The sequence below is a fragment of the Candidatus Glassbacteria bacterium genome, assembly GCA_019456185.1.
Taxonomy (GTDB): Bacteria; Gemmatimonadota; Glassbacteria; order GWA2-58-10; family GWA2-58-10; genus JAJRTS01.
In genome coordinates, this window is record VRUH01000035.1 from 1 (window position 1) to 42810 (window position 42810).

The 42810-nt window shown below is 55.1% G+C and carries 30 protein-coding genes; 3 read left to right on the plus strand and 27 right to left on the minus strand.

What is annotated here, in order from left to right; translation table 11 throughout:
• From FVQ81_12315 to FVQ81_12350, 8 genes are all read right to left on the minus strand, one after another.
• Positions 1 to 1863, minus strand: a 1863-nt coding sequence (locus FVQ81_12315) for a hypothetical protein (GenBank protein MBW7997329.1), incomplete at its 3' end; no start/stop codon positions are given.
• 59 nt (positions 1864 to 1922) lie between these two features.
• Complete coding sequence (locus FVQ81_12320) at positions 1923 to 4544, minus strand: AAA family ATPase (GenBank protein ID MBW7997330.1); 2622 nt, start codon at positions 4542 to 4544, stop codon at positions 1923 to 1925.
• 365 nt (positions 4545 to 4909) lie between these two features.
• Complete coding sequence (locus FVQ81_12325; protein MBW7997331.1) at positions 4910 to 5290, minus strand: endonuclease domain-containing protein; 381 nt, start codon at positions 5288 to 5290, stop codon at positions 4910 to 4912.
• A gap of 34 nt (positions 5291 to 5324) precedes the next feature.
• Entirely contained in the window at positions 5325 to 6584 is a 1260-nt protein-coding gene (gene thiC / locus FVQ81_12330; protein ID MBW7997332.1) for a phosphomethylpyrimidine synthase ThiC, read from the minus strand.
• Between the two features lie 75 nt (positions 6585 to 6659).
• Complete coding sequence (locus FVQ81_12335) at positions 6660 to 7466, minus strand: sugar phosphate isomerase/epimerase (protein MBW7997333.1); 807 nt, start codon at positions 7464 to 7466, stop codon at positions 6660 to 6662.
• Positions 7463 to 9097, minus strand: a complete 1635-nt coding sequence (locus FVQ81_12340; protein ID MBW7997334.1) for a DUF885 domain-containing protein — start codon at positions 9095 to 9097, stop codon at positions 7463 to 7465. Before FVQ81_12340 ends, FVQ81_12335 begins: the two co-directional genes overlap by 4 nt.
• Before the next feature lie 32 nt (positions 9098 to 9129).
• A complete protein-coding gene (locus FVQ81_12345) occupies positions 9130 to 10494 on the minus strand; it encodes a DUF4139 domain-containing protein (GenBank protein MBW7997335.1) in 1365 nt (454 codons plus the stop codon).
• Between the two features lie 195 nt (positions 10495 to 10689).
• On the minus strand, positions 10690 to 11958 hold the full coding sequence (locus FVQ81_12350) for an HD domain-containing protein (GenBank protein MBW7997336.1): 1269 nt from the start codon (positions 11956 to 11958) through the stop codon (positions 10690 to 10692).
• Between the two features lie 124 nt (positions 11959 to 12082).
• Here FVQ81_12350 and FVQ81_12355 point away from each other — a divergent pair, with 124 nt between their 5' ends.
• Entirely contained in the window at positions 12083 to 13651 is a 1569-nt protein-coding gene (locus FVQ81_12355) for a DASS family sodium-coupled anion symporter (GenBank protein ID MBW7997337.1), read from the plus strand.
• Positions 13652 to 13974: 323 nt separating this feature from the next.
• Here the strand turns inward: FVQ81_12355 and FVQ81_12360 are convergent, their stop codons facing one another.
• The 4 genes from FVQ81_12360 to FVQ81_12375 form a co-directional block, all read right to left on the minus strand.
• Positions 13975 to 15093, minus strand: coding sequence for a quinolinate synthase NadA (locus FVQ81_12360; GenBank protein MBW7997338.1), 1119 nt, complete (start codon positions 15091 to 15093; stop codon positions 13975 to 13977).
• Positions 15094 to 15172: 79 nt separating this feature from the next.
• On the minus strand, positions 15173 to 16414 hold the full coding sequence (locus FVQ81_12365) for a methyltransferase (GenBank protein MBW7997339.1): 1242 nt from the start codon (positions 16412 to 16414) through the stop codon (positions 15173 to 15175).
• Positions 16415 to 16539: 125 nt separating this feature from the next.
• A complete protein-coding gene (locus tag FVQ81_12370) occupies positions 16540 to 17571 on the minus strand; it encodes a hypothetical protein (GenBank protein MBW7997340.1) in 1032 nt (343 codons plus the stop codon).
• 138 nt (positions 17572 to 17709) lie between these two features.
• Positions 17710 to 19872 carry an alpha-galactosidase gene (locus FVQ81_12375; GenBank protein MBW7997341.1) on the minus strand — a complete coding sequence of 721 codons (2163 nt, stop codon included), beginning with the start codon at positions 19870 to 19872 and terminating at the stop codon, positions 17710 to 17712.
• Between the two features lie 450 nt (positions 19873 to 20322).
• On the opposite strand from FVQ81_12375, the gene FVQ81_12380 reads away from it, so the two are divergent.
• A complete protein-coding gene (locus tag FVQ81_12380; protein ID MBW7997342.1) occupies positions 20323 to 21744 on the plus strand; it encodes a sulfatase-like hydrolase/transferase in 1422 nt (473 codons plus the stop codon).
• Between the two features lie 3 nt (positions 21745 to 21747).
• Here FVQ81_12380 and FVQ81_12385 read toward each other — a convergent pair whose 3' ends face one another.
• The 15 genes from FVQ81_12385 to FVQ81_12455 form a co-directional block, all read right to left on the minus strand.
• Positions 21748 to 22929 carry a histidinol-phosphatase gene (locus tag FVQ81_12385; protein ID MBW7997343.1) on the minus strand — a complete coding sequence of 394 codons (1182 nt, stop codon included), beginning with the start codon at positions 22927 to 22929 and terminating at the stop codon, positions 21748 to 21750.
• 500 nt (positions 22930 to 23429) lie between these two features.
• A complete protein-coding gene (locus FVQ81_12390) occupies positions 23430 to 23861 on the minus strand; it encodes a cytochrome c (GenBank protein ID MBW7997344.1) in 432 nt (143 codons plus the stop codon).
• Between the two features lie 2 nt (positions 23862 to 23863).
• Complete coding sequence (locus FVQ81_12395) at positions 23864 to 26410, minus strand: c-type cytochrome (protein ID MBW7997345.1); 2547 nt, start codon at positions 26408 to 26410, stop codon at positions 23864 to 23866.
• An 89-nt stretch (positions 26411 to 26499) separates the two neighbouring features.
• Positions 26500 to 27384: a cytochrome C gene (locus FVQ81_12400; GenBank protein ID MBW7997346.1), complete on the minus strand. Its 885-nt coding sequence runs from the start codon at positions 27382 to 27384 to the stop codon at positions 26500 to 26502.
• A gap of 23 nt (positions 27385 to 27407) precedes the next feature.
• Positions 27408 to 28196 carry a DUF4405 domain-containing protein gene (locus tag FVQ81_12405; protein MBW7997347.1) on the minus strand — a complete coding sequence of 263 codons (789 nt, stop codon included), beginning with the start codon at positions 28194 to 28196 and terminating at the stop codon, positions 27408 to 27410.
• 34 nt (positions 28197 to 28230) lie between these two features.
• Positions 28231 to 28515 carry a 4Fe-4S dicluster domain-containing protein gene (locus FVQ81_12410; GenBank protein MBW7997348.1) on the minus strand — a complete coding sequence of 95 codons (285 nt, stop codon included), beginning with the start codon at positions 28513 to 28515 and terminating at the stop codon, positions 28231 to 28233.
• A gap of 33 nt (positions 28516 to 28548) precedes the next feature.
• Positions 28549 to 28995, minus strand: a complete 447-nt coding sequence (locus FVQ81_12415) for a Rieske (2Fe-2S) protein (protein ID MBW7997349.1) — start codon at positions 28993 to 28995, stop codon at positions 28549 to 28551.
• Positions 28996 to 29164: 169 nt separating this feature from the next.
• The gene (locus tag FVQ81_12420) at positions 29165 to 29749 is read right to left on the minus strand and encodes a hypothetical protein (protein ID MBW7997350.1); all 585 of its coding nucleotides are present in this window, start codon (positions 29747 to 29749) and stop codon (positions 29165 to 29167) included.
• Positions 29750 to 29770: 21 nt separating this feature from the next.
• Positions 29771 to 31135 carry a hypothetical protein gene (locus tag FVQ81_12425; protein ID MBW7997351.1) on the minus strand — a complete coding sequence of 455 codons (1365 nt, stop codon included), beginning with the start codon at positions 31133 to 31135 and terminating at the stop codon, positions 29771 to 29773.
• A 577-nt stretch (positions 31136 to 31712) separates the two neighbouring features.
• Complete coding sequence (locus FVQ81_12430) at positions 31713 to 32501, minus strand: hypothetical protein (GenBank protein MBW7997352.1); 789 nt, start codon at positions 32499 to 32501, stop codon at positions 31713 to 31715.
• Positions 32485 to 33732 carry a nitrate oxidoreductase subunit beta gene (locus FVQ81_12435; GenBank protein ID MBW7997353.1) on the minus strand — a complete coding sequence of 416 codons (1248 nt, stop codon included), beginning with the start codon at positions 33730 to 33732 and terminating at the stop codon, positions 32485 to 32487. Before FVQ81_12435 ends, FVQ81_12430 begins: the two co-directional genes overlap by 17 nt.
• A 25-nt stretch (positions 33733 to 33757) precedes the next feature.
• Complete coding sequence (locus FVQ81_12440) at positions 33758 to 34678, minus strand: hypothetical protein (GenBank protein ID MBW7997354.1); 921 nt, start codon at positions 34676 to 34678, stop codon at positions 33758 to 33760.
• Positions 34679 to 34680: 2 nt separating this feature from the next.
• Positions 34681 to 38130: a molybdopterin-dependent oxidoreductase gene (locus FVQ81_12445; protein MBW7997355.1), complete on the minus strand. Its 3450-nt coding sequence runs from the start codon at positions 38128 to 38130 to the stop codon at positions 34681 to 34683.
• A 41-nt stretch (positions 38131 to 38171) separates the two neighbouring features.
• A complete protein-coding gene (locus tag FVQ81_12450; GenBank protein ID MBW7997356.1) occupies positions 38172 to 39143 on the minus strand; it encodes a hypothetical protein in 972 nt (323 codons plus the stop codon).
• A 138-nt stretch (positions 39144 to 39281) separates the two neighbouring features.
• On the minus strand, positions 39282 to 39917 hold the full coding sequence (locus FVQ81_12455) for a hypothetical protein (GenBank protein ID MBW7997357.1): 636 nt from the start codon (positions 39915 to 39917) through the stop codon (positions 39282 to 39284).
• A 2004-nt stretch (positions 39918 to 41921) separates the two neighbouring features.
• Here FVQ81_12455 and FVQ81_12460 point away from each other — a divergent pair.
• Positions 41922 to 42810: hypothetical protein (locus FVQ81_12460; protein MBW7997358.1), on the plus strand; the 889-nt coding region annotated here is incomplete at its 3' end.

The window sequence follows — 42810 nt, forward strand, 5'->3', positions numbered from 1 at the left end:
GCACACCGGGTTGAGTCCGGGGTCGCGTGATCCGGTCAGCTTATCCAGTTTCTCGCGGATTTCGCCGCCCTCGGCAATCAGATCTTTCAGGCGGTAGAACCTTTCCTGGAGTGCCCGGATGAAGACCTCGCCCAATGCCGACAGTTCTCCCGGCCCCCACCCCTCAACCCGCACCTTGCCCAGCATATTCTCCAGATAGTCGGCGTACTGGGGGATAAAAACGTCCAGCGGGCTGATCACGTCGGCGAACGTGCCGGTGAAATCCGCCAGCACGATACTGGTCGGCACCCTCGGGTCACTGCCCTTGAACTGCAGCAACTCGTCACCATCGCCGAAAAACACGACCCCGGTGTCAGGCTCACAGCGCCCCACGAATATATTCAGCACCGCCTCGGTGCCCAGCAGCTCAGCCTGCGCGTTAACAAAACCCTCGTGGCGGTAATAGTCGTAAGACACTTTATCGGTAGCCAGGCCCTGGATGTATGGCCGGTTGAAATAGGTAACCGGTACGGTTCCGATACCCGTCAGGTTCTCATTACGGCTGAGATGCAACACCACCGGCGTATTCGCGCCCAGCAGGCTCAGGATCTCGCGGCGGTCGAACGTATACTCAAGGTAGCCCGCGGCCATGTTCTTGGCCTCTTCCAACTCGTAATCCCGGTTGAGGTAGTAGAGCACGTTGCGGTAGACTTTACGCAGGATTCTGATCTGCTCCTCCGTGCTGTCCTGCTGCTTCAGCACGGCGATAAACACCTCGCGATATGAGCCCGCTGCTCGCTTGGTGCTCTGGCTGCGCATCAGCCGTCCCAGGTTGATATACTCCAGTTTGCCGTAGCAGCGGATGAAGTCGTCAAGCAACTGGCTGGCTGAATCCTCGATATGCTCGTCCTCGACCATTTTCCCATCGACAATCCGGCAGCCGGACAGCCAGTGGATATTCATGTTGAACTCTTCGCTGATCCCCAGCATCGATTCCTCGGTGGGCGGGATCTCGCTGAGCTCCGCGTACATCTCGTTGCGCCAGGACGGGTTGTTGGGGTCGTCGTGATGCAGGGCCGAGGGGACTGCGGCGCGGAAATTTTCGAGAGCCTGGTCGAACAGACGGGCCGCGCCCTCCTGCTGCTGCGCTCCCCATCTGCGGCAGCGCTTGAGGTAGCCGCCAAGTTCCTCGAACAGCGAAAAATCGAACCGCTTCCCGTCTTTGGCGAAAAAATCGAGTTCACGCACGTAGTTGTTGCTGCGCCGCTGATAAAGGTCGACAATTTCCAGTACGCGTTCCCTGAATTCAGCCTGCTTGCCGATAACATCCCTGATCTCGGCGAATTTCTGTGGCGTAACCAGACGGCCGCCGCTCTCGATCTTGTAGTAGTAGCGGTTGGCCGTGCCCACGCTGACCATCGAAAGACGGATCTGGTCGATAATCTCCTCGACCGTGAAATAGCGCGGGGTCATTTTCCAGCTTTCACCCCGCAGCTTGAACGCCTCGCGGACCTTGGGGTCGCGGCGGCCGGTGAACCGGATCATCGCAGAGGGCACCACCTCGCGCAGCAATTCCCCGGCGCGGAAACAGCGGTCCATGTCGTCGGGGATCGAGCGCACCATCACATGCTCTCCGCGCGAGACCAGGGCCACGAGGTCGTCGAAAACTTCCTGCTGACTGTCCTCGTCCATCGCCCTGCCGGATTTACGCTGGTACTCCTCGATAAAATCCATCGCCAGGGTAACATGCAGATCCTGGCCGACGATCATGCTGTTCAACGAGGGGAACACGTCGCCCATGTGGTATTTAAGGTTACCGCAGCTGTCGCGTTCCAGCGGGTGGGGGCCGTAGAGGGTAAGCTTATCGTAGGATGTAACCTTCATTAATGCGCAGTTTTTCCGCTCCCGAGCGGCTCGGGAAAGCTGATTGAACAACTGTTGGCTCAGGCACGCTGAAAGATATAGTGACTGATATTCTGGCGCTGCTCGTCGGTGACAGCCCTGGCCAGCGCCTTCTTGAAATACTCCATCGCCTCCGCGTAGTCGCCGCCCTCCTCCATCACGATCCCGATATTGACCAGGTTGTCCGCCACCTGCTCGTCGAGGTTCAATTTCTCGGCCAGGTTGAGGCTTTTCTCGAAAAACTTCATCGCCTTTTCCCGGTTCTCCCTGATCCGCTCGATTTCACCCGCGCTGGTCAGGGCGTCGCACAGCATCTTGAAATCCCTGGCCTCGCCGGCGAGTTTGCTGCAGGTGCTGAAGTGGCTGAACGCCTCCTCGAGCATCCCGGCCAGGTATTCAACCTGGGCCAGCTTGTACACGTTGCGCAGACGGCAGTCTTTTTTCTCATCCTCGCCCATACCGGCGTTGTCCAGCATCCCGATCAGTTTGCCGTAAAGCTCCACGGCGGCTTTGCTGCTGAACTGGCGTGCGCACTGGTCGCCGGCGGACTCCAGGTAAAACACCGCCTTGTCGGCTTTATCACCCTTCTCGAAATGGAACGCCAGCCGGTAGTGCTCGTCCTTGGGTACTTCCTTATCGCCGTAAATATCCTCGATACATTCCCCCAGCAGTCCGTGGAGGATTGTCTTGTTGTAATTGAGCAGCGTGTTGTAGCACACTTCGCTGATCAGCACGTTGGCGAACACGTGGAACCCGCTGTCGCCGTCACCGCCGCGCGAGACGATCATTCGCGCCTGTACAAAATTATCCAGCAACTCATCCAGCTGATCCCGGTCCCCTCCGGCGCGGCCGTGGAGATCGCCCAGCAGCGCGGTGCTGAACTCCATGCCGGTAACGCTGGCCTCGAAGAGCAGCTTGCGCGCCTCCTCGTCGAGCTTGTCGATCCTGGTCTGCACCATCCCGTGGATCGAGTCCGGCAGCTCCACGTCCTCCTCCTTGGGATTGACCACCCAGACCGGGCTGCCCTCCTGGACCTCCTCCTGAATCAACACTTCCCTGTCGATCAGGGAAAACGTGATCTCCTCGATATAGAACGGGTTGCCGCCTGATTTCTCGAAGATCAGTTTCGCGAGCCGGTCGGTGAGGATCAGCCCTTTGAGCATGCCCTGCACCATGCCGGTAGTCTCTTCCCGAGAAAGCGGCAGGATCACGAGCTGGTAGAAATTGTCGCCTTCCCGCCATTTTTCCGACGGGACATAGTCGGGCCGGTACATGGTGACAAACAGGGTGGGACGGACCGGCTGGAGGTTGTCGAGCAGGAAATCGATCAGTTCGCGGCTTAGCTCGTCTAGCCAGTGGAGGTCGTCAAGCAGGAGGTACATCGCCTCGCCCTCGCCTTCGAGCGCTGATGAGGCTTCGAGGAAGATACGGAGCGAGGTGAAAATCAGTTCCTTGAGCTCGTCGGGCTTGATCCGCTTGATCGCTTCCGGATCGCGGGGCACGCCCAGCAGGTAGGCCAGATAGTCCTCGTGCTCGTCGAGACGGGCGCGGGTCTGCTCGCGCTCGCCCTCGTCCAGCAGCGCCAGGGTCTTGAGGCGCTCGCAGGTTTCCTCCCACTTCCGCCGGACTGTCTCGACCGGATCGCCTTCGCTGACTCCCATCAGGTTTTTGAACACGCTGACAAACACCCAGTAGGGAGCGTCGGCGTAAGAGATTGTCTTGCCCTTGAGCAGAAGCCCGCGGGGGCAGGGACCGCGGGTCAGGAACTCGTGGACCATCCGGCTCTTGCCCATCCCGCCGTCGGCGCTAAGGCCCGCCACCTTGATCCGCTCCGGTCTGCCGCCGGAGAAATAGTCCTCCATGAATTTGCCGAGCGCTGCCCATTCGCTTTCACGGCCCACATAGGCCTTGCTCTTGGCCAGCGTGTCGCGCTCCCAGCGCTCGACCCGCTCCTTCAGCACCCCGTGGACCCGGAACACCTGCAGGGGCTTGCTCTTGCCCTTGACCGAGATCGGCTCCAGTTCCTCGCAATCGAAAATATCGCCGGCCTGCTCGCGCGTATTTTCACTGACCATGATCGTGTTGACTTCGGCACTGGTCTCCAGGCGGCTGGCGGTATTGACCGTATCGCCCATCACCGTGAAATCCTTCTCGCCGCGGTCGCCGAGTTCACCGGCCACCACCAGCCCGGAGTTGATCCCGATCCTGCAGCCCAGGTTAATGCCCTTGGACTTCATGATCTTGTTGACGTGGTCCATCTTGCCCAGCATACCCAGCGCGGCGCGCACCGCACGCTCGGCGTCGTCCTCGCTGGCCTTCTTGGCGCCGAACAGGGCCATGATGCAATCGCCGATATACTTGTCCACCATCCCGCCGTAGCGCACTATCTCCGAGGAGAGCACCTTGAACACGTTGTCGATAATCTGGGTCACTTCCTCGGGGTCGAGCTTCTCGCTCATCGCCGTGAAGCCCTTGATATCAAGGAACAGCACGGTAACGTTCCGGCGCTCACCCTTCTTGAGCGTAATCTGCTCGCGGCGGTCCTGCTCGCGGTCGGTGAACAGCTTGTCCATGTCGGTTGTGAGCAGCTGCGACCAATCATCCTGTGACATGGGGGTCTCCTTGCGGGGAATGCGATGCCAACGGGTACGCGTGCTACTCATTATTCATTTAACAGAACCAACCGCATCATCCCATTCTTTATATTTATCGATAAGGCTTTTCAGATACGCCCGCACAACTTTGAATATCTTTTTCAAGAAACTCTGCTTTCGCCTCTACTAACCTTAAATCAAGCTCTATCCTCATGATTCGTTTCCATAAGACACAACCCCCTGTTTCCCCCTTTACTAAGGGGGACTAAAACCGCAAAAACTCGTACGCCATGCAAACAAAATACATACTTTGTAGCCAGCCATTTACCTTAGTCAACAAACTTAATAATTCCTAACACTTTACCGGTAAAACAAAGATCGAAAAATTCCCCCTTAGAAAAGGGGGTGCCCGCGTAGCGGGCGGGGGTTGTTTCTTAAATACCTAAATCTTTTTTCTTTTCCTCGAATGCGTCAATCACAAGTTCCAATTGGCTGACTACTCCCTGAATGTTGCTTTTTGCGTCCTTGTCGAGAAAACGAATGACTTTCATGCCTAAAGACTCCAGAAATCCCTGTCGTGCCTTGTCTTGCTCCAGCCGTTTATCGTGGCTGGAGCCATCAATTTCTATCACCAGATGAAGATCATGACAAAAGAAATCTACTATAAAATCACCGACAGGCTTCTGTCTGGCGAATTGATAACCGCGAAGTTTGCGTGCCTTTAACTGTTCCCAAAGTAGTACTTCCACCAGAGTACTATTTTTCCGGAGCTTACGTGAGAGGGTTTTGAGCTTGGAGTTGTAGTGAATTTTCAATTTGACCCTCTTAAAAAGCTAACAACACCCCTTCTCACTCCTTCAGCGCGCAGAGTTCCGAGCACATGGTGCACAGGTTCTCATCGGCCGGCCTGCTCATCGCCCGCATCGTGCGGGCCAGCTCGGGGTCGATCGCCAGCTCGTACATTTTCTCCCAGTCGAGCGCCTTGCGCGCGGTGCTCATCGCCCTGTCCCAGTCGGCCGCGCCGGGCAGGCCCTTGGCCAGATCGGCGGCGTGGGCGGCGATCCGGCAGCAGATCACCCCGGTGCGGACATCCTCCAGGGTTGGCAGGCGAAGGTGCTCGGCCGGAGTGACATAGCAGAGGAAGTCCGCCCCGGCGGCCCCGGCCACTGCTCCGCCGATAGCCGAAGTCAGATGGTCGTAACCGGGGGCAATATCGGTCACCAGCGGTCCGAGCACGTAGAACGGCGCGCCGTCGCAGAGCCTTTTCTCCAGTTCGATATTGAGCCGCACCTGGTCGAGCGGTACGTGGCCCGGCCCCTCGACCATCGACTGCACACCCGCCTCGCGGGCGCGCTGGACCAGCTCGCCCAGGACCATCAGTTCGGCAACCTGCCCGCGGTCGGTTGCGTCGGCGATCGAACCCGGCCGCAGCCCGTCCCCCAGGCTGAGCGTGACGTTATACTCCGCCGATATTTTCAGGATTTCATCGTAATAGGTGTAGAGCGGGTTTTCCAGGCCCGTAGCCCTCATCCAGCGGTAGAGGAACGACCCGCCGCGGCTGACTATCCCGGTCACCCTGCCCTGCATGTCTATTTGACGGACGCCCTCGCGGGTCAGGCCGCAGTGGACGGTGATGAAATCCGCGCCCAGACGGCAGTGTTCGCGCACAACCTCGATAAAGTCCTCTTCGCTCACGGCGTCGAAACTGCACCCGCGCTCGACAACTTCGACCGCTAATTTATAAATCGGCACGGTCCCCACCGGAACTTCACTCTTTTCCAGGGTCAGTTTCAGCATCCGCTCCAGGTCCGGACCGGTCGAGAGGTCCATCACAGCATCTGCGCCGGCCTCGATAGCCGCCCGCAGCTTGCACAGCTCCTCCTCCGGCGTACCGGCGTCGCGGCTGGTCCCGAAATTAGCGTTGACCTTCGTCCGGGTGTTCTCGCCCACGGCGGTCGGACGGACTATTCCGTCGCGAAGGCGATTGCCCAGCACCACGGTCCGTCCACGGGCCAGGGAATCGGCCAGCTGTTTTGCATCAAGCGGCTCGTTAACGGCCGCCTGCCGGATCATTTCCTCCGGCACGGAAAAATCCCATCGCTTTTCCATCTCCACGTCTCCACGTAAAAAGCCCACGCTCACGCCGCGGCGCAGGCCGATTAACTCCACCCTGAGGAAGACAACTTAAAGCAGCTCTATCTGGTACTGTCCCAGCCCCTTCTTACGCACGAGCTGCAGGGAATCGAACGCCTGTTCCGGCGCCATCTTGAATACGATATCGGGCACCAGGCTTTTTTTCATGCATGCCTGGTAGAAATCCTTCAGCGGGAAACTGCCGGCGCCCAGGGGCAGGCGCTCGCTGTCGCGTACCCGGGCATCGCTGAGATAAACCAGTTCCAGCCTTCCGCCGAGCAGGTTGACCCAGCTGGTGATTTTTTTCTTACTGAACGCATACGCCCCGGCAACGTCGAGGCAGACGCCGCAGAGTTCGGGCGGGAGACCATCGAGCAGACGGAGCTGGATTTCCGGCTCGTCCTCGAACATGTTGGCGAACAGCACGCGCACGTCCAGCCTGGCGGCGTAGTCGAGCACGCGCCGCCAGAGCGGCCGGCAGACCTCGAACCACTGGTCCAGCACCCGGGCGTGGAGCAGGGTGTTGTAACCGGTGAAAAAGGTGACGAACTCCGCCTCGAGGGCGGCGGCGATATCGAGCGTGCGGATGTAGAGCTTCTGGGTGTGCTCGCGGATATAGGGATCGAGACTGCCGGGCGCCAGGTCGTAGAACGGCCCCTGAACGAGACGGCCGATCCCTTGCTGGCGCAGGGTTCGTCCAAGCCGGGAAACAGCCGGCAACTCACAGACTTTCAGGATCCACTCCGGGTCGTTAAGCTCGAATTCCACTCCCATGCCTGCTTCGCCCAGCTGATCGATCAAGCCTGTTACCGCGGCGTAAGGCGCCGAAATAAAATAGTCGAGCTGGCTGGCGGTCATCCTTTCTCCCTCCCAAGGGCTGCACTCAGCTTTTTTTCAGCCGATTTCGGGGGCAGGCCGCTGGCGCGGATCAGTCTGTCGTGGAAATCCTTGAGAGAAAACTCTTTACCGAGCGCCTTGCGGAACTTGCCGCACCACTTTTCGATCATCAGCCTGCCGGCCAGCGCTCCTACCGATGAGGCCGGGGCAGCCGCCAGCGCGCTCACCACCTGCCAGGCCTGTTTCTCGCTTATCGCGGCGCGTCCGGCAAGTTCATTTACCGCCCGCTCCTCTTTCATCCCGCCGGTATGGATGTCCAGGTCTATCAGCACCCGCAGCGCGGCCAGCAGCCGTCCGTGGTGGTTGAGCAGGTTGAGCAGCTGCTCGTCGTCGAAAGCCCCGCTGCCGATAGTCGCACCCAGGATGTAGGATTCCCAGCCGGCCTCCAGTACGCTGCCGCGTGCCAGGTACGCCAGCCGCTCGCCGCAGTGACGGCGTCGCTGGACGAGGAACGTGTGCCTGCCGGGGTACACCTGACGGATAGCTGTCGCCAGGGCGTTGACCCGCGAATGGGCCGGCAGCAGGCGCTCACGGTCCTCATCAGCCGGCTGAGTTACGCAGAAACAAGCTATCGCCTCAGACTCGAAATGCGGAGGTTCGATATAACCCGCCACCGGCAGTATCGAGGTCTCGAACTCCGGTGTCTGCACAATTTCCAGTTTTCCCCCCGACGGCAGGGTCACCAATCCCGCGGAGCGGACCCGGCCGGCGACTTCATTGATTATGCCTCGCCAATGCTCAAGCAGGTTATCCGCCGCGGGCAGTTCGCTGTCCCGGGCCAGAGCGCTCCGCCAGTCTTTGGAGCCGCTGATTCCGGCGGCCGTTTCCTCAAGCCGGGCCAGTGCCCGATCGACCTCCTCCTCGGCCAGTTTGCGAAGGGAGCCGGTGTTTAAATCGAGCTGGTGCTCGTGTTTGAGCAGGAAATCGAAAATATCCTCGCCCGCGGCGCAGACCCCGTCGCTGCGGGGCTGAGCCTCCTCGATCAGGAACTCCACGAAATCCTCGAACGCTTTCAGGGCCTGGCTGCTGTACTTGCCGATCACGTTTTCCAGCTCCGGAACCTCGCGGGAGAGGATACCGGTAATCCGGGCCAGATAGTCCCTGCCGCGGGCGCTGATCTCGACCGCGCGGATCGTCAGGATGTGGGGCAGATTCCCCCCGTAGCTCAGGTTAAGCCGGCCCTCGGTCAACACGCGAGGAATCTCGCGGAGGCGGTCAATCGCCCTCAGGGCGCGGAAATGGTACGGAGCGTTGGAGCGGGCCACAAGCTGGTAAACACCGTAGAGCGCCAGGCGGGGGTAAGTGGTGGCGTCGCGGTCGAGACTGGAGAAATCCACCTCCATGTTGATTCCCACCCGCAGCGCGCATTTCAGGTGCTGCACTTCGGCGGCCAGTTTACCCCTGACTTTGAGAGATTCCAACTGCTCCAGGTACTCCCGCTTCTTTTCCAGTTTTTTGCGGCGGGACACCTGATCCAGTTTTTCCAGCATGTCGTCGTAGCGATGGATCCCGGCGATAGTAGCTTCAACTGGGTTTTCACGCCAGAGGAACTCGAGAATATCGTCAATAACCTGCCCGGCCTCAGTGGCCATTCAATCTCCTTAGGGTACCGGTAAACTTTGCTTCAAATAAATTCAATCGTGTAGCGGACATTAACTCTCGAACCGGCCTTGACCCGCGGCTCGAACCTGACCAGGTTCGATTCCAGCTTTTCCCAGTCGTGGGAACTGGCCGTAATCTTCCAGTCGCCCGGAATCGGTTCATCAATCTGCACGGTGACCGTGATATCCTTCGTGTTGATCAACTCGATCTCAAGCGTTACCCGCCGCAGCCGGTCGGTGGGCCGCTGGAAATCCAGCTGGCGACGCAGACCCTTGACGTCGAACGCCCTGCCCGCCGAGACAGTCACCTTTTCGCCCGCCGGAGTGTGCCCGATCCGGTCCTCGCCGGCAAACCACGTGGTTCCGCTGGCATCCTTATCGTACACCCGGACCAGTCCGGCGGGCAGGGGCAGGTCTTTATCGTCCGCTCCGCCGGAGTGCCACTCCAGGATAACATCGGCCGGTACCGGTTCCCGCTGGGGGCGCACGGGAGCATGGAAATAGCGCGACGAGCCGCTGAAGCGGTAAATCTTTTCGACTCTTATCTGCCGAGCGGCAAAGAGTTCGACCTGTTTCACCTGGTTGTGCAGCAGGTCCATGCGGTGAGGCAGGTCGTAGCGGTAGTACTCGAACTGTGCCTGCGGCGGCATGCCACCCATGTCTGCCTTGGCCGCCAGCGAAGCTCTCATCTCTATCATTTCCGGAGCGAAGGCGTACTGCTGGCGCGAGGCGCGGTTGATACTGCCGGCGATCAGATGGAGCCGCGCATTCCTGAAATCGGCTCCGCTGCGGTTGTGCAGGCTGACCCAGCCGCTCAGCACCGCCCGGCCCTCACCCGGCCCGAGAGTCAAGACATACTCGCTCTGCCAGGAGAGTCCGTTGGTCAGGTAACTCAGGCCGATATCCCTGGTTCCCGCGCTTCCGGATTCGAGCAGCCAGCTCAGGACCGGTTCGGCCACAAGACCTTCGGGGAGTTGGGGCAAAATCAGTTTCCCGCCGGGTTCGAGCAGCACCTCGCCGTCCACTTCCACCACCGGACCGCCGTCGTTTGTCAGCAGGACAGCCTCCCTGCGCTCAAGTTCGCCGGTACGCTCGTTTTCCCGCTCGATCAGCACCTTGCGCCCAATATATGCCTCGAGCAGGTTGCTGCGGTTGAGCGGGTTGTACAGGTAGCGCTGCTCGATCAGCTCGATACCCCCGCCCGGCTCGGCAATCACCGAGGAGGGCAGCAGCATCCGTCCGATACCGGCCAGGCGAAGGTCGAACTTTCCATCCGGCAGATTGACCCTGCGCGTTTCGCGAACCAGGGCCAGATTGTCGTTGTAAACAACCAGGCTGAGTTCTTTCCTGTCCGCAGCGCCGGAAACCACCGCTGGTTCCGCAGGCACGCCATCCGCAACTCCTACCACACTCAGCAACGCGGCAATCAAGATTCCTGTTGGCCTGAACACTGAATCTCCACGGCTGGAATCACTGGATCGCCCAGTGAGCGCGGGGGGCGATCAGTCAGCTTGAAACGGGGAAATCGCGACCACTTAAAGGTATTCAACTCCACCCCGTACTGTCAACTCATAAGCATCCCTCTAGCCCGGCATGCGGGGTATGAAAAGGTCCTTGAACACCTTGGTGAAATAGCGGTCAGTCATGGTCGCCAGGTAATCGCGCACCTTTACGGGAGCCCCGGTATCTGCCAGGTAGCTTGCCGAGCGGTTGTTCAAAAAGTGCCGGTAAATGATCGAGCCGGTGCGTTCTTTTTCGAGATCAGCGAGGAAGTGCTCGAACATCGCGCGGAATGCGTGCTCGATCCGCTGTTTCTCCTTGCGGATTTCCGGGTGGGAATAGATCCGCAGATAGTTGAACTCGCGAAGGCGGCTGAACGCGTCGAGCACCGGGGCGCTCAGCCGAACCGTGTCCTCTGCCAGACTGGCCTCCACCAAGTCGCTGACCAGGGAGTCGATAATCTCGCTGTTGCTGCTTCCCAGGGCGTCCGCCAGATCGGCCGGGATATCGCGGCTCTCGATAATTCCGATCCGGATTGCATCCTCGATATCCTGGCCCACGTAGGCCACTGTATCGCACATACGTACCACGCACCCCTCGAGGGTGGCCGGAATCATCTCCGGTTTTGAGCCAGTCGCGCAGCCGGCCACATAGGCCTCGATATCCGCCTCCGTGCGCTCCCGGTGTGGCGGCAGCGGCCCGAGATCCGCCTCGCCGTCGTGGAACAGGATCCCGTCGCGGACCTGGAAGGTTAGATTCATGCCGCGGTTGGTATTGGCGAGGCTGTCGACGTAGTAGAGGCTGTGGACATTGTGGTGGAAATGGCCGATCCCGAAGCTGTGGCAGAGCGAATCGAGAAACATCTCCCCATCGTGGCCGAACGGCGGGTGGCCGAGGTCGTGGCCCAGGGCCACCGCCTCGATCAGGTCCACGTTCAGCCGCAGCAGCCGGCCGATAGTACGGCCGATCTGGGAGACCTGCATGCTGTGGACAGCCCGGTTGGTGATATGCTCATCGAACTGGGACGCGAAATAGACCACCTGGGTTTTGCCCACATAGCGACGGAAACCGCCGCTGTAGAGAATCCTGTCCCGGTCGCGGGCGAACGGGCTGCGGAAATCCTCGTCCTCCAGCGGCCGGGTCCGTACCGCGGCGGCGTGGGGAGTTGCGAACGGGCTGAGCCGGCTGTCGCGGTCGATCAGGATCTGCCTGCTGAGTTCCATCAGTTTTTCGTGCGCCACGCCGCCTCCACGCGTCCCGGCATCCTGCCGGCACCAGCCAATCCCGACAGATAGAGAATGACAAGAAATATCGACCGAAACTTCTAAGATACTTCGTTTCGACCCCTCCATCAAGACGGACAGCCCGGTCTCCCCGAGCTTTTCCTTGACACGGCAGGCTTCCCCGGCCTATAGTCGGTGTCACACGCAAGGCACGGATAGTCCCTTTCCGCACACATCTCAACAACATCGGGCCATGAATCAACTCGATACCGACAGTTCATTGCGACCCACCGTCGGCCTGGTGCTGGGACCGCTGCTGTTTGTCCTGCTGCTCTGCCTGCCCACTCCGCAGGGACTGGAGCCCGAGGCGATGAGGATGGCCGCGGTGGCCGCCCTGATGGCGGTCTGGTGGATCACCGAGGCGATCCCGATTCCTGCAACCGCTTTGCTCCCCCTGCCCCTGTTCCCCCTGCTTGGCATCATGGCCGCCCGCGCAACCCCCTTGAGCTACGCCGACCGGATGATCTACCTGTTTTTCGGCGGGTTCACAATCGCGATCGCCATGCAGAAAGTGGGTCTTCACCGGCGGATGGCCCTGCACATCATCCGGGCGATCGGCTCCAGCCCCAGCCGTCTCCTGCTGGGCTTCATGGTCGCAAGTTCCTTTCTCTCGATGTGGATCTCCAACACGGCCACGGCAATGATGATGCTGCCGATCGGGATGGCGGTGGTGCTGCAGATGTCCGACACGGGCGACAGCGTAACCGACGAGCAGTTCCGCCGCAGTTTCGGGCTGGTGCTGATGCTGGGAATCGCCTACGCTGCCAGTATCGGCGGGATCGGCACGCTGGTGGGCACCCCGCCCAATATCGTGATGGCGGGATTCGTGAAGCAACTGTTCCCCGACGCGCCGGAGATTAATTTCCTGCAGTGGATGCTGCTCGGACTGCCGGTTGTGGTCACATTCGTACCGATCGTATGGCTTTACCTGGTCCGCAGGGGATGCGGAGTGCATTTGCGGGAACTGGGGGGGGCCGACAACCGGAGCGGGGCGGCCTACATTGCCGAACAGATCAGGAAACTGGGACGGATGCGCTGGGGAGAGAAAGCGGTGCTGACCGTGTTCGCTCTCACCGCCCTGGGCTGGATCTTCCGCAAGCCGATCAACCTGGGTTTCTACTCCATCTGGGGACTGACCGAGGCGTTTCCGCTGATCGACGACAGCACGGTGGCGATGACGATGGGGCTGTCACTGTTCCTGATCCCCACCGGGCGGGGCAGCGGCCAGCGGTTCCTGCTCGACTGGAAAACCGTGAACGAGGGAATGCCCTGGGGGCTGCTGATCCTTTACGGCGGCGGGTTCGCGCTGGCACGGGGAATGGAGGCCACGGGCCTGGCGCTGTGGCTGGGCGGGCAGCTCACCTGGCTGGGCAGCATGCCGGTGCCGGTGATGATCCTGGCGACCTGCCTGATGGTCACTTTCCTGACCGAGATCACTTCCAACACGGCCACGACCACGATGCTGATTCCCGTGCTGGCCACGGCCGCGGTGGCGATGGGTACCCACCCGTACCTGCTGATGATCCCGGCCACGATCTCGGCAAGCTGCGCGTTCATGCTGCCGGTGGCCACTCCGACCAACGCGGTCGTCTTCGGCAGCGGCTGGGTGCGGATCCCGGAGATGGCGCGGGCGGGCCTGTGGCTGAACTTTATCGGGGTGGCGCTGGTTACCGTGATAGTTTACACGGTGGGGCTGGCCGTGTTCGATATCAATCCGGGCGTGGTGCCTGAGTGGGCGAGCCATATGGCGGGCGGGCGTTAACCGTATCCGGCTCTCTCGAGATTGCACCAGCTCATTCGGCCCCGAAATAAAAAGGGCCGCGGTATGCCGCGGCCCTTCGTTTTGCTCATAAAGCATTTGAAGCTGTTTCATAACTGTAGTTTTACTTTGACTTTCGCCCATTGCCGGGTAATACCTGAAAACACAACCCCCTGTTTCCCCCTCTATTATACAATGGTGACTAAAACCGCATTACACCATCCTCTGTATCAAAAAACCTGGGACCGGACAATTCCCCCCCCCTTAGCAAAGGGGGTGCCTGCGAAGCAGGCGGGGGTTGTCCTGCCTTAAAGCTGCAAAACAGCCTAGCTGCTCAACTCCAGCATTTTCTCGATCGGACCGCGGGCTTTCTCGATTATCTCCGGCTCCAGATTTACCTCGTATTGAGCCAGGTCTCCACCGGTGTCGATCCGGTGCAGGATATCGAGGATACCCTCCAGGGTCATCTTGGCCATCCACTGGCAGCGCACCGAGCAGGCGGTGGCGAACTGCACGCCGGGGAACTCCTGAGAGAGATTGGAGGTCAGCTCGCACTCGCTGGCCACGAACGCCTGCTCCAGCGTGCCCGCTTTCACCCGTCCGCCGATATCCCCGCTGATCTGGCTCGTACTGCCGTAGAAGTCCGCCTCGCGGAGCACCTCGGGACGGCATTCCCAGTGCGCGTAGATCAGCCGGTGCGGGTGTCCCCGGGGGATATCGAAAGTTTTGCGTATGTTCAGCAGGTCGTCGATCGTGAACTTCTCGTGGACCTCGCAGACCGAGCCGCGGGTAGCGGAGTCCTTGCCGGGGAAGATGACTTTTTTCTCGCCAGCCAGGTCCTGCTCCAGGTTTTCGGCGAACAGGATATCCGGAACGAAAATTATTTCATCGCCCGGCATCGCCAGCGCGATCTCGACCGCGTTGGCCGAGGTGCAGGTGACATCGCAGCGCGCCTTGGCCTCGGCGTAGCTGTTGATGTAGATCATCACCGGGGCGCCGGGGTGCAGTTCCTTGAGACGGTCGATCTCCTCCGGGTCGAAATCGTCGGCCAGGGAGCAGCCAGCTTTCTTGTCGCTGATCAGCACGCGTTTTGCGGGGCTGAGCACCTTGGCGGTCTCGGCCATGAACAGCACGCCGTTGAAGATAATGTAATCGGCGTCGGTGGCCGCGGCAAAGCGGCTGAGACCCAGCGAGTCCCCCTGCTCCCGACGGGTAGACAGGTTGAACACCAGCGGTTCCATGTAGTTGTGGCCCAGGATCACCACGCCGAGTTTCTGCTTGAGTTCCAGTATTTCGTGCACCAGCGGAGCTTTCGCCTCGATATCCACGGGGGTCAGCGTGGGGTCTTTGCGCGCGTAGAGGTCTTCCTTGACCCGCTCCAGTGTCAATTCAGTCATCGTTACCACTCCTGACGTGTTTATCCATTGCCCCTTAGGGGCCTGCATTTATCTATCATTAATCTAACAGGTTAAGAGCTAAAACACAACGGGGAAAGGAGATCGGACCGAAGCAAAGCCAAAGTCATCATCCGTCGAAATCCCGCACCGCCTCGAACATCGCCGCCACGTTTTCGGCCGGCACGTCGGCCAGGATATTGTGCACCTGCTGGAACACGAACCCGCCGCCTGGGGAGAGTATTTCCAGCAGGGAGCGGACATGCTCCCGCACCTCGGAGGGACCGGCGGTGTTGAGCAGGCTGCGGGTGTCGCAGCCGCCGCCCCAGAGCGTGAGCCGGGAGCCGAAATCGCGTTTCAGCCCCGCCGGGTCCATGCCATCGCAGGAAATCTGCACGGGGTTGATCGCATCCAGTCCGGCCTCGATCAGGTCCTCGAGCAGCGGGCGCACGCCTCCGCAGCAATGGAGCATCACGCGGACCCCGGCCAGCTCTTTGGCCCGGCGCCACATCCGCTCGTGCCGCGGTTTAAAAAACTCGCGGTACATCTCCGGTGAAAACTGCGGACCCATCTGTGTGCCCATGTCGTCGCCGAAGGCGATAATGTCGATAGCATCGCCCACATCGGCCAGGTAGCGCTCCAGGTTGGCGAGATGGTGCTCAAGCGCCTCGTCCAGAAAGTCATGCGCCCGTTTCGGTTCGGCGGCGAGCATCATGAAAAAATTGTCGTGACGGAACAGGAACTGGCCCAGTTCCACCAGGTTGCCGCCGAACAGGCCGATAATCGCCCGGTCCGTGCTGTTGCGCAGTAGGCTGGCGCGCTCCCGCAGGAGCTTGCGGCCGGCGTCGCCGGAGGCCAGCGGACCGGGCGGCGAGCCGATTGCGGTCCAGAGGCACTCGGCCATTGCCTCGCCAAGTGTAAGTGTAACTTCATTGCCGCAATCTGCGAATGGGTAAAAAATCTGCTCGAAATAGAGCGCCCCCGGCGGCATCCGGCCGATAAGCCTGCCTGATTCGGAGCGGATCGCCCAGCCGCCGTCCTGTTCGCGCACCGGCGAGGCCCAGCGGGGCATCAGGCAGGGCGAGCCGTCGGGCAGCTCCCAGTCCACCCAGATGCCGGGGCAGTCGTCGTAGGCCCGGCCCAGCTCGACAGTGTCCACGCCGAACAGCTCCAGCACGTCGTCGTCCAGCACCGCAAGCTGCTGCACGGGATCGTAGACCCGCAGCGGACGCTCCGGCAGGCCCAGGTGAGCGCGCAGCCGCCGGTAGGCAATCGCGGCGATCCCGCTGGAGCGGTGGCCGGAGAGATCGACCGGCACGCGGTCCGGCTGCCTGTGGTCCAACGAGGCCAGGATACGCTCGCGGGAATTCATAGTACCTTCACCTCGAGTGAACAATTTGATTCCACGGTTTTTGTCGACAGTGAATAACTATGAGCACACATGAACAAGTCCTTTCTCAAGAGGGGCGACCTTGCCAGCACGGCAAGGCTCCTGAATCACGTGAGGAAAAGAGCCCACAGCGCGACAATCAAAAGCAGCATGTACACATCACTGAGAGACAGGGCCCTCAACTCGAAAGGATGAAAGTGTCGGCGTGAGAATGCAATAAGTACCAACGTGGCAATCATCGGGGGCACGAACAGAAGAACGAACCAGATGCCGTGAGGGGGGTCTTCAAGAATCTTCAGTTCCCATCCGGACAGTCTCATCTGGTCAATGAAGTTCCTTCCACCGCCCATGAGAAACGAGAGCGTATAGGACAGAGCCAGCAGCGCGAAGTAGACGATTGCTCCCCACCAGGCCCACATCCGACGGCTGAAAACGCCATACGTCAGGACAGCCAGCAAAAAGATGGCCAAGTCCGTCAGAAAGATGCCCTTCATTCCCGAAACGAAGCCACCGAAGACCGGAAACACGCCATTGAGGAAGAACAGCACGTGCAGCGCCAGGATGAAGAACACCATAAGTCCGCCCAGCACTAAAATGGGTTGGGGGGTTCGTTCGATCCAACCGCCCTCGCCCCCTGTCTGTTGAAACGCGGCTCGCGTCGTTGGACTCCGATATATGCGGATCATCAGAACGGGCAATACTGGGTACATGAGCAGACAGGCCCCTGCGATTACTGGATAGGTACCTTCGGGGGGTTCCTTTGAAAGCACGAATATTGTGAAAACCGTGAGCGCACACGGCAGCCCAAGCACCAGCCAGCCCCACAGCACAGTCAGGCTGAGCTTCCCAACCCAGGGGCGAAGCCGAAGGTGCCCATATCCAAGCGGGATAAGCACGGCCGCAACAAGATAGAAACCGATGATCTGAATGGCCAAGACCCCAAACCACAGTGAACCGAATCCGAAGCCCTCATAATGCCAGCGGCCGCCGGGTGAGTAGAAATAGAAAGTGACGAACTCAAGGGGCCCGAGGATGGCAGCATATAGGCCCAGTGCGAAAAAGACGGCTCCCAGCATCTGGAGGAGCCTCTTCCGCATGGAGTACGGTTGAACATCTCCATGGAGCGTGCTGGCACTCATTGTTCTCTCCATTCTGTTAATCGAAGCTAAACAGGCCGGTTTTCAGTAAAAATTTCCTTTCAAATGGAGTGCCCCCGGCAATCCGGGAGCGGAGTGTATCATTTATATTTCAAGCAACCAGATCAATTCGCCGCACAGTCACTCCACCTGCGTGACTTCCAACAGCAGGTTATCGCGGAAACCGCGGCGGATCACCGGGTTATCACCGGCAACCGTGCCGAGGTCTTCATCCTTCCCGTATTCATATACCCGGTAAGTCCGTCCCGGCTGGAGGCCGCGCAGTTCCAGCGGTCTGCCGGCGCTCCAGTGGGGATGGAAGAAACCGTAGTAGAGCTTGTCCCCGCTGCGCACCACATGGCCCTCGGGCTTGTCGAAAGCGAGGTCGTAGAGGTTGAGGTACTCGCTCCAGGCCAGGCCCTTGTCGCGGTAGATTCCAACCCAGCGTTTCCAGCTTTTTTCCTGCCCGGGAGTCAGGTCGGTGAAAAAAGTGGTCACCTGCGCGCCGGTGCCCACCGCGCTCTCGAACGATTCGGGGACAGAGAATCCCGTCCACTCGTCCATCGGCACCTGGTAACAGTCGCCGACAGCGAACGAGGTTCCGCGATAGGCTTTCTCCACCTTGATCCTGCGCCGGACCTGGAGGAGGTTGATCGGGTCGGACGAGTTGGCGACGTTGTAGTAGGGCATCTTGAACGGGTCGTGGGGCATGGCGCAGATACACATCTCCACCGGGGCCTCGGGCTTGGATTTCAACGCGGCCTCGTAAATAGCCTTGTAGAACTCCGGCTGTCCCCGGAAAGACTCCAGCGGAGAACCGTGCTCGTGGGCCGGGTTGAAACACGGGGGCGTGCCGCCCAGGTCGCGGGTATCCAGATAGAGGCCATCGTAGTCCCAATCCCCCATGATCCGCTCCACCTGGCCGACAATGAAATCGATGCAGGGGCGGTAAACCGGGCAAAGGTAGTAGAGTCCGCGGCCCGAGAGCGGACGGCGGCTGTTACGGTCGACCACCAGCCAGTCGGGATGTTCGCGGGTCAGGTCGCTTTCGGGACTCACGCCCTGGGGGTACCACCACAGGCTGGTCTTGAACCCCGCGCCGTGGACACTGTCGACAAACGCCCGCATGTCGTCCTCGCCGCCGGGAAACTTGCCGGGGGCGGGATTGACGTCCCAGTCGCCGTACCAGGTGAACCAGCCGTCGTCGAGGTTGGCCCAGCTAATCCCCACTCTGCGAAGGTCCTCGAGCGACTTGTAGATCTGCTCCAGGGTAAAATCGAACCGCAGACCCCAGCTCTTCCAGTACGGCTCGAAAGTGGGCGGCGGAGAGTCCATCGGTATTTCGACTCCCTGGGCGCGCAGAAGGTTGGCATAGGTCCGCAGGGGATCGAAAAAATCCAGCTTGTGGACTATCACCGCGCCGCGGATTGTCGAGACACTCTCGCCGGGTTCCAGGATATTGTCCTGGCCGAGTCCGGGTTCGGGTACCTGGGAGATCGAGATATCGACCAGGCCGTCTGCGGCCGTGCGCACCGGAAGGGAGATCCATTCCTGGGCCGTTTCGGCGCTGGCGATCGCCAGACCGGTCTCCGGCGCCCAGATATCGACCAGCGGAGTCCCGCCGCCGGAGAAAATCCGGTTCGAGATTTCGGTGAAGCCCATGAAATTGCGGCGCTCGTAGTCGGCTGTGAGCCGGATCAGCGAGTAGTCCGAACCCCAGCGGGTGGACGCCCCCTGGTAGCTGGCGAAATCCCAGGCCAGAGCGCCGGGCTCGAGTTTCCGGCGGTCGAGGCGGAAATGGTTGGAGACGATCTCGCTGATCTCCAGACGCTGCTCGCCGCGGTTGCGGAATACGGCGCGGGTGATCACTGTCTGAGGGAACTTTTCGTAGAACGTCAGGCTCACCTCCGCCTCTATCCGGACCGGACGGTAGAGCCGCCGGTCGGCGCTCTCAGCTGATGCGGTAAATATGCAGCGCGTGCCCGCTCCGAGGCCGCTATCGTTCACCGGAGTCCTGGCGAAGCTGCTCCAGTCCACCCGGAAATCGGAAACCACCAGCCCGCCGACACTGATGTAGAACGCGGGGTTTCCCGCCGGGCCGTCAACGGCAAGACTGACCACCGAGCCGTCATCAACCAGTCCCGGGACCATCTTCAGCCGGTCGGTGACCAGCAGTTGTACCGACCCGTGGCTGAACAGCATGCCGTCGCGGGTGCGGGACATTTCCACGGGCGCCGACTGACCGGCACTGAAAACCAACAACAGCACGGCAACAAGCTGAATTGGATTTTTGCGTACTGACATAGCCTTCTCCCGATATACTGTTTTCAAGAGGCTCGAAAATAGTTATCTGAGGATAGATTAACAGGCCCAGCCGGCGCAAGGATTTTATCGGCTCCGCATGACTCGAGCAGTCGCCTCGCTTTTATCCCTGCAAGCGCACCTCGCCGCGCGGCTGATAGAAGCTATTTCATAACCTTAAAACGTGACAACCCCCGCCTGCTTCACAGGCACCCCCTTTGGTAAGGGAATACACACCCCGCCTGCTTCGCAGGCACCCCTCTCAAGAGGGGAATCCTGTCCGGTCTCAGCCTTTTTAGCACGGTGGATGGGGTTATCCGCTTGAAGTCCCCCTTGGAAAAGGGAGAAACAGGGGGTTGTGTTTTTGGGATTACCCGCCAATGGGCGAAAGTTTGAAATAAAACTCTAGTGATGAAACAGGTTCTAATAATTAGATGGACATCTCATTGACAAATGCGCTATGATTATCAACGAAACCCTTTAGCCAATTACCGGTTTATTTCTTCAACGCCTAGCCGACAGGAACTTCCCCGGAGCTGTGCAATGGCAGATTCCCCAATCCCCAGGCGCGACTTTATCAAAGCCGGCGCCGCCACGGGACTGGCGGCCTTGCTGCCCGCCTGCCGCGAGACAACTGATAAACCAGCCGCACGGAAACCCAATGTCGTGCTGATCATGGCCGATGATTTAGGTTACGAGTGTATCGGGGCCAACGGCGGGACATCGTACAAAACGCCGGTTCTTGACCGGATGGCGGCTGACGGCGTACGTTTCGAGCACTGCTATGCGCAGCCTCTGTGCACGCCGACCCGTGTCAAACTGATGACCGGGATCAATAACGTGCGCAATTACGTTGAATTCGGCGTCCTGGACCAAAGCCAGACCACTTTCGGCCACCTGTTCAGGCAGGCGGGTTACGCCACCTGCGTGGTCGGCAAATGGCAATTGGAAGGGGGCCTTGATGGACCGGGTCATTTCGGCTTCGACGAGTACTGTCTGTGGCAGCTTAACCGTCGCCCGGGACGTTATCCCAATCCCGGACTTGAGATAAACGGCCGGCAGGTGGATTTCGGCAGCGGAGAATACGGTCCCGACCTGGTAAGCGACTACGCCTGCGAGTTCATGCAGCGCAACAAGGATAAGCCTTTTCTGCTCTATTACCCGATGATCCTGACCCATTGCCCGTTCGAGCCGACTCCGGATTCTCCTGACTGGGACCCCGCAAGCAAAGGCTCGCCCACCTACAAAGGCGACCCGAAGTATTTTGGCGACATGGTGAGCTACATGGACAAGCTGGTCGGAAAAATGAAAAACAAACTGGACGCACTCGGTTTGCGGGAGAATACCCTGATCGTTTTCGTGGGCGATAACGGCACTGATAAGCCGGTGGTATCGAGGATGGACGGGTATGAAGTGGCGGGCGCAAAGAACACTACGGCCGACGCCGGCACCCGCGTACCGCTGATAGCCGAGTGGCCGGGCACTGTCTCGCGGGGAACTGTCTGCCCCGACCTGGTGGATATGAGCGATTTCCTCCCCACCATCTGCGAAGCCGCCGGGATTTCCCTGCCGCAGGAACCTGTAATTGACGGCAGGAGTTTCATGCCGCAGCTGCGCGGCCAAACCGGGAATCCGCGAGATTGGATTTACTGCTGGTTCTCCCGTTCAGGCGAGCGGGACAAGGTCAGGGTGTTCGCCCGTAACCAACGCTACAAACTGTACGCTACCGGCGAATTTTACGATATCACGGCCGACAGGCTGGAGAATAATCCGCTCGATGTGGAAAAACTCGGTCAGGAAGCCCGGGAGGTCCGCGGGATGCTGCAAGGCGCGCTCGACTCCTATGCCGATTCCCGGCCGGATTACCTGAAATAAAGTCTACCTGTCCTTGCCGGCGGGTTTCGTGAACGTGACGGTCAGTTCCAGCTGCACGGGCTGGCTCTGGCCTGGCGCAGGCACCAGGTTGGTTGCGCGCCAGGGCAGGAGGACTTGCCTGGTTCCCTCGGTTTCCGCGCTCTTACCGCTGACATTGAACCTGACAGTCCCCCCCGGCACCAGCTCCAGCTCGTTTGGAAACTTCAGTTCCGCCAGCTCCCCATCGGCCACCAGCATGAACGGGATATCCGAGCGGTTGTGGACCTGGACCACGGCCAGTCCCTTGCCCGCGACAGTCACCTGGCGGGTTACCAGCTCCACCGCGGATTCGAATATCGGGCGGAGGTAAATGCTCTCTCCGTAGATCTTACCCTTGGCGAACACGGCGGTCCGTCTGGCGAACAGAGCCTGCTTGAGCGCTTCCTGCGTTTTTTCCTCGGCGAACACCAGGGTCATCGGGCGGAAGTCGCCGGGCAGGGCACGGGGATCGTAATCGAAATCGATCAGGGAGTGGACATCGGAAGTGCCCAGGAAAGTGAGGCCTTTTTCCAGACACCACTGCTGGGCCTTGGGGTAGTAATCCGAGCCGTTGACCACCTCGATTCCGTGCAGCCAGCCTTTTTCCAGCAGCTTTGTGTGCTCCGGGTGCCAGATCGACCGGTTGTCCTTCTGCTTGAACGGGGGATGGTTCCAGAACACGAAAGCGCCCTGGTCCACAGCCCGGCCGATACTTTCGAGGTAATCCTCGTGTTCGACCCTGGCCGCGTGGTCCAGGAACAGTGCATTGAAATGGCCCGGAGGCACCTGCTTGGTGATTTCCACCGCCTTGATCAGAATAATCCCCAACTGATCGGCCATCGGACTGGCCACCTCGAAACTGCGGTCGTGGTCGCGGCGGACATCTTCATCATGGGGCGTGTACTCGATATGGTCGCTGATCGCGATTGCATCCAGCCCGTCGCGCCAGGCCTCCTCGATCCGGATATCGGGCCACACCCGGCCGTCCGAGAACACAGTGTGGGTGTGAAGGTCGCATTTGAGTGTGACATATCCCGGGATATCCGGAATTCGCGGCTCGAACCGGGCATTGGTCCTGGCCCGGAGTTCCGGTGAAAGCACCAGTGCGGCGGCTATCAACGGGAGGGCGCAGGCAAAGCGCCAAAAGGAGTTTTTCGTTCCGGCCATTGTCGACTCCGGTTAACGTTGAGTAGGCTGGATGGTTTGCGCAGTGATACACTGCTGCGCGCAAAATTGTTTCAGGTGCAATCAGGTTGTGGCTGGAATACGGTTAGAAAATAGTGTGACAGCTCGGGATTTGAAACCTTTTTTTCCGGACCGGCAAGGGAAAGCAGCGGGATTTCACAGCTTGCAACTGCCGCGGCAAATGGCTTTGAGTTGAGCGGCAACTACAGGGTTCAGGGCATCTTGTTCCCGGTGGGCGCTATTCCTTGTCCTTCCAGATTCTGTCCAGAAACCTGTCGCTGAGACTATCAACATAATCTGGCAAATGATGGGTTCAATCACTCCTGCCGCATTTTTCAACCGTCGTTTACAGAAAATTATGTGCAGGATATATTTTATCAACTATGAGGAAACTTTAGCAGTTTGACTATTCCGGAATCAACTTAACTCGTTTTCGGGGGGCAGGACAGCCCTCCTGTTATTCATAAGAGAAGATAATTTAATCAGTTATGAAACCGAAGAGTGTCTTCTTTCTCGAATTTTATTTTTAAGATTGCTACTATGGAAAAGATTTCTTCGCCGTTCAAGGTTCCCTCCCAGGGGGGACAGAGGTTCGATTTTCCCAGGCTTTTCGAACCCTTGCTGACCACGGTTAGCAGGTCCGTCTCCGAGCGATTCTGAAAAAAATCCGGGGCGGTGAAATCTGCCGGGTTTGGATCGAGTCCAAAATAGATACCATCTCCCTCGCCTTGCTCCCCGTGGCATGGCGCGCAATAACGGGCGTAGAGCTTTTCCCCATTCCTGAAGACGAATCTTTTTGTTATATCGGTAACTTTGGAGTTGTTATCGTGTTTTGCGTTCGAGCAAACAGCGCAGATTCCACATATACTAATAACCAGGGCGATAGAAAAAATAATCTGAAAAGATTTATTCATTTTCAATTTTCTTTAAGAGTTGAAAGATATTGGGTCATTGCTATCAGATCAGCATCCGAGAGTCGATAGTTCGGTTCGACAGAGTTCTTGTCGAAGCGCTGTGGATTTTGCAAATGGGCAAAGATATAGCTTGGTTTAAGCCTGTTTCCGACGTTGGAAAGACTCGGCCCCAGAGCACCGCCATCGTAACCGATCTGGTGGCAGGATGTGCATCCCAACTCGTCATATATTTCCTTCCCATCATTAATCTGTGTTTCCAGGTCTCGGTGGTCCTCAAGGCTTTGCTCCGGGATATCGTCGGCAACGAGAACATTTTCGATATAGCGGACTATTATTTCTATTTCAGAATCTTCCAGGTTGCCTTTAATCATTCTGGGCTCCGGGTCCAGCTTGAATAATGGCATTTGCTTGAGCATTGGCCGAATAATGTCCGGGTTTTGGAGGAAGTTCCTGAGCCATTCTCTTTGAACTTTACTTCCCTCGACAGAAAGGTCCGGAGCAAAATCTTCTCCCTGGCCGTTAATTGTATGGCAGGTTAAGCATTTAAGGTCATTCAACAGCTTCCCGAATTCCCCCTCAGGCAAATAATAATCAGCCTGCTTCGGCAGCTTGAACCTGGCGGGAAAATCCCTGTCGGTGAATCCGAACAACAAAGTCGTCAAGGCCTCGATTTCTCCTTCATTAAAGCCGAATTCCGGCATCTTGAGATTTTCGCGAAAGCTTCGCGGACTGGCCAGCTTCCGCCTCAAGTAGGCTTCACGGGTGTGATCGAGATCCTTCACCATACCGTAATCAAACAATTCGATAGGTTTGCTCCCGATGCCGGTCAATTCCGCACCGACCATTTCATTAGTTTCCGCTTTACTTAAATAGCTTACTTCCGTTCCACGCAGGAAAGGGCCGATTTCTTTGAGAGCTTCCATTCCTTTGACATTGTGGCAGCCGAAACAACCGTATTTTCGGATCAGACTTTTACCTTCATTTATTGATTCGTTGGTGATTTTAACGGGTTCAGTGTATAGTGGCTCAAAATCCCAGTCCACAAACTCACCCACTACGTATTCAACCAGATCCCAAATCTCCTGGTCGGTGAACCTGAAACGGGGCATGTTCGTTTCCGGAAAATATTTTTTTGGATTTTTCAGCCAATTGAACAACCACTCTCGATTGACCTTACCGCCTATTTTTGACAGTTCCGGTGCATAGGCTCGCTTGTGCGACCCTCCCTGGTCGTTGGTAACATGGCAGATACTGCATCTGGATGTCCGCCATATTTCCTTCCCGCGATCGTAGCGATCCCAGTCATCCTCGACTTCCGGAGCGTCCTTCCGGGAGTCAAAAGTCATACTTACCAGATAATCCGCGATTTGTTCGGCTTCGCTCTTGGAAAAGAGAAACTTCGGCATCCTCGCTTCGGGCAAATAGTCTTTTGGTTGTTGGAGCCATTGAATTAACCAGGTGTAATTTGCTTTTTCCCCGACGTAAGTCAAATCCGGGCCGATTTTTCTCAACTGCTCAAAACCGACGATCTGATGACAGCCATAACAGCCATGCCGCTCAACCAATTCGACTCCCTGCTGAAGAATATCCGCACCCTCGAGCTGCTCGATATCCCCGTGGCAGTTCTGGCAGGTCGCTTGGGTCATCGAGCCGTGAAGCATCGGCTCGGTCCAGTGCTTATCTTCTCCGTGGGCTTTCCAGGCAGCGGAGGTCGCTCGTCCTTCCCCCTGATGACACGACGTGCAGCCAAACTCATCGATCGAGTGGTTGTCCAGGAAAATGTATTTCCCCGGGTGTTTTGAGAAAGGATGACGATTTGAGACTTCACTTTCTTTATCAATGCCGATATGGCAGGACATACACCTGTCCGCTTTGTTCTGGTCCTCGAAAAAAACCTGCTTAATTTCCACTTTTTGATTTTTAAATTTTTCAATTTCATTTTTCACCGCTTCCACATCAGAGTCCAGGGCTCTCATCGCTGATTCAGCCTTTTCAACCGGAGCTTCATACATCCCCAGCAGGCCGCCGAGCGAATCCACTTCTTCCTGAATAGCTTCATGCTGCTGTTGGAGTTTCATCGACCGGCTTTCCAAATCCAACAAACGCTGTTTGTCCTTGGGATCGAGATTTTTATAGTACAGATACTCCACTTCCAGATAGACTCCACGGGTATTTTGAAAATCCAAGAATACTTTTTTGAACTCACGGGTTTTGGCTGATCTTTCGGCTTGTAGCCGCCGGAATTCCGACTGAATCTCCGGACTCTCGAACTTTTTTTTCGCTGCTGCAAGCTTTTCGGCTGCCCGGTCATACTGCGCTTTATATTCCTCCTCTTCGGTTCGACCGATAAGTTCGTCCAATTCCGCCTGCAGGTTTTCAATTTTCAGGTTGAGATATTCTTGCTGGTAATTTTTCCAGGGACGAAGATCGATAAACTCCCATTTCAGCACCCAGAGTGAAAAGAGGACTAATAACAGAGATAACCCAAAAAACGGCAGGGCGTAGGATTTCTGTTCCACCTTCAGGGGTTTTTTATCTTGTACTTCCATTGTCGCCTTTCAAGAGACCTGACCTCGATAACGGATCGCCGCTTAGGCGGGTCCCGAAAATGGCTGTTTGCCAAAGGCATGGAACCCGGCTAAAAATTGATCCACGGGGTAACCCACAAATACTTGATATTAAAAAACAGCCGCAGGAATATTTTGACCGTTATGCCAATCATTGTCAGCAGTAAAAACATGACTATCAACAGCCGGGTAGAACCGAGATTTTTCAGGAATTCCGGGCGTTTTATCTGCAAGTATTTATAGGGGAGGTAAGTACCTGCCACGTAAAATCCAACTACGATCACTCCCCCCAGGATGGCACCCGCTAACGACTGCGAATCTACCCCGAGCAGATTGGTCAGATCGACGTTGGGGCTGTGCACCACCCGGCTGTGGTCCCATTCCTGCCACGGCCAGAACCAGAGCCAGCCGGGTCCACGCATGAACACACCGATAATGATCAGAAAAATCCAGAGGATATGAAATCCGAAGGTGAAGATGATTATCGCAAATTTTCTCTCGCTGAATGTATAGTATCCATTTCCCTTCGGATTAATGTCCAGGTAGGGGATGGCCATCAGACCGAAAATAATCAAAAATGGAATGGCCACCCCGGCAAACCAGGGATCGAAATAAACCAGCACCTCCTGAAGGCCCAGAAAATACCAGGGCGCTTTTGCGGGGTTGGGTGTCAGGGAAGGATTGGCATGCTCCTCCAGGGGAGCATTCAGAAGGACAGACCAGGCAATGAGGAAGAGCATGACAGCGATCATGGCAATCATTTCAACCCGTACGAGGTAGGGCCAGGTGTGCGCACTCCGGTCTTCTTCACCCTCGACCGGCAGCCCTTCTTTCCTTTTACGGTCGTTTTGCAGCGCCTGCTGAAACGCCGAAAACGTGTAGTAAGTTATCAACAGCATCATGATCACAATTGCCACGTTGTCGGGCTTGGTGACGATCTGGATAAACTGTTCCATATTTCTCGCGAGGCCTCGAAGGCTTAAAGACTAGGTTGTTTTTCCTTTTTTATCTCAGGACCCGAGATACCACCATCTTTTCTTACTCTCCAGAAATGGACCGCAATGAATACGCTTGCGATCAAAGGAAGGCCTATGCAATGCCAGACATATGCTCTTAACAGAGCATTAGCCCCCACCTGTGAGCCGCCCAGTAAAGCGAACCTCACGTCATTATAGATATTAATATTCAACAGGTCGCTGAAGGGCCCCTCATAGCCCAGGAAAGGAGTTGCTCCAGCCATGTTGGTCCCGACCGTGATAGCCCAAAACCCGAGCTGATCCCAGGGCAACAAATAGCCGGTAAAACTCAACAGTAGAGTTAAAACCAGCAGGAGCACCCCGACACACCAATTGAACTGGCGGGGAGTTTTATAGGAGCCGGTCATAAAAACTCTGAACAAGTGGATCATCACGGTTATCACCATCAGGTGGCCGGCCCAGCGGTGAATGTTCCGCAGAAAAAGGCCGAAAGGCACCTGGTATTCCAGATCTTTCATATCCCAGTAGGCTTTCTCGACCGAGGGGTGGTAATAGAACATCAACAGCACACCCGAGATTGTTAAAATGATGAACAGAAGAAAAGTAATCCCTCCCATTCCCCAAGTGAACTTGTACTTAATGGCACTCTCCCTGAGTTGGACTGGATGAAGGTGCATGAATATATTGCCAAATATCGCCAAGGCCCGGTTCCTGGGGCTATCCCGATAGCTCCGGCGAAAGATGGATTTCCAGACCAGGCTTTTTTGAATCGATTTAATTATCTTTTTCATTTCGATTCACTCCGTCTCCTGCACTTTGAAAATCTCAGCGGTACCCTTTTACTTTCTTCAGTTGCGCTGAATAGTCGGCTGGACTGCCATCGGCTAAAACCATCGAAATCGCTCCCCAGGGGCAGTCAATCGCACACATAAAGCACCCGGTGCAGCGCTGGGAGTCGATCAAGGATATGCCATTGAAATTGAGCGTCGATTCAACGATAGCTATACAATTCTGTGGACAAACCGCTGCACAAATACCACATCCCGTACAAGTTTCCGGGTTCATTACCGCGCGCGGTCTCTGTCTTTTTTTCTTCAGATTGTCTGGCAAGATCAGCTCTGTCCAGGCTCGAGGTTATGTTATTCAGCTTTGTTCTGTATTAACCATCAACAAGCTATCCGGGTACAATTCATCCGATTCCGAACCTGATACTCCTTTGAAAGTTAAACTTTTGTCGACAGTTATCAGGCCCTCTGAACTGAGTTCGATTTTAAATCTGTCCAGGGGCCTGGGAGCCGGCCCCTCGAAATTAGTCCCGCTCTGGTAAAACCCGCTCCCGTGGCAGGGGCATTTGAATTTGTTCTGGGTGGAGAGCCAGTTCGGGGTGCAGCCCAGATGAGTGCACTTGGCGCTCAAACAGAAAAACCGCCCGTCTTCCTTTCTAATAATCCACACCCTGTATTTATCTTTAAGCCTGGAGCTGACTGTCCCCGGAGGATACTCGTCCGGGCGGCCCGCGATAAATCTTGCCGATGGTTCAAACAGCACTCTCGGGTAAAAAAGCCTGATAAAAGCGGCCAGACTCCCCATAAGAAAAGTTGCTATCGCGCCCCAGCCCAGTCTCCGAAAAAATTTGCGGCGGGAATCCGTCTTTACACTGTTATTCTCCTGTCCAGGCTCTTTCAATTTATCCTCGAGAGAAATTATAGCCGCTGTGCATTCTGCGCACAGTTATTCGGGATCAGATATTCTTTCCCTGTTAACGCTCTAATTTTAATTCAACTGCTATCTCTCCTTGCTCAGGAACAGTGACTTCCTGCTTGCTTTCTTTTAATTTTTGATGCCATGTCCTCAGAGTGTAAGTTCCTGCCGGCACGTCTTTAATTTCAAACTCACCGTCCCTATTTGAAACCGCAAAGTAAGGGTTTTCGAAAACCAGAATAAACGCCGACATTTCTGCATGCACATTGCATAACAGGGGGTAAAATCCCGGTGTATCGAATGTAACGTTGCGCACTACACCTGCGGCGTAAGTGCCCAGGTTGAACTTTTTTGCCTTGGATGGTGAGAAAACATTGTGCCGAACTTTATCGTTGTTCGGGAAATCTACGGTCGTTCCAGCCAGGACCGGCAGAACATGTGGAATGAATATCAGACTCTTCTGATCCATAACCGGGTTCTCTTTTGGAGGGGTGAATTCACCTTTAACTCCCTCAAGGGATATCACCACGTTCTCCGGAGATCTTACTCTGCTGGCGATAATTTTCCCTTTGATCGTGCCCGCCTCCAGAGTTTGCGCAAAAACTCCCAGCAGGATGAGGCTTGTAAGCATTTTGAGCTTCATTATATTCCCCGTGGTCTGTGGTTAAAAAGCGAAATCCAGCCCCAAATGCAAGTTGAAGTGATCGCTGTCGAATTCATCGGGATTTATTTTAAGTTCCGTATGGAACTTGATATTAGCTCTGATCAATGCCGTGATGTTGGGAACGATGCGTTTTAACTTAGCACTGCCTTCCAGGTCTATAACTTCATACCTGAGGCCGCCTAATAACCAGGGATAAAACACGTTGTCCACCTCGAGGAACCACGAATTGAATTTCTTTGTGTCTCCATCGTGATAGGTCTCCTTCCCGCGCATAAAAACGCCGAATATATTAAAGTCTCCGATGTAAGCATCTAGATCAAAGCCAATCCTGGAGAAATCTTCCGGGAGTTCCATCTCTTCCATCCCGGGCATGTCTCCCATTCCTTCCTCCTCGTGCTCATCACCCTCCTCTTCGACAAGCGGTTTCGCATTGCCTTTATAACCGAACATGCCGATTCTCAGGGAATTATCTTTCCAGTTCTGCGCCTCTTTTAAAACTCCCTCCCCGGGTGCCGGGTCATACCCGTCCATGCCGATCCCGCCGATTTTGTAAGCAAATCGAACATAAGTATCCTTCTTATTGTTATTGTCAAAATTCCCTTCTTCCCCGGCAGCCGGGATCCCGTTTCCGTTTACCACTCCAAAAACATATTGGAAGTGGTGATTCAGGATTCCCTTCACCTCTATTCCTCGCTGGGCTTGTTCCATGGCGCCCGCTCCTCCGTGGTGGCCGCCCAGTATTCCTTCGAAGCCGACGGAATTTGGCATATATGGTGTAACCATCTGCCCCCGGTGGATAAGGAATGGGAGAAAATCGGGCAAGAATTGTCCGATCCTGATATTAACCGCGTACGGCGAGAACATCAGGTCATTAAACTGGAGGTAGGCACGGTTTAAAAATCCGATCTTTCCTTGATCAAAAAGATGCGTGCCGGCGTAAAAAGAAATATTTTCACTCAAAGTTCCGGCGGTCAAAATATTCAGATTTAAGGGCATCTTAAAATCATGCTTAATTACATTTTGCGTATTGATCTCATAACCGCCGTGTATACGGAAAGCAACCGGAGGCATTCCCGGAATCGCTCCTGGCCACACCCCTTCGGGCCAGGTATACTTCCAGGCCTCGGCGCCCAATTCCACCTCTTTATCCTTGATGAATTGTTCATCCCCGCCCGGCATTTGAAAGCCGAGATTGCGGTAAGCGGTACCGAAAGCATTAAGCTTCGGAAAGGAGGTGTGGCAGGTTGTGCAGGCTGTCCCATATTTGCGGGCAAAGGCCGGGATCGAGTAACTCTCCCTGTGCTCCAGTAGAACGAACAACGATGAAATGAAAATACAGAAATAGTATTTTTTCATTCGGATCAAGGTTTCCCTCCTGAAATTGGAATTTGAACGTATCTTTGATAACTCGCCAAAAGAGAGTTTGCGTTACGGTTGAGATCAGTTAGTTACCGGGCTATCCTTCCGCTATCTCCCATCCTCCGGCTTGCCTCTCTTCGAACCGCTTTAAGAGTTTCCTTAAACTCACCGCGGATGATCCTGCGGTATACAAATCCCGGAATTGAGAAATCGGGCCATGCGGTGATAGAGCACTGAAGATTAGTCTCTCCTCTTAACCGATATTCCCCAAATCAAAAGTTGATGGTGTTGTTTTTTCCCTGTTTTTTGATTGTGGACTCAAATTTGCCTCTTTGAGCTTGAATCAGAAGATTCTTTATCGTTAGATGCAAAAGAATAGTCGCTTTCCTCTGGTATTTCAAGGGCTTTTTGGGTCAACGCAGGAAAAAAGAGACACTTCTCCCGCTGTTCATACCAGGGAGCAGCATTTTTAGGCAGGGCAACATCGCAACCGTTCAATTACCTGTAGCCGAAACTCCTGCGGAGACACCCCACAAAAATGACAGCGCCCCACGCAAAAGAACAAATCTTTATCCGGTTACCCTTATTCCCCGGGCAGATCCAATTGCCCCATATCGTCACACAAAGCGCAAGTTTCTTCTGGATCAAAAGGAGCGGATTGCAATTGTCGAACCTTTTTCGGCTTTACGTTAAGAAACCGGGCTTCAGAAGCCAGAAAATTTTCGGCCACTAGAGCTATCTTCTTATAAAAGCCGCTCTCTTCTTTGCTGGCCAAGCGTTCAAAAAAAAGGGGCGCCCATCTGCCCAGATGCATTTTCAGGAATTTCCGCTGCGCTTCCAGGCAGTCTTCGCTCTTTTTTTTGCCGTGATGTTCACGGGCATAAGCCTCTTTGTACGTTAGGAAATGCATGAACTCGAGTTCGGTGCTGATGTGATCCAGCCTCTCTTTGATATCGTCCGAAACCTCCAGGCCGAAGGCCCTGTAAAAACCCGCAATATCCCCCAGGTCATGAGTTTGCCGGAAAATAGTCGAGCCTCCGTATTCGGTCTCGAAGGGTGAGCTGGTTTTTGAAATAGTGTGGCCGAAAATTCTCCTGTGTTCCGCCTGCAGGTTTTCCAGAGTGAGGCTTTCAAAGGACGACTCCAAGTTCCCGATGGCTTCGAGCAAGTCGGCCTTGCCACCAGGGATCAAACCACGAGCGCAGCTTCGCAGCTCCTTCACGACGGCTCCGTCCCGCACAAGGGCGAACAACTCCTGCTCAGGATAAAGGAAACCGCTCGCAAGAAACTGGTAAAACCCGCTTCTGCAGAGAGCTACCTTGATTTCTTTTGTCATGATCCGGCTCATTCGTTCCCTAAATAGAGTTGACATACTCTTTTGGCCTGATATGGATCGGCTCCTCGACAGTGGTTCTGATGAACTCCTTTCCCTTCTTATCGTACCCGATCACCGTATCGTCGTACATCGACCAGGGTTTTCCATTGATAGTAGTCTCGTAAACTTTCTTCCCCTCTTTGGTTTTAAAGCTGAAAATAATGTCCTGATGAGCCCTGAAGAGTTGAAGCACCGCCAGCAGCTTCCTGGAGGGTGCGGTATACTTTTCAATAGCCTGATCGACTCCGGGACCGAACATCTGCCTGAGGTACTGCCGGGGCGCCCAGCGCGGCGGGATATAATAGATATTAGGCTCCGTACCGAACTGTGGGTAAAGGGGCAGCGCCACTTTTTCCACGTGAACCAAGTAGTAGAGCGGATGTGCTGGATCTTCGGCCCAGCCATTCTTGGCTGTTTTGACCAGCCCTTGCATGCGAATCCTTCCTACACAGGCAGCCATACACCGGGTTTCCCGGGGCCGTCCATTGCTCATGGGATCTTTACCCTCGACCCTCGGGTAGCAGGCTATGCATTTTTCACTGATATGGGTAGTCCCTCTGAACATCGGTTTTTTATACGGGCATTGCTCCACACACTTGCGATAGCCCCTGCATCTTTTCTGGTCGAGTAAAACAATGCCGTCTTCAGGCCTTTTATAAATTGCCTTGCGAGGACAGGCGGCCAGACAAGCCGGATAAGTGCAGTGGTTGCACAGGCGGGGGAGATAAAAAAACCAGGTGGCGTGCTCCGGCAGTTGGCTGCCGTGTGTGAAAGCATCCTTGACCGACAATGAAGAGTGCGCTTTTGCGGTATCCTCATAAATGTTGGGAAAACGCCATTCTTTGTCTGTCGGGACGTAGCCAACTGCCTCCTGATGGAGTTCCCTGTATTCAGCCGCTTCGAAGATGGTGTCGCCTTCATAGGTCCCGTAGGGGGCTACCAGATCTTTTTTATCTTCCACAGACCAGCTCTGGGGTCCCAGCAGGGAGAGGGTTTTTACGTCCCAGTGTTGAGGATAGCCTCCGTATGGCTTACTCTCGACATTGTTCCACCACATAAACTCCTGGCCTTTACCAAAAGTCCAGGTGCTTTTGCAGGCCATGGTACAGGTCTGGCAGGCAATACATCGATTCAGGTTAAAGACCGCGGCAAACTGAAGCTTTGGACGCGTTCCGGGATAAGGATAGCTCATCCTTCGTCCAAGTTGCCAGTTGTAGGTTTGAGCCATCTTTTTCCTCCAAGGATTTATGGTTTTAATTCGTTGTCGTCTCTATTTCCAGCGGGTGCCAACGGTCGCTGACTGATTTCTGCCCATCGAGATCCCCGGCTGAGCCATTCCATACGGCCAGGCTGAAATAGCTCTTCTGGCCCGGAAACATTTGAGTATCGTCCACGTGGAGAGTGGAAAGTTTTCTCGTCATAACTACGGTCCACCTCCCTCTCGACCAGACAGCATGACCGCGAACATCCTGGTGTTCCTGTGAGGTTAAGGTGCCGAATTTAGCTGCGTTGAGGCTTTCCACAGAACTCTCTCTGGAAGGAGCCGAGAGAAGGTTGCCGGCACCCCAGCCTCCGGCGCTACGGTCAAGCTCCTGGAATATCCGCTCCGTCTGCTCATCCAGGGCAGCATCAGGGTATTGCGCTTCGAGCTGATTTACGGAACCGGCGCCCTTAAATGCTTCCTCCCAATCAGCCTTCCAGTGCCAGATATTGACCGGTTTGTCCAGATCACCCATCCTGGGGCTGAAGATTGAATCCTCGGAAAATTCTTCTAAAGGGAAAAGAATCGCCACTGCGTCACGATGTTGCTCATGCTTGATCACTTTCTCATCCCTGGTGTTATCAGCCCAGGCGAATTGAAAATAGATCCATTCGCCGTCATGGAAGGCTTTCATAGCGATCCAATTGACTGAACCGCCACCGTAGGGATTGGAGACATTCTGTCCTTTCAAAGAAATGGAAAGCGGTTCATAGGGGAAAAGAATATCTTCCACGGTCGAGATATCGAGGGTTTCCAGGTGCTTGTCGATGTAATGAACCTCCAGAGGGATTTCTGTGGGAACCAGAGACAGTCCCTCATCACCTTCCTCCTGAGCGACAAGTGGTCCGCTCAAGAACGAAGTGATAAAAAATCCCAGGAGAAGGCCTTTCAGCATTCTGGCTTGAAAGTCCATCTTTAGCCCTCCTTCTCGATTTCCACGAATTTTCCGGATAAGTACCTTTTCATTTGGGCGTTTTCAGCTGCAGGTGTAAACCCGCTTTGTGCCGGCTCCCAGATTCCCTTGCCTCCCAATCCACCATCCTCGGCCTTGGTGATCTTGACCAGGGTCTCCTTGGGCACGGTGTTAAGTGCATGGTTATCCGACTCGCCGCCGAAAAAGAAGGCCATCTCGGCTTTTCGCTTGTGGAACATACTGTCAGTCTGGTGCATGGGCATGTGCCAGTTCCGGGTAAAACTCTGCTGTGAGCCATAGCGAAGATTTGCCTGGTACCCGGTGCCCTCGGAAAGCGCCCTTCCATCGGCCCTGGTTTCGTGAGCTTTCACACTCCTTTCGGTGGCGATGTAAGCGGCATGTTTCATCATGGTGAAGTTATAGGGATAGGCGGCGTTGTATTTGACCCTCAGCATGCACCGGGACACCTTATAAAATGGATCGTTGGGCTTCCATCCGATGTAAGGACGATCCGCCGGGTTGGCGTCCACGTAAACATAGTCGCCGTCGTTGATTCCCAGATCTTTAGCCGCTTGCGGGTTTATATGCAGCTGATGTTCGCCCACCCCCGGGCTCCTCTTATCCATCCGGTAGGGATCGCCGAAGTTGGAGTCCCAGATAAGGTTCCAGTCAGTGTCGCTCCACTGGGAGTGGACCCGGTGCCTTGTTTTCGGCGTTACGCAATAAAACTGGTAACCTTTCTCCCAGAGGAAGTTTTTGCTCTCTTTCACTTTGTGCCAGGAGAGCTTGACATTGCGCACCGTCCGCTCATCCCAATGCTCGGCATCGTGGGGAATCCCGTAGTCGTCCGGCCTGACGTAGGGGTTGGAGCTCACGATCACATTGGGCAGGTAAGGGGTGGCTTCGGGACCTTCCCGATGCACGATGAAGTTTTCCCCATATTCGATAGCCTCAGGCAAATCGCTGTAGGCCTGAAGCCTTCCGTTATCGGTATAAAAGGGGATGCTATCTTTAATTTGCTCCCAGAACGGCACTCTGGGGTAAGTCCTGAAAAGCAGGAGAGCCACCCCGGGTTCCCCGTATTTGCCTTTCATAATATCTTTCAGCCGGTAGCCTTTGGTGGTAGTAGAGGTTTCGAGCATTCTCTGGATATAGATATCCCGATTTCCCTCCAGAACGAACTTCCACATCTCGGCAATTCTGTCGTCTTTCACCAGTTGGCTCAGCCTGACCGCAATATTTGCCAGGATATCGATGTCGTCTCTACTGTCATGGACGGGTTTGATTCCGCCCTTCCAGATTTGAAGGAACGGGTTGGAGCAGGAGGCGGTCACCTCGAGGCCCTCGAACTCTACCCAGGAATTGGCCGGCAGAGAGATGTCTGCGTATTCAACAGTAGCGGTTACATTGATATCTGCGGTGATGATCAACTCTACTTTGGGATTGACATTTTTGAGCATCTCGTAGACCCATTTGGCATTGTTGATCAGGTTGACGTTATTTACGAAAATGACCTTGGTTGGTGTGGGCATGTGGGTCTTGCCGGTGAATACTTTGCGGCCGCTCTTGGGGGTTTGGACTGTTAGGGGGATATCACCGTGATTCCAGTACGCGGGCTCCTCTCCCTTAACGTATGACTTCACTTTGACCTTTTTCCCATGGGCCCTGGGGTTCAGGTTCAGGTTGAAGGGATCCTCTTTCACCCAACCGGCGAAGCCAGGCCCGGTCCAGGATGAGCCCTGAAAGAGACCGGCTTTGTAGTTGCCGGCCCAGGTGTGGGAGCCTGCCCCGGGTAGCCCTATATTACCGGTGAGCATCAAGGGCAGATAAGTGCTTCGGTTTGTTTCCGTGGCATGGAACCAGTGATTCACCCCTTCTCCGTTGTGGATAGCGACAGGTTTGATCGTGGCAATGTCGTGTGCGAGCCTTACAATCAAATCCTTGGGTGACTGGGTGATCTGGTGAACCGTGTCGAGGTCGTAATCCTCGAGGTGGATCAGATACATCTCGAACAGGGGCATCACTTCGATCTTTTCCCCGTCCACGGTCTCGACTTCGTATTTCCCGCTCAGGGAGGGGTCGATCCCCTTTGCAACCATCTTTTCGCCAAGATCGTCCCGGGTGATTGCTCGAGCAGCACCGCTTTTCAGATCCCAGACCACGAAGTCTCCGATGATCTCCCTCTGTTGATCAGTCAGCCCTTGAACTTTATAACTGGGACCCCGGGAGATATCCTGATTTTTGTATCCCGGAAAGATATCGGCGGCCCTGAGCCTTCTAAGGTTGTCAGTGCGCACCAGCAGAGGCATATCGGTGAATTTCTTCACGAAATCTTCATCGTAGAGCTTTTCATCGATGATGATTTTGCTGATGCCCAGGAACAGGGCGGCGTCGGTCTGGGGCCGGATGGGCATCCAGTAGTCCGCCTTGGAGCAGGCGGGGCTGTACTCGGGGGAAATGACCACAATCTTCGCCCCGCGCTCCATGCACTCGATGAAGAAGTGGGAGTCAGCCATCTTATTCTCCACCAGATTCTTCCCATCCATGATTAACAGCTTCGAAAAGCGAAGGTCGTTGAAGTCACAGTCCGATGTCTGCAGCCCGTGAACCCAGGGATGACCGGGGGCCTGATCACCGTGCCAGGTGTAATTGGACCAGTTGCGTCCGCCCAAGGCTTTCTCCGGTCCGACCCCCCGAATGCGGCTGTCGAGGATGGCCAGGGAGTTGCTTAAGCGGTACATCCCGTACTTGCCGAATACTCCGAGCAGACCCATGCCGCCACGCAACTTAAAAGTCCTGGTGCCTGCTTCATGCATATCCTCGATCATCTCGGGTGAATAGCCCTGTTCCCTGAGGCGCTCGGCCCCCTCCGGGCCGCTGTAGGTTTGAGCAATGTTAATCATCCCCTTAGCGATATAGGTGTTAACATCGTCCCAGGATATTTTGACAATCTCGTCCTGCCCCCTGGCGTCAAACTTATATCTGGCCTTGTTCTCCGGAGTAAGCTCGGGGAAACCGTCATCAGCCCACTGCTTCCAGCCTTTCCGGATCAGGGGATATCTGAGCCGGTAAGGACCGTATACCCTGCGCAATAAAGTATAACCTTTGAGGCAGCCCCGGGGGTGCCAGTTAGGGGTAGCTTTATTGCCAAAAAGATCGGCGTAACGGTCGACATCGTAATTCTGCTCGATTCTCACGGCCACACCGTTTCTAACAAAGGCTCTCAGCCGGCAGGCGTGGGTGTCATTCGGGGAACAGACGAAAGTGAAAGAACTGTCATAGCGATACTGGTTCCGGTAAATTTTCTCCCATCCGCGTTCAGGGTAGGTCTCCAGAGGGTTTAAATCGGCAATAGGCTGTAACGTTTGCAGTGCCAGTGCGTTATCGGCCAGGACAACTGCCGCGCCGGTTCCCGCCGCTACTTTTAAAAACTGCCTTCGTGAAAGTCTCATTGGCCTCTGCCTCCTTAAAACCCGTTTGTTTAGGTTCTTTATTACTTGATTGTTTCTTTTTCTATTGCCTGATAGCCTTCAATACACCTCTCACAGACTCCATCCCCGGCCTTCCAGTCGGGATAGTCCTCCGTAATACGCTTAATGATATTTTCCTCCACCCGTCCGCTCCCCTCATCCCAATTATAGGTGGGAAACCGGCAAAGAGGACATGGTGAGCCCGGCAGCAAAATCTTCTCCTGCTCGAGAACTCCTTCAATATCCAGTTGTATGTCGAATCTCTGCAGAAGCTTAGCAGTATCTCCGGCCATCTCCAAAATCTGGTCATGGGTAAGCTTTTCCATTTTCCAGATACTCTCGAAGAGGACTGTCTGCTGAGCAGGTGGCAACTTCCGATATAGGATCGCGAACTCCCGAAACCGGCCATCCTTATCCGAAACGCTTTCTTTGTTTTCTCTCGACAGCCGGCTTTCTATATAAATATCCCAAAAGAGGCTGTATCTGTCCTTGATGAGGTTCTCTTCCCCGGCTGAGGAGACATTTAATTTCGCCCTGTACTCATATCCGAAATGGTTATCCAGCATATCAGAAACATGCATTAACTCGTGCCTTAGCCGTCTCCGAAGATCGGGAAGGGCCAGGAAACGCTCGGCCGGAATTTTGATGCCCACGCATTTTAAGTCTTTACTGAGATCAGCCCCCTCATCTCGTTCGATGATGGTCTTTCCCACCACAACCGCCTCCACTTTAATCTCGAGTCCGGGAAACTCTGCGAGGGCTTTGTCGATGACCGCTCCGAAGCCGAGTTGAAGAAAAAGTCGGTCAGATAGCTTTTCAAACTCTTCCTCGCGCTGTTCAATTGAGAACTCTTCGTAAATTGAATCAGCAAGCTCGTGGTACTCTCTGTAAAGACGCAGATCACCGTCTTTTTCCCTGCGTGTCATTTCCTGAAAAACCACCTCTTGCATCAAGGACGGATCGTACACAACTTTCATTGTTGCCAGACCTTCCATAGCTGGTTTCTGCGCTTGACGCGAATCCATTTATTCGCTTGCCGAAGGCCGGACCGGCGCAGTGCCGAATCGGCGTCAGGCAATCAAATAAAGGCTTAAGTGATACGAAAGTTTGTTAAACCTGACTGGGGTCTGACCCTATCTTCTTTTGCTCAGAGTCAGATTGACAATCGTGGCATTGCCGGCCTCCACGTTAACCTCTTGGGAGAGAGATTTCTTCTTCTCATGCCAGGTCTTCAGGGTGTAGTTTCCCGGTGGAACGTTTTCGATCTTGAAATTGCCGGTTTTGTCAGTTTTGGCAAAGTAAGGATTTGGCATAACCACAATGTAGGCTTCCATATCGCTGTGAACGTTGCAGAGCAATATGGCCTCACCAGATTTGTTAAAGGTGTGGGTTTTTACCATTCCTTTGGCATAGGTGCCCAGATTGAACTTATCGGCCACCTCCTCCCTGGAGAAAATATTGTGCTTAACATCATCGCTGTTCATAAAGTCGACGGTGGTTCCTTTAAGGATGGGCAGGACATGCGGAAGGAAAGTCAATTTTTTTTGATCCATCACCGCGTGCTCCTTGGGCGGATCAAAATTGTTTTCCCCAACCAGCTCCAGATAGACCACTACATCCGCCGAAGTTCTGGTCCGGGTCACCTTCACTTTGCCTTCAATATTCCCCGGAGTATCGGCAGCCAGGTCAGCTCCGGATATAAATGAAACGGTTAAAATCAATCCAACAAGAATTGACCGCATCTTTTTTCCCATTTGTAGTTCCTCCATCAGTTAAAAGTGGTACGATGGTTGATACCGAACCCGACCATGGCCAGGCATTTCCCCTCGGTGAGCGTGGCCAGAGAACACCATTCCCTGACAAACTAAAGAAACAGCCTCTTTCCGATGGCGGAAGAAACGACAGACACCCTTGACCAGCTAAGTGAAGCTTTTAGAGCCTGAAAGAGTAAAACCAACGGATAGCCCTTAAATCGAGTTTGAAATTATTTTCCTTCCAAGCCGAAGATGACGTGCTGAGACTGTCAATTTATCAAAGTTCAGTTTCGGCTAAACAATCACTGGTGGCGATATTGGTAAGTACATCGAAACTGAATATAGGCAGTATTGAGGCAACAGAGGATTTTCGGTATAATGGTTATACCGTAAAGTGTGTGAAAAGGGTGTACATGACCGCTTAGATATGTCGAGATTTCTCGATATTGAAACTTGTGCTTTTTCTGTTTCCTGAGGCCGGTCAACTGGACATTCGGTTTTATTATCTTGGGGTAGCGCCGAAATTGCATACAGGTAATGCATGCTCCGAATCCCTCGATAAAGAAGTTTTCCTGTCAGGAAGCTGCCAGCCGATTTCAGTCTTTAAAATAAGAAACTTTTATCCAGATTCATGGTAAAAAAACCCTCTTGAGTATGACGGAAAAATTTCAGATTCGCTGTGTTTAAAGAATTTCAAACTGCCATAAAGCAGACATCTCATCCGGTTGCCAAGGCCAAGGAATGTACACCTAAGGCTGAGTTTCGGCAGCTTTTGAGATCGCCTGAAAAATTTTCTGACCTCTTTAAAAGTCATCTAGACAGAGTTTCTACTCTGATGATTGAACTTGAGTGATGACTCCTTTAAATGGAACCTTAAGATATGCAATTGAAAAAAACATTTAACAATTCCAGGCGTTTCTTCGCGAACGATCAAAAGACTTTTATACTGGTGAATAAGGTTCCATCTTTGGGAAAGTTAATCGCTGCCGGGCTGATTGCAAAGGTTTTTTGAATCCAATGCTCGTCAGGCCACAATAGCCGCACCATTTGTCAGAATCAATGATCCAAGAAGGTTCTCCTTTACCACGGACACCTGCTTGAAAAGTCTTTTGCGCAATCAGAAACTACACCTCTATAACTTTGCCGCCTCCCTGAAAGTTACTGAGATAAGTCAATTTTACAAAAAAACTTGTGCTACATTTGCCTTCGATGCACTCGGTGCTAAAGAAAGACAGATTAATCCCAATTCCTTTTTCAATAATTATCGATTAACTGGTTTCCGGCTGGTTTCTGTCTGGAGACTAATCAAATGTAGATCTATATTCCAATAAAGATAGTTTTACAAACGCTGAAATTGAGCCTCACTTGAAGGAGCGCCTTTGATATCCATGTTAGTCCTTAGATATGATTCATGTCAAAACCTACCCCATAGGTTTAAACTCGTCAAGAGCCAGAAACAATATCAATGTTCAAGAGGCGCAAATAAATGGGTACTCTTAGTCAGCTCAGCAACCGTAACAGGGTCACCCTGGCCGTGGCCCGCAAACTGGTTAAATACCTGCTTGCCGTTGATCGAAGAAATAATAGTTTCGAGCCACTGCAACAGGCTGTTTAACGCCCCGTCACATACAGCTGTTTTTATACCGATCTTCCCGGCGTGCCTTGCAGAATGTTGGACTGCGTGAGCCGGAAAAAGGCTGCACGACTTCCAACTGTTTCGAGGACGCCGGGTTGACCCAAACTCAATCTTCCGTGAAGGGGAAAGTGCCCCTGAGACGGCACATGGATGTCTGGTCGCCTGACCTGCGGACCTTGCAATAGATAAAAAAGTCGGCAAACAACAGCTTGAAAATCAAAAAACCGCCGGAGGCATCCGTGGGGTTATGGGGAATCTCCGCTTTCCCCTTGACTATACTTATCATGGATGTCCAACTTGTTCTGACGACGTACAGCAGCTTGCTTCGGGGAGAGTTCTGGATCTTGAATGTCAGTAGATAATTGGCTGTAAGGAGTTTATAGGTGAATGTATTCAAGGAAAGATATACCAGATTTGTTACCAAAGGATTACTGGTTGGCTGTCTTTGCGTGGGACTGCTGGGGGCCCAGGGAACGGGCAGCTCCAACGTTAAGGAAGATTACAACGGTGACGGTGAAATAGGCATGGCCGACGTTATCGCCATGCTGCACCTGGCATTGGCCAACAGGCACAACCCGCGCTGCGATTACAACGGAGACGGGACCTGGAGCATTATGGACGCCGTTGGCTTGGTGCTAAACATTAGAGCTGGCCGCACCAGCACCTATGATCCTGCGCTTTATACCTGGCGTGCCATGGGTTTCGGCGGCGGCGGCGGGCTGTTCCGTCCCACGGTGGACCCTCATGACCCCACCCACGCCCTGATCGTCTGCGACATGACCGGGGCCTATGTCACCCTTGACGACGCCGAAAGCTGGCAGATGTTCAACCTGCGCACCGGGGTGGCGGATTTCGAGTTTGACCCCACCGTGCCGGGCCGTGCCTATGCCCTGAACACCGGACTCTACCGCACCGATGACGGTGGCAAGCGCTGGCGGTTGATATTCCCGACCGAAGCGGAGCTGATTGAGGAAAAAATGACCGGCGACCACGCCGACCACTGGTTTTACAGCACCTGGGGCGACATGCTGCCCGAGTGGAGCAACCATAAGGTGTTGGCCGACCCCGCCGACCCCAATCACATCGTGTTCGCACGCCGGGCCCCCTGGCAGGGTAATATCTGGATGATGGGCAGCCACGACGGCGGATCCTCATGGACCAAGATGGTGGAAATCCCCAACGAGCAGGTCCTGGCGCTGTATCCGGGGGCTTGGTGGGGTGCGGCCGATGAAATCATGGTCGCCACCGCAAACCACCTGTTCCGCTTCAATG

Excerpts from the sequence above, each read along its gene's own strand:
- FVQ81_12370 (MBW7997340.1), bottom strand. The coding sequence starts at position 17,571 with ATGAGTGCCAGCACGCTCCATGGAGATGTTCAACCGTACTCCATGCGG.
- thiC (MBW7997332.1), bottom strand. The coding sequence starts at position 6,584 with ATGGAAAAGCGATGGGATTTTTCCGTGCCGGAGGAAATGATCCGGCAG.
- FVQ81_12380 (MBW7997342.1), top strand. The coding sequence starts at position 20,323 with ATGCGCTATGATTATCAACGAAACCCTTTAGCCAATTACCGGTTTATT.
- FVQ81_12445 (MBW7997355.1), bottom strand. The coding sequence starts at position 38,130 with ATGAGACTTTCACGAAGGCAGTTTTTAAAAGTAGCGGCGGGAACCGGC.
- FVQ81_12455 (MBW7997357.1), bottom strand. The coding sequence starts at position 39,917 with ATGGAGGAACTACAAATGGGAAAAAAGATGCGGTCAATTCTTGTTGGA.
- FVQ81_12385 (MBW7997343.1), bottom strand. The coding sequence starts at position 22,929 with ATGGCCGGAACGAAAAACTCCTTTTGGCGCTTTGCCTGCGCCCTCCCG.
- FVQ81_12415 (MBW7997349.1), bottom strand. The coding sequence starts at position 28,995 with ATGGGGAGTCTGGCCGCTTTTATCAGGCTTTTTTACCCGAGAGTGCTG.
- FVQ81_12365 (MBW7997339.1), bottom strand. The coding sequence starts at position 16,414 with ATGAATTCCCGCGAGCGTATCCTGGCCTCGTTGGACCACAGGCAGCCG.
- FVQ81_12450 (MBW7997356.1), bottom strand. The coding sequence starts at position 39,143 with ATGGAAGGTCTGGCAACAATGAAAGTTGTGTACGATCCGTCCTTGATG.
- FVQ81_12400 (MBW7997346.1), bottom strand. The coding sequence starts at position 27,384 with ATGGAACAGTTTATCCAGATCGTCACCAAGCCCGACAACGTGGCAATT.
- FVQ81_12340 (MBW7997334.1), bottom strand. The coding sequence starts at position 9,097 with ATGGCCACTGAGGCCGGGCAGGTTATTGACGATATTCTCGAGTTCCTC.
- FVQ81_12355 (MBW7997337.1), top strand. The coding sequence starts at position 12,083 with ATGAATCAACTCGATACCGACAGTTCATTGCGACCCACCGTCGGCCTG.
- FVQ81_12350 (MBW7997336.1), bottom strand. The coding sequence starts at position 11,958 with ATGGAGGGGTCGAAACGAAGTATCTTAGAAGTTTCGGTCGATATTTCT.
- FVQ81_12435 (MBW7997353.1), bottom strand. The coding sequence starts at position 33,732 with ATGGCTCAAACCTACAACTGGCAACTTGGACGAAGGATGAGCTATCCT.
- FVQ81_12360 (MBW7997338.1), bottom strand. The coding sequence starts at position 15,093 with ATGCAGGCCCCTAAGGGGCAATGGATAAACACGTCAGGAGTGGTAACG.
- FVQ81_12405 (MBW7997347.1), bottom strand. The coding sequence starts at position 28,196 with ATGAAAAAGATAATTAAATCGATTCAAAAAAGCCTGGTCTGGAAATCC.
- FVQ81_12395 (MBW7997345.1), bottom strand. The coding sequence starts at position 26,410 with ATGGAAGTACAAGATAAAAAACCCCTGAAGGTGGAACAGAAATCCTAC.
- FVQ81_12420 (MBW7997350.1), bottom strand. The coding sequence starts at position 29,749 with ATGAAGCTCAAAATGCTTACAAGCCTCATCCTGCTGGGAGTTTTTGCG.
- FVQ81_12430 (MBW7997352.1), bottom strand. The coding sequence starts at position 32,501 with ATGTCAACTCTATTTAGGGAACGAATGAGCCGGATCATGACAAAAGAA.
- FVQ81_12375 (MBW7997341.1), bottom strand. The coding sequence starts at position 19,872 with ATGTCAGTACGCAAAAATCCAATTCAGCTTGTTGCCGTGCTGTTGTTG.
- FVQ81_12335 (MBW7997333.1), bottom strand. The coding sequence starts at position 7,466 with ATGACCGCCAGCCAGCTCGACTATTTTATTTCGGCGCCTTACGCCGCG.
- FVQ81_12440 (MBW7997354.1), bottom strand. The coding sequence starts at position 34,678 with ATGGACTTTCAAGCCAGAATGCTGAAAGGCCTTCTCCTGGGATTTTTT.
- FVQ81_12390 (MBW7997344.1), bottom strand. The coding sequence starts at position 23,861 with ATGAATAAATCTTTTCAGATTATTTTTTCTATCGCCCTGGTTATTAGT.
- FVQ81_12320 (MBW7997330.1), bottom strand. The coding sequence starts at position 4,544 with ATGAGTAGCACGCGTACCCGTTGGCATCGCATTCCCCGCAAGGAGACC.